Annotated in this window: 44 protein-coding genes (1 of these 44 running past the window's edge); 21 read left to right on the top strand and 23 right to left on the bottom strand. The window is 45.6% G+C overall.

Annotated features, from left to right (window positions below):
* On the top strand, positions 1-1,276 hold the 3' portion of the coding sequence (locus NE536_RS16245) for an OmcA/MtrC family decaheme c-type cytochrome (protein ID WP_261273332.1). It extends 917 nt beyond the left edge of the window; 1,276 of the gene's 2,193 nt are visible here — the last part of the coding sequence; its start codon lies beyond the left edge, outside the window; its stop codon occupies positions 1,274-1,276.
* Positions 1,277-1,317: 41 nt separating this feature from the next.
* Here NE536_RS16245 and NE536_RS16240 read toward each other — a convergent pair whose 3' ends face one another.
* Positions 1,318-1,479 carry a hypothetical protein gene (locus NE536_RS16240; RefSeq protein WP_006081109.1) on the bottom strand — a complete coding sequence of 54 codons (162 nt, stop codon included), beginning with the start codon at positions 1,477-1,479 and terminating at the stop codon, positions 1,318-1,320.
* A 138-nt stretch (positions 1,480-1,617) separates the two neighbouring features.
* Between NE536_RS16240 and NE536_RS16235 the strand changes: the two genes are divergently transcribed.
* The 10 genes from NE536_RS16235 (at position 1,618) to panP (ending at position 15,940) form a co-directional block, all read left to right on the top strand.
* Positions 1,618-3,570 carry an OmcA/MtrC family decaheme c-type cytochrome gene (locus tag NE536_RS16235; RefSeq protein ID WP_261273331.1) on the top strand — a complete coding sequence of 651 codons (1,953 nt, stop codon included), beginning with the start codon at positions 1,618-1,620 and terminating at the stop codon, positions 3,568-3,570.
* A 68-nt stretch (positions 3,571-3,638) separates the two neighbouring features.
* Complete coding sequence (gene mtrA / locus NE536_RS16230; RefSeq protein WP_006081107.1) at positions 3,639-4,640, top strand: decaheme c-type cytochrome MtrA; 1,002 nt, start codon at positions 3,639-3,641, stop codon at positions 4,638-4,640.
* Positions 4,641-4,652: 12 nt separating this feature from the next.
* On the top strand, positions 4,653-6,740 hold the full coding sequence (locus NE536_RS16225; RefSeq protein WP_259584938.1) for an MtrB/PioB family decaheme-associated outer membrane protein: 2,088 nt from the start codon (positions 4,653-4,655) through the stop codon (positions 6,738-6,740).
* A 228-nt stretch (positions 6,741-6,968) separates the two neighbouring features.
* A complete protein-coding gene (locus NE536_RS16220) occupies positions 6,969-7,574 on the top strand; it encodes a Sec62 family protein translocation protein (protein WP_261273330.1) in 606 nt (201 codons plus the stop codon).
* Positions 7,575-7,760: 186 nt separating this feature from the next.
* On the top strand, positions 7,761-8,459 hold the full coding sequence (locus NE536_RS16215) for a uracil-DNA glycosylase family protein (RefSeq protein ID WP_261273338.1): 699 nt from the start codon (positions 7,761-7,763) through the stop codon (positions 8,457-8,459).
* A gap of 8 nt (positions 8,460-8,467) precedes the next feature.
* Positions 8,468-9,709, top strand: coding sequence for a sugar diacid recognition domain-containing protein (locus tag NE536_RS16210; protein ID WP_261273329.1), 1,242 nt, complete (start codon positions 8,468-8,470; stop codon positions 9,707-9,709).
* Positions 9,710-9,860: 151 nt separating this feature from the next.
* Positions 9,861-10,868, top strand: a complete 1,008-nt coding sequence (locus NE536_RS16205) for a catalase family peroxidase (RefSeq protein WP_261273328.1) — start codon at positions 9,861-9,863, stop codon at positions 10,866-10,868.
* Positions 10,869-11,213: 345 nt separating this feature from the next.
* Positions 11,214-12,572 (top strand): GntP family permease, encoded by a 1,359-nt coding sequence (locus NE536_RS16200; RefSeq protein ID WP_006081101.1) that lies wholly within the window; start codon positions 11,214-11,216, stop codon positions 12,570-12,572.
* Positions 12,573-12,800: 228 nt separating this feature from the next.
* Positions 12,801-14,009 (top strand): glycerate kinase, encoded by a 1,209-nt coding sequence (locus NE536_RS16195; protein WP_261273327.1) that lies wholly within the window; start codon positions 12,801-12,803, stop codon positions 14,007-14,009.
* Positions 14,010-14,290: 281 nt separating this feature from the next.
* Positions 14,291-15,940, top strand: coding sequence for a pyridoxal-dependent aspartate 1-decarboxylase PanP (panP, locus tag NE536_RS16190; protein ID WP_261273326.1), 1,650 nt, complete (start codon positions 14,291-14,293; stop codon positions 15,938-15,940).
* A 555-nt stretch (positions 15,941-16,495) separates the two neighbouring features.
* Here panP and NE536_RS16185 read toward each other — a convergent pair.
* Entirely contained in the window at positions 16,496-17,455 is a 960-nt protein-coding gene (locus NE536_RS16185) for a hypothetical protein (RefSeq protein ID WP_261273325.1), read from the bottom strand.
* Positions 17,456-17,531: 76 nt separating this feature from the next.
* Positions 17,532-17,777, bottom strand: a complete 246-nt coding sequence (locus NE536_RS16180; protein WP_261273324.1) for a hypothetical protein — start codon at positions 17,775-17,777, stop codon at positions 17,532-17,534.
* Positions 17,778-18,294: 517 nt separating this feature from the next.
* Here NE536_RS16180 and NE536_RS16175 point away from each other — a divergent pair.
* The 6 genes from NE536_RS16175 (at position 18,295) to NE536_RS16150 (ending at position 23,849) form a co-directional block, all read left to right on the top strand.
* Positions 18,295-18,603, top strand: a complete 309-nt coding sequence (locus NE536_RS16175) for a hypothetical protein (RefSeq protein WP_261273323.1) — start codon at positions 18,295-18,297, stop codon at positions 18,601-18,603.
* Positions 18,604-18,747: 144 nt separating this feature from the next.
* Entirely contained in the window at positions 18,748-19,404 is a 657-nt protein-coding gene (locus NE536_RS16170; protein WP_261273322.1) for a Vat family streptogramin A O-acetyltransferase, read from the top strand.
* A gap of 235 nt (positions 19,405-19,639) precedes the next feature.
* Complete coding sequence (locus NE536_RS16165; protein ID WP_261273321.1) at positions 19,640-20,473, top strand: helix-turn-helix domain-containing protein; 834 nt, start codon at positions 19,640-19,642, stop codon at positions 20,471-20,473.
* Positions 20,474-20,677: 204 nt separating this feature from the next.
* Positions 20,678-21,499: an AzlC family ABC transporter permease gene (locus NE536_RS16160; RefSeq protein WP_261273320.1), complete on the top strand. Its 822-nt coding sequence runs from the start codon at positions 20,678-20,680 to the stop codon at positions 21,497-21,499.
* Positions 21,496-21,798 carry an AzlD domain-containing protein gene (locus NE536_RS16155; protein ID WP_107402198.1) on the top strand — a complete coding sequence of 101 codons (303 nt, stop codon included), beginning with the start codon at positions 21,496-21,498 and terminating at the stop codon, positions 21,796-21,798. The genes NE536_RS16160 and NE536_RS16155 overlap by 4 nt, the downstream gene beginning before the upstream one ends.
* Positions 21,799-22,556: 758 nt before the next feature.
* Positions 22,557-23,849, top strand: a complete 1,293-nt coding sequence (locus NE536_RS16150; RefSeq protein WP_261273319.1) for an aerolysin family beta-barrel pore-forming toxin — start codon at positions 22,557-22,559, stop codon at positions 23,847-23,849.
* A 115-nt stretch (positions 23,850-23,964) separates the two neighbouring features.
* On the opposite strand, the gene NE536_RS16145 is transcribed toward NE536_RS16150, so the two are convergent.
* The 8 genes from NE536_RS16145 to NE536_RS16110 form a co-directional block, all read right to left on the bottom strand.
* Positions 23,965-24,678 carry a helix-turn-helix transcriptional regulator gene (locus NE536_RS16145; RefSeq protein WP_106650111.1) on the bottom strand — a complete coding sequence of 238 codons (714 nt, stop codon included), beginning with the start codon at positions 24,676-24,678 and terminating at the stop codon, positions 23,965-23,967.
* Positions 24,679-24,787: 109 nt separating this feature from the next.
* Complete coding sequence (locus NE536_RS16140) at positions 24,788-25,237, bottom strand: GyrI-like domain-containing protein (protein ID WP_261273337.1); 450 nt, start codon at positions 25,235-25,237, stop codon at positions 24,788-24,790.
* A 101-nt stretch (positions 25,238-25,338) separates the two neighbouring features.
* Entirely contained in the window at positions 25,339-25,722 is a 384-nt protein-coding gene (locus tag NE536_RS16135) for a VOC family protein (RefSeq protein ID WP_006081088.1), read from the bottom strand.
* A gap of 173 nt (positions 25,723-25,895) precedes the next feature.
* Positions 25,896-27,617, bottom strand: a complete 1,722-nt coding sequence (locus NE536_RS16130; RefSeq protein ID WP_261273318.1) for a phospho-sugar mutase — start codon at positions 27,615-27,617, stop codon at positions 25,896-25,898.
* A 172-nt stretch (positions 27,618-27,789) separates the two neighbouring features.
* Complete coding sequence (locus NE536_RS16125; RefSeq protein ID WP_261273317.1) at positions 27,790-31,347, bottom strand: ABC transporter permease/M1 family aminopeptidase; 3,558 nt, start codon at positions 31,345-31,347, stop codon at positions 27,790-27,792.
* A gap of 12 nt (positions 31,348-31,359) precedes the next feature.
* Positions 31,360-32,238, bottom strand: a complete 879-nt coding sequence (locus NE536_RS16120; RefSeq protein WP_261273316.1) for an ABC transporter ATP-binding protein — start codon at positions 32,236-32,238, stop codon at positions 31,360-31,362.
* Between the two features lie 253 nt (positions 32,239-32,491).
* Complete coding sequence (locus NE536_RS16115; protein WP_261273315.1) at positions 32,492-34,030, bottom strand: hypothetical protein; 1,539 nt, start codon at positions 34,028-34,030, stop codon at positions 32,492-32,494.
* Positions 34,031-34,256: 226 nt separating this feature from the next.
* Complete coding sequence (locus tag NE536_RS16110) at positions 34,257-35,243, bottom strand: TerC family protein (RefSeq protein ID WP_220777475.1); 987 nt, start codon at positions 35,241-35,243, stop codon at positions 34,257-34,259.
* A gap of 685 nt (positions 35,244-35,928) precedes the next feature.
* Between NE536_RS16110 and NE536_RS16105 the strand changes: the two genes are divergently transcribed.
* Positions 35,929-37,548: a peptide MFS transporter gene (locus NE536_RS16105; protein ID WP_261273314.1), complete on the top strand. Its 1,620-nt coding sequence runs from the start codon at positions 35,929-35,931 to the stop codon at positions 37,546-37,548.
* A 42-nt stretch (positions 37,549-37,590) separates the two neighbouring features.
* Here NE536_RS16105 and NE536_RS16100 read toward each other — a convergent pair whose 3' ends face one another.
* The 6 genes from NE536_RS16100 to NE536_RS16075 all read right to left on the bottom strand — a co-directional run bounded on the left by NE536_RS16100 (position 37,591) and on the right by NE536_RS16075 (position 44,745).
* Positions 37,591-37,830 (bottom strand): DUF3624 domain-containing protein, encoded by a 240-nt coding sequence (locus NE536_RS16100; protein ID WP_261273313.1) that lies wholly within the window; start codon positions 37,828-37,830, stop codon positions 37,591-37,593.
* A gap of 93 nt (positions 37,831-37,923) precedes the next feature.
* Positions 37,924-39,069 carry a 2-alkyl-3-oxoalkanoate reductase gene (gene oleD / locus NE536_RS16095; RefSeq protein ID WP_261273312.1) on the bottom strand — a complete coding sequence of 382 codons (1,146 nt, stop codon included), beginning with the start codon at positions 39,067-39,069 and terminating at the stop codon, positions 37,924-37,926.
* Between the two features lie 7 nt (positions 39,070-39,076).
* The gene (oleC, locus tag NE536_RS16090) at positions 39,077-40,951 is read right to left on the bottom strand and encodes an olefin beta-lactone synthetase (RefSeq protein WP_261273311.1); all 1,875 of its coding nucleotides are present in this window, start codon (positions 40,949-40,951) and stop codon (positions 39,077-39,079) included.
* Positions 40,951-41,859, bottom strand: a complete 909-nt coding sequence (locus NE536_RS16085) for an alpha/beta fold hydrolase (RefSeq protein WP_261273310.1) — start codon at positions 41,857-41,859, stop codon at positions 40,951-40,953. Before NE536_RS16085 ends, oleC begins: the two co-directional genes overlap by 1 nt.
* 170 nt (positions 41,860-42,029) lie before the next feature.
* Complete coding sequence (locus NE536_RS16080) at positions 42,030-43,079, bottom strand: 3-oxoacyl-ACP synthase III (RefSeq protein ID WP_011846420.1); 1,050 nt, start codon at positions 43,077-43,079, stop codon at positions 42,030-42,032.
* Positions 43,080-43,332: 253 nt separating this feature from the next.
* Positions 43,333-44,745 carry an SAM-dependent methyltransferase gene (locus tag NE536_RS16075; protein WP_261273309.1) on the bottom strand — a complete coding sequence of 471 codons (1,413 nt, stop codon included), beginning with the start codon at positions 44,743-44,745 and terminating at the stop codon, positions 43,333-43,335.
* A 164-nt stretch (positions 44,746-44,909) separates the two neighbouring features.
* Here NE536_RS16075 and NE536_RS16070 point away from each other — a divergent pair, with 164 nt between their 5' ends.
* Positions 44,910-45,143 (top strand): DUF1289 domain-containing protein, encoded by a 234-nt coding sequence (locus NE536_RS16070; protein WP_261273308.1) that lies wholly within the window; start codon positions 44,910-44,912, stop codon positions 45,141-45,143.
* A 55-nt stretch (positions 45,144-45,198) separates the two neighbouring features.
* Here the strand turns inward: NE536_RS16070 and NE536_RS16065 are convergent, their stop codons facing one another.
* The 3 genes from NE536_RS16065 to NE536_RS16055 form a co-directional block, all read right to left on the bottom strand.
* Positions 45,199-45,561, bottom strand: coding sequence for a YajD family HNH nuclease (locus NE536_RS16065; protein ID WP_006081075.1), 363 nt, complete (start codon positions 45,559-45,561; stop codon positions 45,199-45,201).
* Between the two features lie 165 nt (positions 45,562-45,726).
* Positions 45,727-47,703 (bottom strand): BCCT family transporter, encoded by a 1,977-nt coding sequence (locus tag NE536_RS16060; protein WP_006085322.1) that lies wholly within the window; start codon positions 47,701-47,703, stop codon positions 45,727-45,729.
* A gap of 397 nt (positions 47,704-48,100) precedes the next feature.
* Positions 48,101-48,682, bottom strand: a complete 582-nt coding sequence (locus tag NE536_RS16055) for a DUF502 domain-containing protein (RefSeq protein ID WP_012088779.1) — start codon at positions 48,680-48,682, stop codon at positions 48,101-48,103.
* Positions 48,683-48,869: 187 nt separating this feature from the next.
* On the opposite strand from NE536_RS16055, the gene NE536_RS16050 reads away from it, so the two are divergent.
* Positions 48,870-49,265, top strand: coding sequence for a VOC family protein (locus NE536_RS16050; RefSeq protein WP_012588070.1), 396 nt, complete (start codon positions 48,870-48,872; stop codon positions 49,263-49,265).
* Between the two features lie 674 nt (positions 49,266-49,939).
* Here the strand turns inward: NE536_RS16050 and NE536_RS16045 are convergent.
* Together NE536_RS16045 and NE536_RS16040 are read right to left on the bottom strand one after the other, a co-directional pair.
* Positions 49,940-51,433, bottom strand: coding sequence for a hypothetical protein (locus tag NE536_RS16045; RefSeq protein ID WP_261273307.1), 1,494 nt, complete (start codon positions 51,431-51,433; stop codon positions 49,940-49,942).
* A complete protein-coding gene (locus tag NE536_RS16040; protein ID WP_261273306.1) occupies positions 51,430-56,409 on the bottom strand; it encodes an AAA domain-containing protein in 4,980 nt (1,659 codons plus the stop codon). Before NE536_RS16040 ends, NE536_RS16045 begins: the two co-directional genes overlap by 4 nt.
* Positions 56,410-56,543: 134 nt before the next feature.
* On the opposite strand from NE536_RS16040, the gene NE536_RS16035 reads away from it, so the two are divergent.
* Positions 56,544-56,924 (top strand): DUF819 family protein, encoded by a 381-nt coding sequence (locus NE536_RS16035; protein ID WP_261273305.1) that lies wholly within the window; start codon positions 56,544-56,546, stop codon positions 56,922-56,924.
* Between the two features lie 366 nt (positions 56,925-57,290).
* Here the strand turns inward: NE536_RS16035 and NE536_RS16030 are convergent.
* Positions 57,291-57,671, bottom strand: a 381-nt coding sequence (locus NE536_RS16030) for a DDE-type integrase/transposase/recombinase (protein ID WP_261273304.1), incomplete at its 5' end; no start/stop codon positions are given.

Here is a 57,671-nt window from a genome sequence, read left to right as displayed (position 1 = left end):
AGTGATTGACTACGGCAAGGTCGGTTTCCCATTAAAACCTGCAGCGGATTGCGCAGCCTGTCACGTTGAAGGAGCGGGTGCACCAGCTAATGCCGATTTATTTAAAGCCGACTTAAGCAATCAAGCCTGTATTGGTTGCCACACAGAAAAACCGTCTGCTCACCACAGCAGCAGTGATTGTGTCGCTTGTCATAATGCAACTGAACCATACAATGGCACAGGTAGTGCAGCTAAACGTCATGGTGATGTGCTGAAAGCTTACACAGAAACTAAAGCCATGGGCATTAAGTTCACTAATGTCGGCGTGAATGACACGGGCAAAATCACTTTTGATGTCCAAGTTGTTGACAAAGATGGCAATGCCATTGATAAAGCCTTCGTAAATCAAAGCTCACGCGTTGTCGTAGCATGGGATTCTGATAAAGATTACCCAAGCTATGCTGATGCCTCTTATAGCAATCGTCGTATCGCTTTAAGTGAAGGTACCTATAATGAAGCGAATAAAACCTACTCATTAACAGGCACTAAGTTCAGTTTACCCGCTAATGCAAATGGTAAAACATTCGAGCTGTGGTCAACATTAGAAGTGTGCTTCAACAATGGCGGTTATGGCGTTGCTGACGTAGCGATGACAGATTGCTCTGCTGACAGTGTAAGTAAAGTCGCGGTTAAACAAGCCCCATATCATTTCGTTTGGAAAGATACGGGAGTGGACAACACTGCCAAGGCAGCGACACGTCGCGACATTATTGATGCAACTAAGTGTCAAGGTTGTCACAATCAAGAAATCCACCACTATGACAACGGTGTAAATTGCCAAACTTGTCATACTTCGGATAAAACCTTGAAAAATGATGCCAACTATCCTGGCGGTAAGATCCCAACTAGCTTTGCGTGGAAAGCTCACGAACGTGAAGGCCATTACCTGAAATATGCGGGTGTACAATCAGGCACTGTGCTAAAAACCGATTGTGCGACATGCCATACAGTTGATAAAGCAAACGTCATTACAGGTATTACCTTAGGACGTCAGCCTGATCGCACATGGCGCTACGGTGATATCAATAATAACGGTGCCGATATTTGGGTATCTTCAGATGCAGGCGCATGTTTAAGCTGTCACCAAAAATATCTGACTGATGCGACAAAATCTCACATTGAGACTAACGGTGGTATTTTAAATGGCAGCAGTGCAGCCGATGTGCAAACTCGTGCATCAGAAAGCTGTGCAACTTGTCATACCCCAGCTCAATTAAGTAAAGTTCACGGTAATTAAGCAGATATAACGCTCTCATTCAGAGCAATGTTTTATCGTTACTAAAGAGAGAGGTTTTTACCTCTCTCTTTATATTCTTGCCATTTAAAAATCCGCTGTTTTTTTGATCTGAAATCGTTTTTACCTCTCGCTTTAAATACCTCTTTAGAAATAGAAAGATCCAAGTCACACATTAGCAAAGGCCTTGGAGATTTTAAGGTCATGTTAGGTTAGCCTTTCCTTGGGGAATTCTATTTCCAGCATCCACTTAAGTCGCTTCTAGTGACCAAAAACACAGACATAGAATCTGTTGGCTCTAGAACACAGCGTTTAAGCAATGCCAAACCTATGCAGGGAAAAAAATGATGAACGCACAAACAACTAAAATCGCACTGCTGTTAGCAGCAAGTGCAGTCACTATGGCCTTAACGGGCTGTGGTGGCAGCGATGGTAATGATGGTAATCCCGGTGAACCTGGTGGCGAACCTGCTCCAGCGATTCAAACCCTTAATTTCACGTTTGATAAATCTGTCATCACTAACGGTGTACCGAGTGTTGAGTTTACCGTCACTAACGAAGATGATTTACCCGTCGTTGGTCTCCAAAAAATGCGCTTCGCCGCAGCACAGTTGATCCCACAAGGGGCCACAGGTGCCGGTAATGCCTCGCAATGGCAATACTTTGGTGATGAAACCTGTGATGTGGCAGCAACATGCCCAGGGACTTTTGTTGACCAGAAAAACGGTCACTACAGCTATACCTTCAACATGAACCTGACCGCTAACGCTAAAATCACCTACAACGATCAGTTAGCTCAACGGGTGTTAATCCGCGCTTATAACACGCCGTTACCCGATGGTACTCAAGTCCCTAACAGTAACGCCTTTGTCGACTTTACGGCCGATACAGGCGCTGCACCGACATACAGCCGCAAAATTGTTGCCACTGAAAGCTGTAATACCTGTCACCAAGATTTAGCCAATGTGAAACACGGCGGCGCGTACTCAGATGTTAACTACTGTGCAACTTGCCACACAGCTGGCAAAGTTGGCGTAGGTAAAGAGTTCAATGTTCTCGTTCACGCTAAACACAAAGACCTGACTTTAGGTTCATTGGAAAGCTGCCAAAGCTGTCATGCTGCAAACGATGCCACGCCAGATTGGGGTAATTGGTCACGTATTCCAACTGCCGCTACCTGTGGAAGCTGTCATAGCACAGTGGACTTCGCCGCAGGTAAAGGCCATTCACAACAGCTAGATAACTCTAACTGTATCGCTTGTCATAACAGCAACTGGACTGCCGAGCTACACACAGGCAAGACTGCTGACAAGAAAGCCGTTATCGCTCAGTTAGGTATGCAAGCGACTCTCGTGGGTCAAACTGATGATACTGCGGTATTAACTGTCTCTATCTTAGACAAAGACGGTAACGCGATTGATGCGGCAACGGTTCAAGACAAGATTAAACGTTTAGAAACTGTCACTAACGTTGGCCCTAACTTCCCAATTATGGGTTACAACAAGAGCCCTGGTAGTGGTGCTGCGAAAATTGCTAAAGACTTAGTCAAAGATGGCGCACTGCAAGATGGCGTGACCTTAGTTGACGGTAAACTGGTATTCACTACACCTGCCCTGCCTTTCGGTGCTGGCGATACAGATACGGCCTTTACTTTTATCGGTCTGGAAATGTGTAGCACAGGTACTAGCTTAACGGCATGTACCGTTGATAGCGCAACCACCAGTATGAAAGCAGAGCTCGCCTTTGGTACTAAATCAGGCAACGCCCCAAGCATGCGCCATGTTAACTCAGTTAACTTCAGCACCTGTCAAGGCTGTCACAGCGATACCTTTGAAATCCACAAAGGCCACCATTCAGGTTTTGTGATGACAGAGCAAGTATCACACGCAAAAGATGCGAACGGTAAAGCGATCGTCGGTGTTGATGGTTGTGTCGCGTGTCATACACCTGATGGTACTTATGCTTCTGGTGCTAACAAAGGCGCATTCGAGATGAAACTGCACGTGATCCACGGCGAGCAAGGTGTCATCAAAGAATGTACCCAATGTCACAACGATTTCAACCTAGATGCATTCAAAGTGAAAGGCGCGCTGGCAACATCAGCAGGTAAATACACCACGCCAATCACAGCCACTTGTACTTCATGCCACGCGCCAGAATCCATTGGCCACGGCTTAGAAAACATGGGCGCGATTGTGAACGGTGATTATGTTCAAGCTAACCAAGCGGCGCAGTCAGAAACCTGTTTCTACTGTCACAAACCCACACCAACAGATCACACTCAGGTGAAAATGTAATTTGCCCAAGCAGGGGGAGTTCGCTCCCCCTTTCTTGAATTTTGTTGGGACAAATTGGGAAGCCTATTATGAAGAACAGCCTAAAAATGAAAAACCTACTGCCGGCACTTGTCATCACCATGGCAATGTCAGCAGTCATGTCTTTATGCATTGCACCAAACGCTTATGCGTCGAAGTGGGATGCGAAAATGACGCCAGAGCAAGTCGAAGCCACCTTAGATAAGAAGTTTGCCGAAGGCAACTACTCCCCTAAAGGTGCCGATTCTTGTTTGATGTGCCATAAAAAATCTGAAAAAGTGATGGACCTGTTCAAAGGAGTCCACGGCGCCATTGATTCATCAAAAAGCCCAATGGCTGGCCTGCAATGTGAAGCCTGTCATGGTCCTTTAGGTCAACACAATAAAGGCGGCAACGAGCCGATGATCACTTTCGGTAAGCAATCGACCTTAAGTGCTGAAAAACAAAACAGCGTCTGTATGAGTTGTCACCAAGATGATAAACGTGTGTCTTGGAACGGCAGTCACCATGACAATGCCGATGTCGCTTGTGCCTCTTGCCACCAAGTGCATGTGGCAAAAGATCCTGTGTTATCAAAAAACACTGAAATGGAAGTCTGTACTAGCTGCCACACTAAGCAAAAAGCAGACATGAACAAACGCTCAAGCCACCCATTAAAATGGGCTCAAATGACCTGTAGCGATTGTCATAATCCCCATGGGAGCATGACAGATTCCGATCTGAACAAGCCGAGCATTAACGAAACCTGTTACTCCTGCCACGCCGAAAAACGCGGCCCCAAACTGTGGGAACATGCACCCGTCACTGAGAACTGTGTCACTTGCCACAATCCTCACGGCAGCGTGAATGATGCCATGTTGAAAACCCGCGCACCGCAGCTGTGTCAGCAATGTCACGCCAGCGATGGCCATGCCAGCAATGCTTACTTAGGTAACACTGGTTTAGGTTCAAACGTCGGTGACAATGCCTTCACGGGTGGAAGAAGCTGTTTAAATTGCCACAGTCAGGTTCATGGTTCAAACCATCCATCTGGCAAGCTATTACAGCGCTAAGGAGACGAGAAAATGAAATTTAAACTCAATTTGATCACTCTTGCGTTACTGGCAAACACAGGTTTTGCGATAGCGGCCGATGGGTATGGCTTAGCCAATGCCAATACCGAAAAAGTCAAAATGTCCGCATGGAGCTGTAAAGGCTGCGTCGTTGAAACGGGCACATCGGGCACTGTGGGTGTCGGCGTAGGTTATAACAGTGAAGAGGACATTCGCTCGGCGAATGCCTTTGGGACGTCAAACGAAGTCGCAGGGAAATTGGATGCTGATGTCACCTTTCGCGGTGAAAAAGGCTATCGTGCCAGCGTTGAAGCCTATCAACTGGGCATGGATGGCGGCCGCTTAGAGGTGAATGCCGGCAAACAAGGTCAGTACAATGTCAATGTGAACTATCGCCAGATTGCCACTTACAACAGCAACAGTGCCTTAATGCCCTACTCGGGTGTGGGCAGCGATAATTTAACGCTGCCAGACAACTGGGTGACGGCGGGTTCAAGCAGCCAAATGCCATTACTGATGGACAGCCTGAACTCCTTAGAACTGTCGCTCAAACGTGAGCGCACTGGGCTAGGTTTTGATTATCAAGGTGAATCGCTGTGGAGCACACATGTGAGCTACATGCGTGAAGAAAAAACCGGCTTGAAAAAAGCATCTGGTGGATTCTTCAACCAATCTATGATGTTAGCCGAGCCTGTCGATTACACCACTGACTCCATTGAAGCGGGCATCAAGCTTAAAGGCGACAACTGGTTCACTGCACTTAACTACAATGGCTCGATTTTTAAGAACGAGTACAACCAGTTAAATTTTGACAGTGCGTTTAATCCAACCTTTGGCGCGCAAACCTCTGGCTCTATCGCCCTAGACCCAGACAATCAGTCACACACAGTATCGTTAATGGGCCAATACAACGACAGTACCAATGTGCTATCGGCTCGCTTGCTTACCGGACAAATGAGTCAAGACCAAGCGTTAGTGACTTCAGGTTATGGTTATCAAGTGCCAACTGAAGCCCTTGATGCCAAGGTCGACCTTATCGGTTTGAACTTAAAAGTGGTCAGCAAAGTCACCAACTCACTGCGCTTAAGTGGTAGCTACGACTATAACGACCGCGATAACAATACGCAGATTGAAGAGTGGACCCAAGTCAGCATCAACAATGTCAACGGTAAGGTGGCCTATAACACCCCTTACGATAACACTAGCCAACGCTTCAAAGTGGCGGCGGATTATCGTATTACCCGCGGCATGAAACTCGATGGCGGCTATGACTTCAGACGTGACGAACGTAATTATCAAGACCGTGAAACCACGGATGAGAACACGGTTTGGGCGCGTTTCAGAGTCAACAGCTTCGAGACTTGGGATATGTGGGTTAAGGGCAGTTACGGTCAACGTGATGGCTCTGAATATCAAGCCTCTGAATGGACATCGTCTGAAACCAACAGCCTGTTGCGTAAGTACAATCTGGCGAACCGTGACAGAACCCAAGTGGAAGCACGAGTCACTCACTCGCCTATCGAAAGCCTGACCATAGATTTCGGTGCCCGTTACGCATTAGATGACTACACAGATACTGTCATCGGTTTAACTGAGTCAAAAGACACCAGTTATGATGCCAACATCAGCTACATGATCACCGATGATTTACTGGCGAACGCCTTCTATAACTATCAAATCATTGAATCTGAACAGGCGGGAAGCAGCAACTACAGCACCCCAACCTGGACAGGCTTCATTGAAGATAAAGTCGATGTTGTTGGCGCTGGCATTAGCTACAACAACTTACTTGAAAACAAGTTACGCATGGGACTGGATTACACCTATTCAGACTCCAACAGTAACACCCAAGTTAGACAAGGTATCACAGGCGACTACGGCGATTATTTTGCCAAAGTGCACAACATTAACTTATATGCTCAATATCAAGCCACCGAGAAAATGGCGCTGCGCTTCGATTATAAAATTGAGAACTATAAGGACAATGACGCTGCCAATGATATCGCCGTCAATGGGATCTGGAACGTCGTAGGTTTTGGTGATAACAGCCATGACTACACAGCGCAGATGATCATGTTAAGCATGAGCTACAAGATCTAATCCTCAACGATAGACAATCCAAAAGCCCGCATTTTGCGGGCTTTTGTTTAACCGCGGCAGTCACATGCAAAGTCAGATGTAAAATCATTACATCAGCCCTGATAAAAGTAAAAATCTTGAATAAGATCAGACTCTGGCGCAAAAGTCCGCCCATAAAAACCTTATTCCTTGAGTTTTAGCTCACTTTAGCGGATCTTAATTCAATCTTTTGGTTAATCCTCTGAGCCCATGCGTATTTATTCTCCCCTCTGCGAATCTAAGTGGTTTTCATCGCTTCCTGCCCTACTGGGGCTGAGTCTATTGCCCTTGCCCGCCTTGGCGTTCGACCCCTCGGGCGGCACCGCCAGCCTGTTTATCATTCTCGGCCTCGGCGGTTTTACCTTAATCAATTTATTTTTACAGGGTTTGTTCTTTTTTGCGGGTCAGTATCGCAGCGCCGCCTTTGCCAAACGCCATGTATTAAGCGCATTAATCGTACCGCTGATTGCCGTCGCGTTAGCCATATATGATCACAGAGGTTGGAGTGATTTCGCCCTGAACTTAGGCATTATTTGTGTGGGGATTGGACTGATATTATTGCCGCTACAACTGTGCCAAATCGATAAGCCCAGCAATCGCAATGCCGATTGGATCATCAGCCTAGGGGCATTATTCATCCTAGCCTTAAGCTATGTCATTGCCCCCTTAGCCTTCTTTACCATTGTGCTAACCCACATCTGTTTGGCTTCAAGCCCAAGTAGAGTGCCTAAGTTATTAAGCTACTTGGGCCTATTGTTAGGGTACGGTCTTTTTGGCTACTGGCTGTATCAAACGGCGATGATGTTCCAATCCTGATTGAAAATGAATGAGCGACGATTAATGAACAACGATGAATGAGCGATGACATTTACCATTGACCACTAGCGCTGACGACTGACCACTGACCATTGACTAAGACAAATTTTGACTAAAACACATTGCACTAACGCGCCGGCGTCATCACCGCTAAGCGAAACGGTATCGCCGCCCAGTTCTGCATCAATGACAGCGCTGCTGACAAAAATTAACGCCTGTACTTTATGTCAGGCTGATTTGCCCTTAGCGCCCAAACCGATATTGCAGGCCAGTAGCCAAGCGCGGATTTTGATTGCCGGCCAAGCTCCGGGCGTGAAAACGCACCATAAAGGCATCCCATTTGACGATGCCAGCGGTGAACGGCTGCGTACTTGGTTGAATGTCACCCGTGAGCAATTTTACGACCCTGCCCTTTTTGCCATTGTCCCTATGGGATTTTGTTTTCCGGGCAGTATCGAAAAAAACGGTAAAAAGCAGGGTGATAAACCACCGCGCCCCGAATGCGCCGCCACTTGGCATCAAGCCTTACTTGCGTTAATGCCACAAATTGAGCTAATCGTGATCCTCGGCCAATATGCCATCGATTATCATCTACCGCGTGAATCGTCCGTGGCCATAAACCTCACTTCGCCGCTCACTGAGCCTCAAACAACCCACATAAATGTATCGTCCAGCGCCAAAGCAAAAACCATCCCCAAACTGAAACCCATCACAGTGACCCAAGCGTGCGCGCAGTGGCAGCAATATTGGCCTAAATATTTTGTCTTACCGCACCCGAGCCCACGCAATAATCTCTGGCTTAAGCAGCATCCTGAGTTTGAACGCGATATGCTACCCAGATTAAGAATGCGTATTGCATCCCTGTTAAACCTTCAACCACTCTAGGCACTTATATGTATCTGCTTGATTCTGCCATCGCTAAACAGATTGTGAGTCGCACAATGAAAATCATTGGCCACAATATCAATGTGATGAACGGCCAAGGAGTGATTTTAGGCTCAGGCGATCCTAAACGTATTGGTTCAACCCACGAAGGCGCGCTGCTGGCAATTGCCCAAAATCGCAATGTGGAGATAAGCCAAGAAGTGGCCTCTGGGTTACATGGCGTTAAACCTGGCATCAATTTACCCTTGCATTATCAAGGACAAATCATAGGTGTTGTCGGCATTACTGGCGATCCAAGTGAACTTACCCATTACGGTGAATTACTCAAAATGACCGCCGAAATGATTGTCGAACAAGCCAACCTGCAGGATAAATTGCAGTGGGAGAATCGCCAGCGCGAAGAGTTTATTTTGCAGCTGATCAAAGCTGAAACCGACGATGATGAGCAGTTGCATCGCTGGGCAAAACAGTTAGAAATTAATATCAGCCTGCCACGGGTCGCGGCCATTATTGAGATCAGCGAGAAACACACCCAAAAACAACATTTAAAGACTGACGCCAACTCATCGGTCTTGTACTTAGCAGAAGCTTCCGCTCAGTCCGCCGATGAACGCAGCCCCAGAGTCAGTGAAACCCTCAAGCAAGTGCTGCATCTATTGCAATACCCTGACCGTGGCAACTTGATTGCCATGACCTCAATGTCGCAATTGGTTATCCTAAAGCCCGCTTTTTTAGATGGTAAACAATGGGATCCTGAGCTTGAAAATCAGCGTATCGACAAGCTGTTACAACGCTTACCCGCCCAAATGGATTTAAACTTTAAAATTGCCTTGGGCCACTTTTTTCCCGAAAAAGGCGGTATTGCGCGCTCCTATCAAACCGCACAAGAAACCTTAGCCCTAGGTAAACAGCGCAATGCAGAGGGTAATAAATACCTGTTCGAAGATTATTCCCTGCAAGTACTACTTGCGGGACTTAAACATGACTGGCGTGGTCAGGCACTAGCGTCACCCTATCAGCAACTCGCCAAAGCCGATAAAAACGGCCAGTTACGCAAAACCTTAGCCGCCTATATCACCCACTTTGGTGATGCGCAGCAATGTGCGAATGCGCTGTTTATACACCGCAACACACTTAGATATCGCCTCGATAAAATTCAGCAAATCACCCAAGCCGATATCCAATCCCTGCATGGATTATTGAGTTTGTATCTTGGACAACTGCTTGATACTTCGGCAACCCCAAGATAACGGGTGTTATTTCCTATGCAATTGAGTCAGTAAGGCATTAATTAACAGATCGATTGAAAGATTTATACCGTATCCCCTTTCCTATAGTTTCTAATAACAATCTCGCGTCGACATGTCGAACGCTCGACCTAGACCATTGAAAGGAATTGCAATGACCCCATTCAAACTGACTTTACTCGCCAAAGCCTGCCTCATCACAGGCTTAGCGCTAACTTCACCGACATTAGTCGCAGCCGAAAAAACCATTCCAGAGCTGGTTGATGCCGTGAATGGCACGCCCGATGCGGCAAGTCGCGAGGCGGGTAAAAAGGTTAAACTGCGTAATCACACGAAAGGATTTTGCACCTCAGGCACTTTTAAACCGGATCCGCAATTACAACAAACACTGGCGATTCCGTTTTTTAATCAAGATGCCATTAAAGTCACTGCCCGTTTTTCCCTTGGTGGCACGAATCCACAGATCTCCGATAAAACCGCTGGGCGCTTTATGTCACTCAAAATAGATGGCGATAAAGAAAACCTTAACTTTGTTACCACTAACGTCCCCGTTTTCTTCGCCAGTAATCTAGAAGACTTTTTTACCTTTCAGACCAAAGTGAAACAAGGCGCAGAAGGTAAACAGTGGCTTATCGACAATCAACCCAGCGCTAAAGCCTTTTTCGACTATGTCAAACAGCTGCCTCCTAGCCCAAGTTTTGCCAACAGCCGCTACTACGGCGTGAATAGCTTCCTGTTTAGCACCCAAAAAGGCGGCGCTCAGCAAGGTGAAACGGTTGCGGGTAAGTGGATTTTTGAACCTGTCGCGGGCACAGCTGCACTATCAGCCAGCGAACTTGCTAATCTGGGTGACGATTTTTTAAAGGCAGAATTGCTCGAGCGCATTAAAACCCAGCCGGCACAATGGAACCTCTATATTCAACTGGCTGAAACGGGCGATGAGATTAATGACCCTACCGTGATTTGGCCTGAGACTCGCCAGCGTTTGCTGGTTGGCCAAGTGGTGATTAACGGTGAGCGAGATAGCGATCCCCAAGTGCAACAGTGCGATAAAGGTATTTTCAACCCGCTGTTATTACCTAAGGGCATTGCCGCGTCTGCAGATCCGATACTCAATGCTCGCACCGCTGCCTATGTAGAATCTTTTATTCGTCGCCAATAAAACGACGAGTTAAGCCAAATCCCTCCTATTTAAGGTTGGCAAATAGCCCTATTTGCCAACCCTTAACCGACAAGCCCCCCTTATCGACAAAACGCCTCCTCTTACATTCGAATTCACCTAAGCATTTTTGTGCGTGAGCACAAAAATGGCGAAACATAACGCGGTAATTCCGTGGGTTTAGCCAAAGCTATTCAAGCATGCCTGCACAATAATAGGATGATCTTAAAATAGGATAACCTTAAAGCAGCCCTCATTTGGACTCAGGCCCAAATAAGCACTGCGCCCTACAATATAAGTCAAAAAACTTACTCAAAAACTTCAGCCAAGAACTGAACGGGACATAATATGAACTTAGTGCTTATTCTTATCGGCGTGATTGCATTTATTGTTATCGCGACCTCAAAATTTAAACTCCACCCCTTTTTAACCTTAATTCTGGCCGCCTTTATCGCGGCGTTCGCCTATGGCTTACCGAGCGGAGAAATCGCTAAAACCATCACTACAGGTTTTGGCGGTATCTTAGGTTATATCGGCCTTGTGATCGTCTTGGGGACTATCATAGGTATTATTCTAGAAAAAAGCGGCGCCGCCATTACCATGGCTGATGTGGTGATCAAGGTATTAGGTAAACGCTTCCCGACATTAACTATGTCGGTCATCGGCTATCTAGTGTCTATTCCAGTCTTTTGTGACTCGGGCTTTGTGATCTTGAACTCGCTAAAACAATCGATGGCCAATCGCATGAAGGTCTCTAGCGTCTCCATGAGCGTTGCCTTAGCCACGGGCCTGTATGCCACTCACACCTTTGTACCGCCAACGCCGGGTCCTATCGCCGCTGCGGGTAACTTAGGCTTAGAGTCGAACTTAGGCTTAGTGATTGGCGTGGGTCTTTTTGTGGCCGCCGTTGCCGCATTAGCGGGCATGTTATGGGCGAACCGTTTTGCCGATGTTGAACCAGACGGTGAAGGTGCGCAGGAGCTTAAAGCGGAAGCGAGTGACTATGAAACCCTGAAAAAAAGCTATGGCACCCTGCCCAGCCCATTAAAAGCCTTCGCACCGATTTTTGTACCTATCGTATTAATTTGTTTAGGTTCTATCGCTAACTTCCCTTCAGCGCCTTTAGGTAAAGCAGGGTTATTTGACGCGCTAGTGTTCCTCGGTCAGCCCGTTAACGCTCTGATGATTGGCCTATTCTTATCCCTGTCGTTATTAAAAGGTGAGAATAAGATCAGTGAATTTAGCGAGCGCATCAGCCAAGGGTTAGTCACAGCCGCGCCGATTATTTTAATCACAGGTGCAGGCGGCGCCTTTGGTGCTGTCTTGAAAGCTACGCCTATCGGTGACTTTTTAGGCACATCACTGTCGGCACTCGGTATCGGTATCTTTATGCCCTTTATCGTCGCCGCGGCGCTTAAATCGGCGCAGGGTTCATCGACTGTGGCATTAGTCGCAACCTCGGCACTGGTTGCGCCTATGCTCGGTGATATTGGCCTTGGCAGCGATATGGGCCGCGTATTAACGGTTATGGCGATTGGTGCCGGTGCAATGACGGTTTCCCACGCCAATGACAGCTTCTTCTGGGTCGTCACTCAATTCAGCCGCATGAGTGTGAAACAAGCTTACAAAGCACAAACCATGGCAACCCTTATTCAAGGTATCACCGCCATGTTGACTGTGTATGTGCTCAGCTTAGTCTTGCTCTAATAGTGATTTAACCTTGATTCAAGCTTTTCCCTTGGGCGCTAACCGCGCCCAAGATATCTTTTTTATCGCCCAAATAATTGCAACAGTTCAATGTGCCAGTGATGGATATTAATACGTTTATATCCTTCAGTGTTTGCACAGGAAAACTGTTGTACCCAACGTAAGTGGCATTGGGTTTAGTGTTCAACATTGAGCCCTGTTTTATCCCATTTAGCTGTAGGATTTTTAATGAAAATAGTTATCGCCCCCGACTCATTTAAAGAAAGCTTAAGCGCACTCGAAGTAGCTAACGCCATCGAGCAAGGCTTAAGACAAGTGATACCCGACTGCGACATAGTCAAAATTCCCGTTGCCGATGGCGGCGAAGGCACAGTGCAATCTATGGTCGATGCCACGGGCGGCAGTATTGTCAGCCTAGAGGTCATGGGCCCACTGGGGCATAGGGTGCAAGCGCACTATGGCATTCTTGGTAATCTATCAAATAGTGACTCGAATAATGACTCGGATAGTCGCTCTAATGATGGCTCTGCAACGGTTCCAAATACTGGCGCGATTGCCGTGATTGAAATGGCCTCGGCCTCTGGTCTGCACCATGTGCCAAGGGAGCAACGTAACCCGCTGATGACCACCAGTTACGGTACGGGCGAGCTGATTTGTGATGCGCTTAATCGGGGGATAAAGCACATCATTTTAGGTCTAGGCGGCAGTGCCACCAACGATGGCGGCGCGGGTATGGCCCAAGCGCTGGACATTTTATTGCTCGATAGCCAAGGTAAAACCTTGCCTTCTGGCGGCGCGGCGCTGGCGAACCTTGCCCAAATCGATGTCTCAAACGCTCATCCGCTGTTACGTGAGTGCAGCTTCGAAGTCGCCTGCGATGTTGACAATCCGCTGTGCGGTGAGCGTGGTGCATCGGCGATTTTTGGCCCGCAAAAAGGCGCAACGCCTGCGATGGTTAAGCAGCTCGATTTAGCGCTATCCCATTATGCCGATGTGATTGCCCAAAGTGGCATGACAGATCACCGTGAACATGCGGGTGCAGGTGCTGCGGGCGGTATGGGTCTTGGCGTGATGGCTTTTTTAAATGCCGAACTTAAACCCGGTGTTGAAATTGTAATGAAAACCGTTGGCCTTGCTGACAAAATCCGTGGCGCTGATTTAGTGATCACAGGTGAAGGCCGCATCGACGGGCAAACCGTGTTTGGAAAAACCCCGATGGGTGTGTTAAAGCAAGCCCAACTGCAGGGCATTCCTACTATCGGTATCGCGGGCTGCCTAGGTGACAACGCCAATGCCATATTGGATCACGGTATGGCGGCTATCTTCCCTATCATTCCGCACTTAAGTCCGCTCGATGATGTACTGGCCAATGCCAAGTTAAACCTTTGCAATACCGCCCGAAATATCGGCGCGGTACTCATGTTGGGCCAGCGCTAATACTCGAGCTAGTGCTTGAGTTATTCCTTCAGTTTGATGACTTGAATAAAGGCGCCATTACGGCGCCTTTGCTTATTTAGGCCGCAACGCTTTGGTAACACAAATTTTAGTGCTTGATGCCTAAAAGGCCTTGCAGTAAAGTGAGCTCCCTTTTTGGTATTCCGCTGATTGAACATTTTGAGAGTCACTGATCGCGCATCACTGGTCGAAAGTCACTGGTCCGTTATACTCTTCGAGCCAATTTGCGGTTTCACTATAAAAATTAATAGACGGCAAGCCCCATGACCCAGAAACTCCCTCGCCAAGCCACAGCATCCGAAGAAAGTCTGCTCCGCATTTTTACTGCACCGGAAGATGCAGGATCAACGCTGAGTATTATCGAGCAGAAGCTCTCCGAGGACTTAGCAGGCTTTTTGGGTGACAGTATCGCCGCGCTCGAAAAACCCTTGTCGGAAATTGAAACCGATTTTCAAGCCTTTGAGATCCCAACTCAGCCGCGTTTTGTTTCCGATTACACCGACGAAATTATGCAAAATCTGGTGGCGCATTCGGTACACACAGCGGCACCGAGTTTTATCGGCCACATGACGTCGGCACTGCCCTACTTTGTGTTGCCGCTGTCGAAAATGATGGTGGGACTCAATCAAAATCTGGTCAAAATCGAAACCTCGAAGGCTTTTACGCCGCTTGAGCGCCAAGTGCTCGGCATGATGCACCATTTGATTTACGACCAAGATACGGATTTTTATCAAAGCTGGATGCACAGCGCCAATCATTCCCTCGGCGCATTTTGCTCCGGCGGCACAGTGGCCAACATCACCGCCCTGTGGATTGCCCGTAACCAATTATTGAAAGCCGATGGTGAGTTTAAAGGCGTCAGCCGCGAAGGCTTACTCAAGGCACTGCACCACTATGGCTATGACGATTTAGCGATTTTGGTCTCGGAGCGAGGCCACTATTCGCTAGGCAAAGCCGTCGATCTGCTTGGCATTGGCCGCGATAATATCATCAGCATTCCCACGGGCAGCGATAACAAGGTCGATGTAGCGAAAATGCGCCAAGCCTCCCTTGAACTTGCCAGTAAAAACATCAAAGTGTTAGCGATTGTTGGCGTGGCGGGCACCACAGAAACCGGTAATGTTGACCCACTGACAGAGTTAGCGGCGCTGGCAAAAGAGTTAAATTGTCATTTCCATGTGGATGCAGCTTGGGGCGGCGCAAGTTTATTATCCAATAAATACCGCCACTTACTTGCAGGTATCGAACTTGCAGACTCAGTTACCATCGATGCCCACAAACAAATGTACGTGCCTATGGGCGCAGGCATGGTGTTATTTAAAGACCCAGAGTTTGCCCACGCCATTGCCCACCACGCCGAATATATTCTGCGCCGTGGTTCAAAGGATCTCGGCAGCCAAACGCTGGAAGGCTCACGCCCCGGCATGGCGATGTTAGTGCACGCTTGCTTACAGATCATCGGCCGCGATGGGTATGAAATCTTAATCAATAACAGCCTTGAAAAAGCCCGTTATTTTGCCGAACAAATCAAAGCCCATGAGGATTTTGAGCTGGTTACTGAACCAGAACTGTGTCTGCTGACTTACCGTTATGTCCCCGCCCGCGTCCAAGCCGCCATGAAGCTGGCCTGTGAGCAAGCAGACACCTTAAGACTCGCCCGCTTTAACGAGCTGCTCGATGGTCTTACTCAGTTTATTCAAAAGCACCAACGCGAACAGGGTAAATCCTTCGTCTCCCGCACCCGTATTCAGCCCGCCCGCTATTTTAGACAAGCGACCGTGGTGTTTCGCGTAGTACTCGCCAACCCCCTCACCAGCCATGACATCCTCAATCAAGTGCTTGTTGAACAAAGTGAAATCGCCGCACTAGATAACGAGTTTTTACCCGCACTCATGGCGATGGTTTCTGAATAGTGAGTTGTGAAGAGTGAATTTCCCAATAGCGGCTTTCAGATAAAAAGTTTCAAATAGCAAAACAGTCGCAAAGATCTTTGCGGCTGATTTGATTCACGGCACAAAATTAGCGAAACCTTACGTTAAATAACAAAAACAAAGCACTCTGCACCTGTAGCAGGTACGCCGAATTCAACTGCTTCCGTGACACGCCGTGAAGCCATCCATGGCGGCTCTACGATGACATCCATGTCATCGAAGGTCACGTCAGCAATGGAATTCGCCCTTGGCAAATTTCGGTGTAATCTGCGGCAACGTTTTAAAAAGATGGAAGTTTAGCTATTGCGCTTGTTCTACCCCTTAATCAATTAAACGACGAACAGACGGGACGCGATTAACGCCACAAACACGCCGACAGCAATCGCCACAAAAGTTAAGCATGGTTTTCCCCTTGGGATACGCTGCCTCACGGCGGGCTAACGTGCCAACGCTTCACAGCGTTGGCTAAATACGCTTATAGGTACACGAAGATTTTAGGCAGGAGAAAAGCGTACCCGTTAACGGGTACGTGAGTGATTATGGTTGAATTATATCTTTAATTATTTTTTTCTTTTGAGCATCTATATTACCCACAACCATAAAAAATGTGTCTTTAGTGCTAAATTTTTGTCTAAATATGTCATCCCCGACAGTTAAAAAACTTAACTCTCTATTAGAGTATGATAATTTATTGATTACCTCTCCAATGTTCCGTATAAGAATTAACATTTTTGATATATCATAACTTGATATACTTTCATATTCTACGGTACTAAACTCCTCTAATGAAAGGGCTCTACTTTTATAAACTGCATAGCTTTTATTCAATGTGTAATGTTCAGTAGCAACCCTTAAACCAAGAGACTCAAGCAGTTCAAAAATCGCATCATCAAACTCGCGAATAATATCAAATTTATCTTTAATGCTTACACTTCCAAGCCGAACAACACCAGTTCCTAAGCTACCTCCACGACCATAAATTCTGGCAAAGGAACTTTGACTAAATAAATTGTCAAAAAAATCCCTATATAGAACTTCAACATCATTTATGTCTGATGTAAATTCAAATTTATTTGGTTTGTTTTTTGGGAATAAAAGATTGTAAAAAGAGTTAAAGCTAACAATCTTTACATCACTATCCAATAGTTTACTATCCAATAGTTTACTATCCAACTCTTCATTAATTATTTTTCGATGATGAAAATAATTGCTATAAGTATTTTGTGATATTGATATTTTAATTTGATACTGAGTTTCCTCACTTTTATGCAAGAGAGCTGCTAGTGCAAGTAATGCAACTGTAGCCTTCGCCACATCAATTGGAAAACTGAATAGACTGGTAAAATAGGAAAAGCAGATGTTTGAGGCACACAGCTTAGAGTCATATTCCAAAACATCATTAATTATTATCGAGATTGATGATATGGTAAATATAATAAAACCAATAATAGAAATAATTTGAAAAGGCCTGTAGTCTTTTAGTTTTACTGTGCTCATAAATGTATAATAGTAGGTTGGTTTTACTAATGTTAATCATATGAACAAACTTAATCAATGAACTATTTTTCTTAGTTTATGTGCACAATTTAACTATTTCTATTTTGCCTCCTTGAATATTTCCCTTTACTACCTGATTGGTATTCATATCCTTCATCACATTATCCAATGGAACCAGCTTCGCCAGCACACTGGGGCTGATATCCATTTCTGCGGCCATCATACGGCGGTCGGCGGCGCGGCTTTGGCGACCACAGCGAATAATGGTCGCATTACCTAATGCGGATTTGTTGGATTTGGGATAATTTAAAGAGACACCCATTGTTAAATGTCTAAAAGTGGTTGTAAGCATTACTCGGTTTACTTTGCATGACTTGCAAACAACACAAAAGCTGAAGGAGTTCACCTTCCCCTCGGAGTTGCCGCAGGGCATTTGCGTTCGTTGCGTGAGCGAGGCAGGGAAGCCGAGATAGCGTCAGTCGAATCAGGGACGAGCGTCTGACGCGATAGCATAAGGACGCTTAATGCCCAAGGGGCTTTCAACTCCGTTGGGGGCGGCAAGGGAGATCCAAGAGGGGATTGCTGTTGATCCCCTCTTGGTCGGGTGTGGGGTGAAGCCCCACGACTTTGACTTTGCTTTTAAATTATTTAACGAAGAAAGATTTAACAAGACACTCATTGTTAAATTGTTAGAATGCCCTAATTGTGAGTAACAGACTATCTGCCATACCAAAGGCTTAATGGGATTGGGGTGTGGGGTGAAGCCCCACGACGTTGATTTAGCCTTTAAAAATTAACCATCAATCATCCCCGAAACCACATAGGAACTAAGGCCTTATATGCGAAAAATCATTCTCCCACTGATCATGCTAAGTCTTGGCGCATTGCCTCAATTTGCTCAAGCACAGGACAGCAGCGCGTTATGGGGTAAAAAGTATGCTGAGGTGAAATCGAGTTTATTAGCTGCTGGCTGGGTATTAGCGCCCGTAGCAGAAGATGAAACGCCAATGACAGAAGATTACCCTGAAATAACCTGTGGTAACGGCGCGATGGCAATTTGCTCTGTCGGCTTTATGCGAGACAAAACTACGCTTGCCTTAGTGGTTGAACCTATTGAAAATACACTTGTGGTGACGGGCGAGTATTAATCCGACTCATCCCGCTATCAACACCACCACAGGCACCACTGCAATAGGCACCACAATCAACACCGCAATAGGCACCACAAATTCGCACATCAATCTTATAAAAGAATGCACGAGTTAAGACGTACTTTAACGATGGAGACCGTTATGCCTGACACAACAACCCATTCCCAATTAGGCCCAAATCCCAACGATAAAGCGCCGATGAAAGGCTTCCCTCAGGTTGGCTTTCTTAAAAACTTTATTACTCGCGAGAACATTATCGTCGGCGATTATACTTACTATGACGATCCTGCAGGGCCTGAAAGATTTGAGTCGAATGTGCTTTATCACTTTGACTTTGTTGGCGATAAACTGATTATTGGTAAATTCTGCGCTATTGCGAAAGACGTGAAATTCATTATGAATGGCGCCAATCATCAAGTGTCTGGCTTTTCGACTTATCCCTTTTATATCTTCGGCAATGGCTGGGAAAAAGTAATGCCAGATCCCACCGATTTACCCCATAAAGGCGACACCTGTATCGGTAACGATGTGTGGATTGGTTATAACGCCACTATCATGCCTGGAGTGAAAATTGGCCACGGCGCCATTGTTGCCAGTCAATCCGTGGTGACAAAAGATGTGCCGCCCTACGCTGTAGTTGGCGGTAATCCTGCCACTGTCATCAAGCTCAGATTCGAGCAAGATGTGATAGATGAGCTCGTGACCATCGCTTGGTGGGATTGGCCGATAGAGAAAATCACTCAGCATCTACACGCCATCGCGGGCGCGGATCTGACTCCATTACAGCAGGCGACCTAAGCAAAGCCAGTCGCGACCAAGACTGGGCCCCCAAATATCAACTGGCTAATATATCAAGAGACAAATACATCAACTGGCTAATATCAAGTGACCAATATTAGCAATAATGATTAATAAACCGCCATTAAGCGCAGAACAAAATCCAATATGCGCAATTTTGTACAAAAGCGCTGAGGATTTCTGGGTTACTATCAGGCATAACCCGCCCATTCATCCATTCAAGAAAGGAGGCTTAATGAATACAGAACATGCGGCCTACCAGATTGCCGATGAATTAGGTGGCCTGGAGTTACTCAATGCCCACTACCATAAACAAAATTTTAGTCGGCACACCCACGAAGGTTACACAGTCGGCGTGATTGAAACGGGTGCGCAGCGTTTTTATCGCACTGGTGGCAACCATGTGGCGCCAAAGCACAGCATCATTCTCGTCAATGCTGATGAAGTGCATAATGGCTGTAGCGCCACTGAGAGCGGTTGGTCCTATCGTGCCATGTATCCAGTACCCGCGCAGTTTGCCAATATAAACAGTGAGCTAGCAAACAGCGGAGCGCCCTATTTCCCAGATCCCGTAGTGTACGATCCCGAATTAGCCGAACTGCTGCGCCTCACCTTTAATACCTTAGATACATCGGATAATCGCTTGCTGCGTGAAAGCTTAGTCTATTCAAGCCTAATGCAGTTAATGGCGCGCCATGGCAAGCATCGCCCAAGCGACAACCTCGCGGCAATAGCTAAGCCTTCATTGGCGCTGGTGAAATCCTTTATCGACGATCATCCTGCGGCCGATATTTCCCTTGAAGAGCTGGCAACGCTTGCAGGATTAAGCCCCTATTATTTACTCAAGCAATTTCAGCGTTGTTACGGCTTACCGCCCCACGCTTACCAAATTCAGGCCAGAGTGAGACTCGCCAAGGGGAAAATCAAGCAAGGCACACGGCTGCTTGATGTCGCCCTCGATTGTGGTTTTCACGATCAAAGCCATTTGAATCGGCATTTTAAAAAGACCGTCGGCGTAACGCCGGGGCAATTTGCCAAAGAAATAGGCCGCAATATTATCCAAGCCTAAACAATCACTTTAGGTTAATCTGCCATGCTCATGCTTGCTTTCTATCCCTAATAACAGGCCGGCTAATAACAGGTCTGCCATGGCTAAACACTAGTCTCTAAGAAAGAGTCGTAACTGAGCGGTAATAACAGAGCAAGCAAACCTTATCCCAGCATTCATTGTTTAACAGCGGCCCTAGTGTCGCCGCAATTTTTAGGAGCCAAAGTGACCACCGACAAGCTTATAGAACCCGATGTTTCTCCCGCGCATCCCACAAAAGCCAAGGCTTTTTTAAAAGGCACCTTGGCCATGATGCCGCTGACAATAGCAGTGGTTCCTTGGGGCATTTTAGCGGGCTCTTTCGCTATTGAGGTTGGGCTCACGCCCATTGAAAGCCAAGCCATGTCAGCCATTATCTTCGCGGGCGCGGCTCAGTTAGTGGCGCTCGGCATGGTCAAAGCTGGTATTGGTCTGTGGAGTATCTTAATTACTACGCTACTCATCACCTCGCGCCATCTGTTATATGCGATGGCGATGCGCAGTCAAATCAGTCCCTTGCCATTAAAGTGGCGCCTGACATTGGGCTTTTTGCTCACGGATGAACTGTTTGCCATCGCTAATCAAGGCAAGTTGCATAAGTTCGACCCTTGGTATGCACTCGGCGGCGGCTTGAGTTTCTATATCGGCTGGAACATAGCAACCTTGCTTGGCATAGTGGCGGGCAATGCTATCGAGAACTTAGGCGAACTTGGGCTCGATTTCGCCATCGCCGCCACCTTTATCGCGCTGGTCGTGCCCACGGTAAAAAAACCGTCGATTCTCGTCTGTGTATTAGTCTCGCTCACCCTTGCCGTGGTATGCGCCTTATTTGAAATTCAAGCGGGATTACTGATCGCCGCCATAGCCGGAATGACAGCTGGCGTACTTTACGCCAAAGTGACCAAGGAAGCGGAACGCGCACAACAACCCGCAACTGAGCTAGCAAGCACACAAATCCAAGCAGCAACTGGGACTAAGACAAATAGTGCATCAGGAGAAAAAGCATGATTTGGTTAATGATTTTCTCAATGGCGGCGGTTGTGTTTATCAGTCGTCATTTACTGCTCGAACCTAAATTACCGCTGCGATTAAGTAAGGGCACCCAAACTTTTTTAAGTTACTCAGCCCCTGCAGTATTGACCGCTATCTTCGCGCCCATAGTATTTGTGCAAGAAGGCCAGCTCGATCTCAGCTTAGACAACAGCTATCTCATCTGCGCCGTGGTCGCGACGATACTCGCGCTCGTCACCCGTAATACCTTGCTGACCACAGTGTTGAGTATGGGACTGTTTTTCTTGATCCATTAAGAAAACAAAGAGCCAGTGCCCTCTGTGGCACTGGCTCTTGCACAAGCACTTATACCGCCTCTACCACACTTTTACCCAACTTCATCCCCTCAGATACTCGTGTATTAGAAAATCACTTTCACATTATCTTTATCTTCCACAATCTTCATGTCTCTATGCCCTTATGGATCTACAAAAAAAGTAGCGACTTTAACGGCCTTTCATACATCGACTATAATGGAGAGAGATGAGATTTGTCTGCAATAACAAAGACTCAAACCACAAAGAGAAAATACTTAACCTAGCCATATTCACACTATTCATTCCCTAAAGACTTCCGCTCAAACATGTTATTTACTGTATCTATTACAGTATTTATCTCGGTATAGCTTTCGATATAACTCTCGGTATAACTATCGATATAAATCTCGGTACAAAGAGTCCATTTAAAAAGTTTTCCACATAAAATTCAGCATAAATATTTAATACGCCATGCCATTAATATCAATCCAAGAATAAAAATCAACCCATTAAAATTTAAAGTAAATACACTAAATTATAAAGTTTAAAATACCGTTTAAAAATAAAACAATTAACACTTTTAACCTAAATTAAACACCATTTAAATTAATATATTTTTACTTTGTTTAATAAAAATAAAAGTGCTAGTTTTTAGATGTGCCTAGCAGTAATGATTATTTATATGATTTTGGACTACATATAATTGCCATCGGCGCTCTCAATGAAAGGACGTATTTTATTAAAATAAAGGAACAATCATGAGAACAAAATCTAGCCTGAGTATATTAACTTTATCCTGTTTAACCGCACTTGGAACTGTTTCTTTGTTGGCCGAAGCAGCTATTCCGAATACTATTCCAAAACTGTCAATGGTAGAACACGCTGCCCCTGATCTTGATTCGCTTAAAAATGATGTGATTAACGACCCCTCGTTTATCAGCTCGTTATTCTCCTTGGGACACCATCTTGGATATGCGTGGGCTGGCGGTACTGCATCCCAGTATGTTGGTGAAGATATCGAAGTCAGAAGAGAATCGAGCAACGAATACAGTCTTAAAGCCCGCTATAACGGCAATGATCCTTATGCAAGCGGCTACAGAGCGAATGAGCGTTTGAAGGTGAATTTACAAAATATCCATTTTGTAACTAATCCTCAAAACCTTCAGTTAGGTTCACCTCAAGTTTATGATCGTGAAGCTATTTATACGGCTCCCGTAGTGATTTACAACTGGGGTGATACCGAAGATACCGGTGTCGCCACTCTAAACTATGATTACACCACTAGCTGGGCCAAAACCGATAATTTCTCCTTCTCCGAGAAAATTGGCGTAACCAATAAATATGAAGTGGGTATTCCAGGAATAGGTGGAGCGAGTTCTGAAATCAGTGCCGAATTTTCCGCCAGCCAAGGCTGGAGTGAAACTGACGGTAAAAGTACAACGATTTCGAGTCAGGCACAGTACCGCGCAATTATGCCGCCTCGCAGCAAACGTTATATCTCAATCACTCTGTTTAAACAAAAAGCGGATGTTCCATACACCTCAAGTTTATATATGATGTACGATATAAAATATGAGAACTTCTTAAAATGGGGAGGTAATGCGCATATTAATCATCCGACAAATAGACCTAACTTCCCTTACACCTTTGGCGGAGCGAATGCGAATAACTTAAATGGGCCAGAAGCCTTAGTCGATCAATATCTTCATCAAGATATAAACGGTTATGGTGTATGGGATTGGCCTGCAGCGATTAGTTCGGCACAGTCAAAAAGTGGTTTTGAGTGGCAATTAGCGAATATTGTTAGACAACATGGCGCACCTATCAGCGGTAAATTTACCGCAATAGATTCGAGTCAATTTAATATCGATGCCAGTGAATCCTATCCGCTAACGGATGAAGATATTGCTAATCGTCCTAAAAGCGCTCAAAAATTAGGACTGAGTCGTAATATTCAAGTTGCCGTCGGCGAAATCCAAAATAATGATGAAGATGGTTTAATCAAAAAACTGAATATTTCGCAATCAAGCGAAGTCATGTTAAACAATTAAAATGGTGAGCTTAGGCTCTTAATAACAGCTCTGACACTAGTATCTAAGAGATCTCGATACAACTAGCGAATTACCAGAATGTTACTAGAAAATTAGAAATGTATTAACAAGCCACTCATTCGAGTGGCTTATCTTTTACTTCGGCTCGCGCCTTCGATTGTTCATCCATCAGGCAAATATAATCTTCCAACTCTTGCCCTGGTGCTAGGTCAAAATGACGGTTCAGCCGTACAAGACCCGTGATGCGATCAACCCTGAAATTACGAAAAGCCGAACGCAGCTCACACCAGGTCAGTAAGGTCCAAGTGCCACGCCAAAAATAGATGGCGAGCGGGCGCACTTCACGCTCGGTGACATCGAGTTTGACGTCTTGATAGAAGAGTTTGACGTATTCGCGGCGCTGAGCTGAGTTACGCAGCGGATCGAGGAATTGGAACTCATTGGAGTCGAGGTAAAAATCCGGTGAAAACATCAAGGATTGATAGGCTTGTAATCGTTTTGGCAGTACGGCTTCGACTTTGATCATCGCCTGCCTCGCAGCGCTACCAAGCTCCTTACCACCCCAAGTTTGCACCATACGCATGCCAACTTGAATCGCTTCGAGTTCGGCTTCGTTAAACATCAAGGGAGGAACATTCACCTCGTGGCGCAACAAATAGCCGACACCCGCCTCTCCTTCAATGGGAATGCCACTTAAACACAAATCCTGCACGTCACGGTAAATCGTACGCGTGGACACCTCTAACCGTTCAGCCAACTCTTGGGCTGTGGTCAGGCGTTTATGTTTAAGAATTTGCACTATTTGAAATAGGCGGTCGGCGCGGCGCATTGACTCTGATTTAATCCTTTAGTTGCCTATCCGTTGATTAAGCATTGTGAGTTTACATAAATCACTGGCATATCCTGATACTCACTTGAGTGATAGTTTACGATTTAAATCATAAAATCCCGATATAAATCTCCACCTCAGTGGCGCTGAGATAGACTTCAAAATCAGTTTGATAACGGCGCTGATGCGGACAATCGTTAGCACTAAAATAGCCCCACACTTGTCCCCAAAGATCGATAACACATTGTGGCATGTCACCTTGACCGCTGAATTTAAGGTACTTACCAGCTTCAAGCTCCAGCGACGTGAAGTGATTTGCCTCGACTGGGGCATCAATTGCCTTGCCCACCAGCACAGCAAACTCGCCATTCATGTCTGACTCATAGTCATAATACACGCCATACATGGGCGAATTGAGCATAGCCGTGAGCTGGGATGATTCAAAAAAGGCTTGCCATAAATTGCCAATTTTAGCGCTATCGGCGCACATTTCGGCCCGATTGTTCGTGCGGGTGCTCAGCCCAAGTAGCGGTCGAGCATCAATGTAAACCACATCCATCTTTGTTTCTTCCATAGAAATCTAAACCCATGCTTTAGTTAATTGCGTGATTTTAGCGTCGTGCCTTAAGGCCACGACGCTAATACATTAATCACTCGAGACTACTTATCCTTAGACCACAGACCCACTTTGTTACCTTCGCTATCGGCAAATAAGGCGATATAACCACACTCACCGTCTTTAATCGGTGTGACTGGCAGGATAATTGTCACCTCCGCTGCGATAAGTTTATCCACTAAAGGTTGCAATTGTGCGCTGAAATGCAGATACACAGTGCTGCCTTGCATTGACGGCTGACTCATGCTGCATTTGACTAACCCTATGCTCGCCGCACTCGCATCTTCGGTGACTATGGTCGCATATTCCATATCTTCCATATCGTCACGTTTAAACTCAACCCCAAAATGCTGCTGATAAAAAGCAACGGCACGGTTCATGTCACTGACTGGAATTTCACCCCAAACTAACGGTGCAATAGATAACATTTTCACTTTCTCCTTGTTGAAAAATATCAATGATTCAAAACCTTATTTATAAAATTCAGGACTGAATCATTAACGGGCGACAACAAGAATAAAACAAGGCTACTGACAGCATGATGTCAGTAGCCTTTTAATAAAAGTAAATGTTGAGGGTTTTGGCTTAGCAGTTAAAAGCGTTACTTTGGCAAACTGGCTTGGTGCGCCTGAATAAAATCATCCATGGCTTTGCTCGCTCTCGCTTGGGCACTGGCTAAGGTATCCGTATCGACCATAGTTTCGACCACTTCGTAGTAGCACTTAATTTTGGGTTCAGTGCCCGAAGGCCTAACGATTACCCGAGCGCCACCCGCTAAGCAGTAGGTTAATACATCGCTCGGTGGCAAGTCGATTTTCTCAACGCTACCATCGGCAAAACGACGCTCAAGGGCTTTTAAATCATCGGTTGAGAGCACGTCATGCTCACCAATCTTCACTGGGGGATGTTCGCGTAAATAGGCGCCAATATTAGGCGTGTCAGGTTTTAGTGCAATACTCACCTGTGCATTGAGATGGAAGCCATGCTCACGGTAAATTTGCTCGAGTCTGTCCCAAATCGTTTGCCCCTTCGCCACCAGCTCGGCAGTTAATTGGGCAAATGCCACCAGCGCCGACAAGCCATCTTTATCCCACACCATGCTGCCAACTGTGTAACCAAGGGCTTCTTCATAGGCAAACAGGAATTGATCCTCAGGGGACGTTTTCGCGATACCCACATTCATCAGCCACTTAAAGCCGGTGAGCGTGGTAAAGCTTTGCGTGCCAAACCCTTGAGCAATTTTAGATAACAGACTCGATGACACTATCGTTGTGCCCGTAAGACGTTGATGATCTTTGGCATGAGATAATAAGTAATGCCCAAAGAGCACACCGACTTGATCGCCCGTCAGCATCTGGTATTCGCCATCATCACGACGCACTGCGACCGCAAAACGGTCGGCATCGGGATCGTTAGCACAGGCGAGCATAGCGCCGTGTTTTTTCGCCTCAGCAATCACTAAATCCATCGCGCCCTTTTCTTCCGGATTGGGGAAGTTCACCGTCGGGAAATCCCCATCGGGTTCGCGCTGGGAGGCTACCGAATACACTTGAGTGAAACCCGCATCTTTCAATACGGTTTCAGCCATTTCAGCGCCCACGCCGTGCATGGCGGTATAGGCTAAACTGACCTTTTCTGGAGCCGTATGGTTTTGCAGCACCTCAGCTTGCTGCACGCCATGACGATAGCTTTGGTAAAAATCGTCCTGCAGGATAATTAACTTACCTTGTTTTACCGCGTCATCATGCTCTAAAAACGGAATCGCTTGATTTGCGGCGCGCTCAATTTGCGCGGCAATGCCAGAGTCGTGGGGCGGAATAATCTGCGCGCCATTCTCCCAATAGACTTTATAGCCATTGTATTGCGGCGGGTTATGACTCGCGGTCACCACAATGCCTGCTGCCGCATTAAAATGTTTTACCCCAAAGGCCACTAGCGGCGTTGGCGCTACTTTGGACGTTAAGCGTACCTTAATCCCCATAGCGGTGAGCACACTCGCCGCATCATGGGCAAAATTAAATGAATCGTGGCGACCATCATAACCAATCACTACGCCACGCTCGGCTGCATCTTTAATCTGATCAAGTAGATAAGCACCAAGGCCAGCAGAGGTTTGGCGGATCACCAAACGGTTCATCCCCATAGGCCCAGCGCCGACCACCCCGCGTAATCCTGCGGTACCAAACTCTAAACGACCCGCAAAGCGCGCTGCGAGTTCGGCTTCATTGCCGCTATCAACTAGGGTTTGTAATTGGGATTGAGTGCGAGGGTCAGGATCATTTTCAAGCCAATGGTTTACCTGTAACTGCAGATGGGTATTCATAACACGCCTCATTGAAAATCATTTGCAATCACATTAGGAAAAACAGCGGCGAAGAACAAGCTAATTTGCATTAATTTCAAAATGAGCCAAGGGTATTGTCATAAAAAACGCACTATCTGGCCATTCAGGCCGGATAGTGCGTAGGTTTTAAAGCGCTTGTTTGATAACTGATTTACAGCTTAAAGATATTGTCCTTCGCATCTCTATCGATGAGTTTCACAAAGGGATCGACTCCCACATAACTGGGCTTCTCAGCCAAAGTGATCGTCAGCTTGTTTTCGCCACTGACCAGCCTGTGCTTCTCAATCAATAACACCTGTTTATCGTCCTTCAACTTATCGGGATCGGCACTAAAGGCGCCGATATCAATCATGGCATCTAAAGGTTGTTCAGTTTCTTCACCTTTACCACTGGCCACCTTGCGGCTGGCATAGACCGTCAGCTCAATTTGCGTCTTACCATCTGGCAGAGTCGTCATTACCGCATTGGTTAACCTAAGATCGTAGAGCGTAATCTCATTAAAAGACTCATCGATAAAGCGAGCCTGCGCTTCATCTGTCCCTTGCTCAAGGTAACTCACCAAATCCAACGTGGTTGGGAATGGATCGTTACGATACTGATAACGCGCTAAAAATGCTTTGAGATTCGCGTTGAGTTTCGCTTCACCTAACACATCTTTAATCGCCATCATCACCACTGAGCCTTTCTGATAATGAATGTACTGCTGATTTTCACTGCGCAGCAAAGGCATCTCTTTTATTGACTCGGATGAACGGCCACGTAAATATCTATCTAATTCATATTTCAAGAATTTACGGATCATTTTATCGCCGTACTTTTTCTCCAACACCATCAACGCCGAATACTGCGACAAGCTTTCAGAGATCACAGCACTGCCCTGCACATCCGCAGCACCCACTTGGTGTCCCCACCATTGATGCGCCACTTCATGGGCGGTGACGTAATACACAGGATCGATATTATCCTCATTGCGTAAATCAGTAATAAAACCAATACGCTCTGAGTAAGGTACTGTATTAGCAAAACTTTGTGCAAAACTACGGTAACCCGGAAACTCCATAATTCGCATTTGCTTATGTTGATAAGGCCCAAATGCTTGTGTGTAGTAATCGATAGAATCTTTAACCGACTCTATCATGCGCGCAACGTTCCAAGGATGATCTGCGTGGTAATAGACCTCAACGGCGACACCATTATGCTCGGTTTTTTCTACCTGATAACGACCCGAAATAATGGCGTAGAAGTTCACCATAGGGCTGTCCATCGAATAATGGAAATACTGACGTCCATCCTGCTGCCACTGTTTTTGCAAATATCCTGGTGCTAATGCAATTTGATCAGCACTTGTCGAAATAGTGGCTTCAAATTGAATGAAATCACCATCAACACCAAAGAAGTTTTGCGTGTAATGGCGACTGTCCTCAAGTTTGTTCGCACGTGCTTTTTCGGCTAAATCGCGTTTTTGGCGCTCGTGGCGATCCATAAGCTCATAGCCATCTTGATAACCAAAGAGCGGCAATAGCTCGAAGTTATTGATGAAAGTGCCATTTTCAACCACTGACATATCAAAGCCAGATTCAGCAACACCCACCGACTCGCGTACTAATTGGATATCCCCTTGCACCACTTGCCTAGGCTGCACTGGCGTCGAAAAGGTCAGCCAAGTATTACGATAGCGGCTATCAAACTCACCTAAGTTAGCATTAGGAATATTGATTTTTACCGTATCTGCCTGAGTGTGTTCGGGTAATTGCACTAGCATCTTCTCGATCGGTTTATCCGACTTGTTTTGCCATTCAAACATCACCTTAGCGACAATTTTGCGATCTTCAGGGAAAATATCGACATTCGCATTAACCTTAGTGGTCACTAAAATCGGCATGTCTTGGTATTGCTTAAAGGCCTTCTCATAATCGGCTTGCAGATCTGTGGTCTCATCTTGAGTGAGGAACTGATTCACCACTTTGGTCTGGTAGAACAAATAACTGCCCATACCCAAAAACACCACTAAGGCAACACTCACAATGGCTTTGCCACTAAAACCAAGCTGATAACCCAGTAAGCTCAGACGAGTCTTAAGACTCTGCTGCGGTCCGCGATGATACAAACCATAACCTAAAACAAACAGGATAAGGCTAAAAGCCCCCCAGTAAATCATATAGAGTGCATGGCTTAATAAGCCCCAGCCGTAGCCGTTCATATCGGAGTAAGTTAAGGTTGGCGATTGACCAAAGTTATACAGGCTATGGCCAAATCCCCAGTTTGCCATGACAAACGTCGTTAAATAATAAGCAACAAATAGCCCCATACCTGCGTATTTGTTGGGGCTCAGCACTTGTAAGAAAAACGCCAGCACAGCAGTCATCAACAGCGGCAAAAGATAATAAAAACCCAGCCTGATAAGGTATTGAGCAATCTCAAGATTGGCTTGACCTTTTATCAGTTGGAAAACAATGGTGGTACACATAGCGAGCACATACAGCAAGGTCATCACTATGACCACAGACACGAGCTTTGAGCCCCAAAAACTTAAGTTTGATACAGGAACGCTGTCGACGATATCCCCCATTCCTGAACTGCGTTCACGCCAGACGATTTCTGCGCTGTAATAAATCAGCACTATCACCATCAATAACCCCGTCGCGCCGGCAATGTTATTTACCATATCTTGGGTAAGTGGCCAGTTAGATGTGCCATACCAACCAAAATCATCGAACATAGGGCCGACTAAATTGAAAATAGTCAGTACACCTAACACCACAAATGGTGCGGTAAACAGCACTTGGCGTACTTCAAATTTAACGCGCGTCCAAAATTGCTGGCGACCATTAGGTTCAGTTGCCATAGCCAATTGTGCCAAAGGCACTAAGCTGGGCATGACTCCCGCTTTATCAGATTTTTTCTCACGCTTCTTGGTCAAGCTCGGCTGACGAAAAATCCCAGAAACCGCCAGTAACACGCAGGCAATCCCAAACCATAACGCGCGGTTTTGCAGCACTAACCCCGAGAATTCAATTAACTGGTTATTCTTCTCGCTAATGGTCCAATAACGGGTCACTTCGGCAAAAGTGCGCAGCGCAAAGGGATCAAGTAAAGCTGCTATAGTGCGATATTGTGGCTGGCTCGCCATTTCACCCGTTAGGGTATAGAGCACCAACATAGCTACTGCAGTCAGATAAAGCGCCATTAAAGAACGAAAACGACTTGCCATCGCATAGAAAAGAGTGGAGATCAGCAGCAAACTCGGCATGGCGAGCAAAAAATACGGCACAAGATAATTCGATAACGCAAAGGGCCCAAAGCGGCTCGCATCGACCCATGGCATAAAGGAGCCGAGTATTAAGCCGATGGGAATAAACGCAAATACCATCATCACTACAACAAAACTGCCTAAAAAGCGGCCAAATTGATATGCAAATGGCGACAGGGGTTTGCTATAAATCAGCTCCTCCATCAAATGCTGATGATTGCGGATAGCCGTGCTGCCCACAAAATTCACCACGGCAAACATGGAAATTAATCCCATGATCAACATGGTTTGAGTAATACCAAATGGGCTGTTTTTCATCACCTCGCCGCCGCTACCAATTTGGATATTGTTAGATGCGACAGATAGAAAACTCATTAAAAACAATAGAAAAGAAACAACATAAAAGGATGGCTGACGTAAATAGTAACGCCACTCAAACCTAAGCATTGATAACAACATATTGATATCTCCCTAGGCAGCCTGACGGCGATGACTGTGTAAGGTCGAAAAATACAGATCTTCCAGCCCAGCTGTCGCTGGGGTAAATCCTTCGGGGCAGGTTTCTGCCATCACATTCAGTACTGTGCGGCCCGCGAATAACCGCTTAGAAATCACTGGCAATTGCGCTTCGAGTTCCTGCGCCTGTGCTTGAGTCACAGTCTTAGTCCAAATCTTTTCCGTTAACTCACTCACTAATTGGTGAGGATTGCCTTGAAGCAGAATTTTACCCGATGCTAATACCGCCATATTGGCGCAGAGTTCAGATACATCCTCAACAATATGCGTTGAGAGGATCACCACTTTTTCCTCGCCTAAACTCACCAACAAGTTATGGAAACGGTTACGTTCTTCAGGATCGAGACCCGCGGTAGGCTCGTCCACAATCAATAGCTTAGGATCACCAAGCAAGGCCTGCGCAATACCAAAGCGCTGACGCATACCGCCAGAGAAACCACTCACGGCTTTATTTTTATGCTGATAAAGATTGGTGTGAGCCAGCAATCCTTCAACCGCTTCTTTACGCAGCTTGCTCTGATTAATGCCCTTAAGAATGGCTAAATGATCTAACAGGTCATAGGCGCTAATACGCGGATAAACATTAAAGTCCTGGGGTAAATAACCTAAGGTTTTACGCAGCGCTTGAGGGTCGGCTAATACATCAATACCGTCAAACACTATGCTACCGCTATCTGCGCTTTGCAGGGCGGCAATGGTACGCATCAGTGATGACTTGCCCGCGCCATTGGGTCCGAGTAAACCAAACATCCCCTTGGCAATCGTTAAATCAACACCATCGAGTGCTTTAACACCGTTATCATAGGTTTTAGTGAGATTAGAAATAGTCAGCATGCTTCCCTCTTGCGTCTGTGAGTTCAAAATACCGACAAATTATCACATAAAATTAACCTTTACAGTAGTTATCAAGGTATTCATGCACTTACAGAATGCTAGCCAGCAAAACAAACTACATATTCTTAATCCCTAAAATAGCAAAAGGGACTCTATTTGAGTCCCTTGCTATTGAAATACAATATAAAAGTAAAAATATGCTGCGAATTAAAATATGGCGTACCAAATACAATTAGTTACATAAATGCCAACATTAGCGAGAAGGTAAAGTGCCCTCGAATACGCGCACTTTGATGTTCTTTTTCAGGTTATCTTGGTCTTCTTGCCATTCTTGCCACTGGGTGAGACTGATGCTGAGCTGTAATGAAAAGTCAGTTGAAATCCACTCTTTTTGCCCTTGGGCATATTTAGGTACGGGGACTATGTTGCTTGGCCCAACAAAGGATGCTGAGCACATAAAGGTTTTGAAATACACTTGGTCAATCGATAAATCGAGGGCGCTGGGCGATGTTAAGCATTGACCACTACCCGGCTCTTGATACGAGGCAAATTGGTACATGATTGCCGGTGTATTATTAGTGCTATCAGGAACGGATGCGGTTTGATGGCAAGATAAACAGCTACTTAATGCGTTATCCGCGGGGCCATTTAAACGCCCGTTACACCCTAAGTGTCCCGCATTGGTGTGCTCATTCAAGCGACCAACCACCTCTTGAAATACCGCGCTATCCTTAAGCCCTGTGATTGGATTTTGAGGGAATCCTGCCGCTCCTACTGTGGCTGGCGGCGTGTCATTCCCCCACATTAATCCCAGTGGAGAGATACGATCCCAAGGATTTTTCTCTTTCGCTTTAAACTGGCCATCGGCGACAAAAGTGCCATAGGCCCAGCCCACGGGCGAGCGGCTGTCACGCACTGCGATGTCAAACTGCAATAAGTACACATCGGCGACAGAGCGCGGGCATTGCTCTGTTTCCTGTTGGAAACTGCAAGCACTGCCATCGGCATTTTTACATTCGCAGAAATCACTGGCACTGATATTGGCTTGCCAAACGGGTACGTTTTCGAGGAAAGGATAATTATTGGGCGTTGCGGTAGTGAACAGTAACTTGCCAATCACACTACCTTCATTAAATGCAAAATTTTGCTGCGGCATTACAGGCGATGGCGCCCCAGTCCATACCTTGCCAATACTATTTGCCGCTTGCGGATTATAAAACCCCACCGCCCACATAGTGGTTTTCAAATCGCCTTGGCCTTTTATCGCCATAGTGACGGGGGCTTCGCGGGTCAAGCCGTGGATAAATTCCCGTCCACTCATGGGATCATAGGTTTGGTAGGGAATATGATACCAAGAGCGTACCTTGTTATTACACAGATCCCAGTCCTTGCTGATATCACCTTTGTCGATATTTCCCTCTTGGATGTACTTCATCACAGCCCAAAGGTATTTCCACGCTTGGGTATTTTTATCACTTTCACTCAGATTTTTATCGAAGGGATTAAATTCAAGCCAAGGTGCAGCATTATCTTGCTGTGCACTCGAATAAGCGTCGCTCAAGCTAAAAATGGGTCCCTTCCAGCCTGAATAAGCTTGGTTGATGATGACTTGATTGTCCCACATACCTGTTTTATTGAACGCGGGGTCTTGGAAGTAACTTGGATAGGCTCCAGTACAGGTTGAATTTGCATTAGATGTAATGTTCGTCGATTGTTTATCTGCAGCTTTTACGTTGACAGTAGTGAACAAACAAACGTTGAGCATAAGTATGGCGGCAATGTTAAGTTTCATAATATCGTCCTTGAAGAGTATTAGTCCTAAAAACTCCCTTTGTGAGCCTCGAAACCAGCGGCGACTCAAAGTAAGCATAGACTAATTTTTAGTATCCTCATTTTTTAACATCCGCTGTAAAGCATAACGATTCGGATAGTAAGAATATAAAAAAGGCCGTTTAGCATTAGCTAAACGGCCAAGAGATTCGTTATTGGACTCGCCACGAGTCACGCAAACTGTTTCCCTATTTATCGATTTCTTGGCCGCGCGTCTTCCATAGCGAATACAAGACACCTAAAACTAACAGGCCGAACGTCACCCCAAGAGACAGTGCGGTTGGAATAGTAAAGTCCACGATTCCCTCGTGATTGAAATACACTAAACCCACTTTCACCCCAATAAATACTAATACCACCGACAGCGCATATTTAAGGTATTCAAAACGATGCACCATAGCCGCCAAGGCAAAATACAAGGCACGTAACCCCAGAATCGCGAAGATATTTGAGGTATAAACGATGAAAGGATCTTGGGTAATCGCAAAAATAGCAGGAATACTGTCGACAGCAAACACTAAATCTGCGGTTTCCACTAAGATCAACGCTAAAAATAACGGCGTTGCCCACCATCCTTTTGATAACTGATGATCTTCACCCCGTACCCAGAACTTCTCCTGATGTAGCGTTGGCGTAAAACGCATCTTAGTGCGTAACCATTTATAAAACTTATTATCTTGGATATCACCGTGCTCATCGTTTGAGAAGAGCATTTTCACGCCAGTGAAAATCAAGAAGAGTCCAAATAACACAAGTACACCTTGATACTGGGCAACAAGCACGGCACCAAGACCAATCATAATTGCGCGTAGCACTATTACGCCCATAATGCCCCAGAAGAGCACTCTGTGTTGGTATAAACGTGGGATACCTAAGCTACTGAAGATTAACGCGATAACAAATACGTTATCCATTGAAAGCGATTTTTCAATCAGATAACCCGTCAAGTATTCCATACCCGCGGTTGAGCCCTTGTACCACCAGAGCCAAGCCCCAAACAATAAGCCCATACAGATATAAAAAGCTGAAAGCTTTAAACTTTCGGCCACAGTAATTTCATGCTGCTCCTTGTGTAATACGCCAAGATCGAAGGCTAATAATGCCAGCACAAAACCGAAAAACATCAACCAAACCCAAAGCGGGTAACCCACAAATAGGGTGGTAAAAAACTCCATAAGTCTCCTTAAAAACCAACATAACGGTTGAGTAAAATCAGTACAATTGAGCAGATAGACATTAACTCATTGTAGAAATATAAACTGTGAAATCCTATATGAAAAATGCAACTATCAAGATTAAAATTCTTTTATAATCAATATGATTACGCTACTTATTTACACTTATACTCAGAATAAGGTCACAGTCAATCACAGCGCTTCCCTAAGCAAATCATCTACCCCATCCATTCGTAACATTCATTTAGAAAATGGCCTCGAACGAGTACGAAGATGTTCTCAAATAGTACAAAATCGCCACACCCTCTATAGAACGACGAACAACAGCGAAATCAAGGCTAAAGGCGCTAACATAAAACTGCCACAGTTGAATTCTGGCCACTATTTAGCACTCATTGATTAACTGAAAATGAATTAATTTAGCCACTCAGTCTGACTCAGAAGCAGGTTAACCACAGTTTCAAAGAACGGCAAAATGGTGAATTAAGCAAAATATTCATCAGTTTCAAGTCCCTTGGCTGTTCCATAGCATCCGAGTGTGATTAACTGCAGCTACTGCGGCGTCTTTTAGCAATCAACAAGGCTGCAATAACCACTAATAATGAAAAATAATTAATAAAATTCATTACGATAAAATGAATCATTAGCTGCTCGGCGCATAAAGTGCCAGCATTGGGAGTCTTAAGTGTCAACAGAACAACATCCTCCGCACGCTATGCAAGGCCCACAGGGTTCGCCCCCACCCGAAATGCTCTTTGGGCATCCTAAGGGCTTGTTTGTCTGCTTTTTTACCGAAATGTGGGAACGCTTTTCCTTCTACGGCATGAAGGCGCTACTGTTTCTTTATCTGATTAAATATCATCTGTTTACCGACGAATTTGGCTATAACGTCATTGGTGCTTACGGTGCCTTAGTGTACGCCATACCCGTGGTCGGTGGTTTATTGGCCGACCGCTATATCGGCATGCGTAAAGCGGTGATCTTCGGTGGTATTTTATTGGTCCTCGGCCACTTAGGCATGGCCTTTGAAGGCCATCAAGCGGTTATCGTCGCCGGTGAAGTTCAGCGCGATGAACAAGCACTGCAGGTATTCTATTTATCCCTCGCCTTGATCATTGTCGGTGTGGGCTTTTTAAAACCTAACATTTCAACCATCGTCGGTCAGCTGTATCCCGAGTCATCTCCAAAGCGGGATTCAGGCTTTACCATTTTCTACGCTGGCATCAATTTAGGCGCCACCTTGGCCCCGCTGATTTGTGCTTATTTAGGTGAAACCTATGGCTGGAAGTACGGCTTTGGTTTGGCCGGTTTAGGCATGTTAGCGGGATTGTTGGTGTTTATTCGGGGTAAGAAACATTTGCAGGGTTTCGCCGAACCCAGAGATCCCGCAAGAATTTTAAAGAAAACCGCCGGCATCACCACAGAGCAATGGATTTATTTAAGCGCCATCGGCAGCGTAGTGCTGGTCTGGGGCTTAATTCAAACCCACTCCCTTGTGCTTTCTATTAGCAGTTTATTACCCGCTGTGAGTCCAGTGATCTGGTTCTTGCACTCAGTATCTCTGGTGCTCGCCCTCGGGATTGGCTGGTTTATGGTGAAACACTGCAACCCGATTGAACGTCAACAGATGTCGGCCTTACTGCTGTTCATCGTCGCCGGTTTGGTCTTCTTCGGCTTATATGAGCAAACCTACGGTTCTTGGGTGGCATTTTCGGACCGCGTGATGGACCGCAACATGCTCGGCCTCGAATGGAGCGCGGGACAGTTAACCTTCCTCGGTGCCTTCTTTGTGATCAGTTTGTCGCCCATCTTTGCTTGGCTCTGGCCTGCCCTCGCCCGTAAACATTGTGATCCAAGCAAACCGGTTAAAACCGCACTCGGCATTTTGTTCGCAGGTTTATCCTTTATGGTACTAGTGCTCGGGATCCAAATGCCGCTAAGCAGTGGCTTAGTGAGTATTTGGTTTTTAGTCGCGGCTTATTTTGTATTAGAAATCGGCGAGTTATTGCTGTCACCCATAGGTTTATCTGCCGTAACTCAGCTGTCGGTAAAACGCGTGGTCAGTCTGATGATGGGCGCTTGGTTTCTCGGCACTTCATACTCTGAAATCTTAGCCGCCGAATTAAACAAGCTCGCCGCGATTGATACCCAAGGCGGCGTGATAAGTGACGTACCGAGTGCGATGGCGCTATACGAGCAACTGTTTATCTTCTCGGCGCAAATTGGTGTTGTAATGGCATTAGTCTTCTTTGCCCTTGCGCCATTAATGAAGAAAATGATGCACGAGAACACAGCAACAAATTAAGTCAAAGAATTTAAAAGGAAAGGAAAAGAAAGGAAACTTGGCTTACTCTCGGCCTCTAAGGCGACGGTAAGCCAAGACCATAAGATGTAAAGCCAATAACCCCGTAAAAGCGGTGCAAAAAAACAGTAAGGCAATCGAGTTCACTTCCCGCGGCGCATCATAATAAAGCCACCACCACAACGGCCAACCGATAGCCGACAAAGCGGTAAGCTGCCACATACACCGTTTGCAGCGGCCAATTTTTTGCCTGAAAATCGATGTATTACAGTCACTGCAACTCATAAGTCCCCAGCTAAACTATGCCCACAATAATAGTGCTAATAAGAGCAGGCATATTGAATTTCAAGCACACTCCGAAACTCACGCCTAATAACACTATAGTGACGCTTTAAGTCTTGCCATCCCTTCATTGATAGAGACAAGTGCACGATAGCCTAAATCTCGCTTGGCGGCGCTGATATCAAAATAATGACTGCAGGATAACTGCCGTGCCACGAAGCGCGTCATCATGGGCTCTTCTTGCTTCTTTAGCAGAAAATACACAGTTTCCAACACTGTGCCTGCTACATATGCTACAGATTGCGGCACGCGCTTAGTGACTGGCGGCAAAGCATCGCAGGCCAAAATAAGATTAAGCATTTTTGCCATAGTAATGGGTTCATCGTTACTCAAAAAATAGGCTTTCCCCTGACACTTAGGTTTTGCTTGGCACAGTTCTAGCGCGGCCAGCACATGGGCATAGGCTGCGTTGTCTATGTAGATGGTATCGACCAGCTTATCTTCGCGACCAACCAGTTTAAGTTTATTTAAACGGCCGCGCGCCAGAACTCGAGGTACAAGATGGGGGTCGCCAGGACCCCAGATCAAATGCGGCCTGAGCGCGACGGTTTTTAACGCGTAGGGTGCAGTGGCTTTAGTCGTCACTTGGCTAGATACTTGAGTCACATCAGGATTTTCAAGTGGCATGTCACCCGCTTGATTAGCATCAAGCACCATCTTCTCGGCGATGGCTTTGGAATGGGCGTAATAATTAAGGAAAGATGTGGCATAGGGAGTGGATTCATCTATACCGGATTCATCCTGCCCAGCAAAGGTCACACTCGGGGTACTGGTGTAGACTAACTTATTTATTTTTAATGTTTTACAAGCAGCAATCACATTTGCGGCGCCCTTTACATTCGGGCAAAAGTAACTGTCCCTATCGCCCCAAACGCCGGCTTTAGACGCCACATGGAACACGATATCGCAGCCTTGCATCGCCTGTTGCAGTTGGTCTTTATTGACTAAATCCCCTTGCAACATGACTACGCCCAGCGCTTCAAGTTCGGGATAGTGCCCACGGGCAAAACCTGTGACCTTAATGCCCGCGGCTAACAATCTCAAACAAATCGCTTTACCTAAAAATCCCCCCGCTCCCGTGACAAAGACGTGTTGCACTTTAAGGGCGAGCTGCGCGAGTGCCGTTTGTTCAGCAGCATCAAATTGCGCAAGCGTCGTGCTTTTGATTGGGTTTATCGTCATTTAGGTATCAACCTTTCGTTTGTGATTGTGCCCAAACGGCTAATTTTTCTCTAAAAATCTTGGCATTATGCCGCACATCCACAGGGAAATCAGGATGAATAAGAAATCGTCTTATGCCCTGCGTCTGGGTAAACTGCTCGGCGATGGCAATCAAATCTTGGTACAACTGCTGACTCTTATTGCACACCAATGACTGGTCGAGTTCGATACAAATTAACGGCTCTATTTCGTTCGCCACTTTTACCCCTACTAAGGCCGAGCGTTTCACGCTGGGATGGGTATTAAAAATGCGCTCACAGGGAATGGAATAGTAACGCTTAGCAAATATACCATTACGGGTGGCGTCGACTCTGTGGGCCTTGCGACCACACATCCACAGAAGACCTTGATCATCAAGATACCCCAAATCGCCCATGCGATGCCTAACGGTATTAGTAGCTGAGTCCCACATTTTGGCCGCCGCAGTTGCGCTATTGCATTGGCTTTCGTTTTGGCTATCGTGCAGACTATTATTTAGATAATAGGACTGACTCACCATAGGCCCTTGCACCACTATCTCGCCGATTTCACCGTTATTCAGTACTAAGGACTCATCCCACTCGGGAATAACATCTTCGCTGATGCCGATGATGCGAATCGTCACACCTTCAATCGCGCGACCGACACAAATGCCGCCGCCGTTATCTGTGATATCTGTGGTGGCAAATAACGCATCGCTGGCAATCATACTAATAGGCAAAGATTCGGTTGCGCCGTAGGAATTTAAAATCGGCACACCTTGGCTCAGCATCTGGCTAAATCGAGCGATGGAAGCAATGGTCGCTGGCGCACCCGCAGAGATCACCCGCTGCACACTGGGCAATTTATGCTGTTTTTGTTCACCTGCGCGGCCTAAACGTTCAAGCAAGGCGGGATTAACAAAGATGTTGCTGCATTGATATTTCTCAATCGCGGCAAACAGGAATTCAGGATTGGCGGTAATAGGCTTGCTGGCATCCATTTCTGGAACGATAGACGCCATACCCAGCGCGGGGCCAAAGAGTGAAAACAGCGGAAACGTGGCTAGATCGCGCTCGCCATGGCAAATGCCATAATCGTTTTTTAATGCTTGAATTTGCGCCTCAAACATACCATGGCTATACACAACGCCTTTAGGCGTGCCGGTACTGCCACTGGTGAATAAAATCGCCGCCATCTCATCAGATTTAAGCATCACCATGGGATATTCAGCATGTTGCGCTGATGCATGTTTAGCCGAGGCGTTTTGTAAAGAGTCGTTTTGCAGCAGAGTCGATAAACTGATGGCACCAGTAGCGATGCGCATCAATCTTGCCGCTAAGCATGTTTTGCCGTCATCAACATTGAGTAATGACTTAATGCTACCCTTACCCCAACCAAATAAACGTCTGGCGATATGGGCTTTGGGAATACCGATAAAAGCATCAGGCGCAGCTTCGGCAAAACACTGCTTAAGATTGTTAATCCCCATGCCGGGATCAACTAGGATAGGAATAATCCCCGCTTTAAACAGCGCAAAGGTGAGTGCAAAAAAATCCAGACTCGGCGTGACCATAAGTACAGCCTTCATGCCGCGCTCAATGCCATGGGCGTTAAGCGCAAAGGCTATCGCATCGCTTTGTCTGTCTAGATTAAGAAAGTCCAACTCGCTGTAACGCAAACTCGCCACAGAAGCGCCCTGAGCGCTTTGTACTGCTACCGCAAGATGGTGGGGAATGGCATGGGCGGCTTGCTTGAGATGACGGCAAATATTGGCGTCACTGGCCATTGCTGACGTAGAAGTGCCCGTTAAAAGTGACGATTCCAACGGCGTCACTACAGCAGCCAGCAAGGGAGTCACTTCAGTCTCAAGCAAGGTCGACATTAACCTGCGACCTGTTCGGACGGCGCCGCGGCTTGGTCGTCAGCCATAAAGCCTTTGATATGGGCAATCACTTCATCGCTGGCATCTTCCAAAATGTAGTGACCACAATCGGCAAATTCATGCACTGTCGCATGGGGCATGTGCTGACGCCATTTTGCTAAAAAGTGCTTATCGAATACAAAGTCCTTCAGGCCCCAACAAATCAAAGTCGGCACTTTGGCAAACTGCGGTAAACTCGCAGCGATATCAGAGACTAACTGATAGTTTCTATCGCCTTCACGCAGCGGAATATCCTGCACAAAACGCAGCGTCGAAATGCGATTGGCCCAAGAGTTAAACGGCGCGACATACGCCTCACGAATGTATTTGGACATAGGCTGACGCTTCACGCCCACATATGAGGCGATAGACGAAAAGGCATTAAAACCACGTACTAGCACTGTGCCTAACAGGGTATTACGACAAATCCACAGCGGCCAAGGAAACGGTTTAGTCTCAGGCAGATGGAAAGCGCCTGTGTTCAAAATCACTAGGCGTTTAATGCGCTCAGGATAACGCGCCGCATAACCCATACCTATCATGCCGCCCCAGTCGTGTACGACTAAGGTAATGTTTTCTTTCACATTCAGGCTATCGAGCAGGGCTTCGAGATCGTCGATGCGGTTCTTAAGGGTATAGTCATAGCCGCTATCGTCTGGCTTATCCGACAGACCACAGCCGATATGATCTGGCACTATGCATTGATGCGTGTCTTTTACGGCGCTCACGAGATTGCGGTAGTAAAACGACCAGCTAGGATTACCGTGAACCATCACCACAGGTTCACCTTGGCCCTCGTTGATATAATGCAGCTTGTTGCCATTACGGCTGAGAAAATGACGTTTAAAAGGCAACAGAGTGTCTAACATGACGCTTCCTATCTTTTGTTCTATTTATGAGAGCGAATAACGATTTGTGTATAGCTGGCTTAGCTTATCGACGGAACGACAGACTGAGCTATCAACTGAATCATCGACTTGCCTGGCTAACTAGAATGCATTCCAGCCATCAAACAAAGGCGTGAAAAGTGCACTGCACCCTACCACTTAATGCCTAACATCATGCAATTCAATCCACTGCCTATGCCTAAAAAGCTCACTTGATCGCCCGCTTGTAAAAAGCCTTGATCGTGCGCCATGGCGGCGGTCACAGGTAACGACACTGTGCCCATATTGCCCAGCAGCTGATACGTAGGAAATTCTTTCTCGGGGGGAATATTTAACGCGCTAAGCACTTGCTTACGGTTCGAGGCGCCCACTTGATGGCAAATCACTTTGTCCACTTGCTCAACCAGCCAATTACGCTGCTCAAGGAAATGCTCCCAAGTATGCTTAGCTAGCTCAACGCCTTCTTTGAGAAGCGTCACCGCATCGGTACGCATAAACTCGCGATACAGATTGTGCCCCACTTCCTGCAGACCCCATTGACACAACTGGTGGTGCTCAGGCGCCGATAAGTGCGATGCACCCAGCAATTGATGCTGACGCACATTTGTCAGCGGCAAACTGCCGTCGGTAAGGATAACCGCCACTGCGCCAGAGCCACCGGTTAAGGTCGCCAGCGACTGGGCAAAATTCTGCATAGTGGGATCGGCCAGCATGTTATCGATAGTGACATCGACAATATCCCGCGCCGATTCACAGGACACCACCATACCCGCCTTGATTTGACCCAACTCAATACGGTTAGCGATATCTAAAATACCCGATAACACCCCAAGACAAGCGTTGCTGATATCGTAAATGGCGGTGTCTTTTGACACTCCTAATTCGGCAGCAACGCGACACGCAGTCGCGGGCTCATGTTGATCGCGGCACACGCCGGTATAGACAACAGCACCTAAATCGGCGACATCAATCCCAGTTTCAACCATGGCTTTACGGGCAGCTTTAATCGCACCGTCGGACAATTGATGTCCTTTTGGCCACCAGCGGCGTTCAGTAATCCCAGTCAATGCGGCAAGCTGTCCCATTGGAATACGGAACTTTTGATACAAAGGAGCAAGACGAGACTCTAGCTCACTACTGGAAACCACAACAGGCGCCAGTTCATAGGCCAGGCTATTAATAAATACGCGGGAATATTTCATGAAACTGTTTTATTCGCTCACTAGAATGACTGACCAACAGGTCAGCTTTCAGTTGTTATTCGTCATTAATGCGACATTTGAACAAGAAAAGCCCGATGATTCAATAAAAAACCATCTTCAGTGTAAGACTTGTCTCACAGCGCAGGTTCCAAACACGACGGCCCTGAATTCACTATCACTAAACTTAAATGCGCTAATATAGAAATACTTCATAAAAAACATCACAGTACAGCATATTTTCAGACACTCAAAATTATACTGACATTTTTTGCGCTAAAATCAGCGAATTTCTTGGTGTGACGCTGTTTGCACAAAATTCACCCACGCAAACACCATATCCTTGTTCCTGCAAAAAACAAGCGCGATCTAAGATTAACCATTGCTCGAGTACGCTACGAAACAAATGCGCCACTAAATCGATGCGGCGAGTTAATTGTTGTCTTTGTCGCCCTATCTCAAGCCAAGCCTCAAAATCCTTGTTTTTGGCTAAATTAACCGCCTTAATCTCGGCCGCCCACAGGCAAAAATCAATAAAACTGCCGCTCAACTGACTCTGCTTTAACGAGGGCAAAGGTAAATATGCGTCGATTTGTCGACATTGACGTTGCAGTGCATCAAAGCCTAAGCGCCACGCGATTTCTTGATGGCGCAGCGCCTGCTGTTTGGGATTGGCGATCACGCTCTGCTGCAGCGGTAACTGTAAATCATGGCGACTGAGTTTTAGGCTGCTCTGCTGAGCAAGATTGGATAACGGCTGATAATGGCTCGCTTGAATTAAATGATAACAACAGGGAGAAATCGCCAGCGCCTGAGTGCCCGCCTCGGCCGCCAGCGTTAACAGCCGAACATGCAAATCACCGCAGGCATGCAATGCAACCGCTTGCTGCCTTGCGATTAACGGATTGGCTTTTGCGGCGTGTTGAGCTGGTGCTTCAACTGTAGTAATGGATGTGGTTATAGATGTCGTTGTAGATGTGTTTGTCGCAGCATGTTCTGCACCAATAGCAAAGGCATCGGCACAAATAAAGGTTTGTGACAACTGCCACTTATCGGCAAAGGCCTGTCCTGCTTCACATAATGGCGCTTGCCATTCTAAGCTCACCACTTCGGCGCCGCGGGCTTTAGCAATCAAGCGGCCCAAATGCCCTTTACCCGCACACCATTCCAGCACAGGTAAATTAAGCTGGGGTAAATGCTGCACAAAGGCGGTAATTTGCTGCCATTTACGGCCTTTGATGTGCGCACTGAAATGCGCCTCATCGTCAAAGGACAAGCCGCCTTGCTGCGCTGCGGTGCTATCCGCAAGCGACGGTTCAGCCACGCCAGCCTTATCATTAACTGTCTTATCATTAAAAACCGTGCGTTCGGCAATGGATGCGGTGAGCAATGACAAGTCCCAATCTTGGCCTAATGCCTTAAGATCGTGGTTTAATGCCGGTGACAATGCCTTGACCAGCAAAGATTGCTCGGCGTCGAGTCCATCAAGCTCATCGTCAGCCAGCGCCCACACAGCTTCGGCCAACTGCGGAAAATCCTGTGCCCAAGGTAAAGCGTTCACTTCAAATGCACGCACTTGCCACAGGGCTACACTCTGTTCAAGCAACTGATTAGGTTCGCTAAATTTCTGTGAGTAAGTGAGTTGTTGCTGCAGATTATCTTGGTTCACGTCATGCCCAGTGTAAAAAATACTTGTCTCACCTTAGGCCAAGGGAATGCGCCCTAAAGATGACTTTATGCGAAAAAATGTTAGTATCGCGGCCTTTAAACACTCAACCATATCGTTAACTGAGAAGACTCGGTTAACTAACCATAAGGCTCCAAAGGACACCTATGCTTTCACCTTGCGTCGCACGCTGCGGTTTAAATGACGAAGACTACTGCATGGGCTGCTTTCGACATATCGATGAAATCGTCAGTTGGCGCACGAGTAGCGAAGCGCAACAGGTGGCCATTTGTCAGCAACTCCCCGCCCGTAAAGCTTTATTTGAAGGCAGTGAAAATCAGCATATTTTAAGCCGTGATAAATGGTTAGCTGCCGAGGCGCGTTTAACCGACAAGGACTAAACCCGTCCGCTAACGCTACCCTCTGCACAATCTTATCCAGCTAAAGCCAGCAAGACTATTTTTTCAGCATTGATTTCAAGTCAGCAAAGGGATTGTAGGTCGCCGCCGCTTGCTTGGTTTCTGTGGTGCTGCCGTAGCGGATCAGTTCTTCGAAACGAGAATGTTCGTTGTCGTGGCAATACAGGCACAATAACTCCCAGTTTGAACCGTCTGACGGGTTGTTATCGTGGTTATGATCGCGATGATGCACTGTCAGTTCACTTAAGTTTTTCGGGGTAAACTCGCGGGTACAGCGGCCACACACCCAAGGATAAAGTTTTAACGCCTGCTCACGGTAACCGCCCTCACGCTTAGCTTTGTACTCCCGCGCATCGGCTAATACTTTGTCTAACTTACTCTGGCCTGGCACTGACGACATAGTGTAATCCCTAAAACAAACCCTAAAAAAATTGCCCCAAGGATAATCCGAGTTATCACTTGGGGCAATATATCCCGCACTTTACGGGTTAATGGTGCGCAATTTGTAGACGTAAATGGCTAAGCCGACCTAGGTTACAGGCTTAGCTAACTTAGCTTACGTTACTTAGCTTATGTGGGCATGATCGGCATTCGACAGATGCAAGTAGTGTAAGTATTTTTCATACTGAGTCACCACATCCGCGAGGATTTGCTCTTCGGTATATCCCATCACATCGTAATGCTGACCACCTTGTTCTAAATACACTTCGGCGCGGTAATACAAGGTATTACCCTGCTCGATTTCAGTCCCTATCGGGTTAGTGATTTCGAAACAACGGGTGCGTACTCCGTAAACAAAGGGCAAGTTCACCTCGTTGCTAATCACCAAACGTACGCGGCCATCTAAGTATTCGAGATCGGCCACTATACCTTTGGTCATAAAGTGTTGACACACCTTAGATAAAGCGGGCGTCGCGACATTATTCAAGAACACTTGCGCTTCTTCATGGGTGGGATGCGAGACGAGCACCCCAATGCGTTCTTCCCAGCTCATGTTGGTTTTGGCGTACTGCACACTGGTATTGTGTAATTGCACGCTGTTGATCTTAAGCCAGTCATTCTTCAGGGCTTTAAATAATCCCAGACACATGAATAACATCACCACAAGGAACGGCATGGCACTGGCGATAGCCGCAGTTTGCAGCGCCTGTAAACCACCGGCTAACAACAATACCGAGGCCACAACCCCTTGCAACAGTGCCCAGAAGATCCTCTGCCATACGGGCGCATTGTTATCGCCGCCCGAGGTCAGATTATCAATCACTAAGGATCCCGAATCCGACGAGGTCACAAAGAAGGTCACGACTAAACAAATCGCAATCCCTGAGAGTAAGGTCGGGAACGGCATGTGCTCGAAAAACACAAACAAGGCCACTGACACATCGGTATTCACCGCTTCAGCAAGGTAGGTCGCGCCTTGATTCATAATCGAATCAATCGCCGAATTACCAAACACTGTCATCCACAGGAAGGTCAGCGCCGATGGCACAAATAACACACCAATCAAAAACTCACGGATGGTACGACCGCGACTCACACGCGCAATAAAGGTACCGACAAAAGGTGACCAAGAAATCCACCAGCCCCAATAGAGCAAGGTCCAGCCGCCGAGCCAATCTTCCTTATGTTGATAGGCGTACAAGTTAAAGGTTTTACCAACCAAATCACTTAAGTAACTGCCGGTGTTTTGCACAAAGGCCTGCAACAGCATGACTGTAGGGCCCAAGATCAAGACGATAAGCAATAAGATAATCGCGAGGCCAAGATTGAGTTCGCTTAAGCGTTTGACGCCTTTGTCGAGGCCAGAAAACACCGACAGCGTCGCGAGCAAGGTAATGCCGATGATCAAGCACACTTGCACTACAGCATTATTAGGTAAACCTTCAAATAGATAACTCAGACCCGAGTTAACCTGTAACACCCCAAAGCCCAGTGATGTCGCCACCCCAAACATAGTGCCGAGCACGGCAAAGGTATCGACAATATGGCCAATAGGACCATAAATGCGTTCACCAATTAAGGGATAAAGAGCGCTTCGTGGCAGTAGCGGTAACTTATGACGATAGGAGAAGTAGGCCAGACTCAATGCCACTACGGCATAAATCGCCCAAGCATGCAGTCCCCAATGGAAGAAAGTAATCTTCATCGCCTCTTTTGCGGCGGCGAGACTCTCAGGTGTAGCATCTGGCGGCGCCAGATAGTGCATCACAGGTTCGGCAACCCCAAAGAACATCAGGCCAATACCCATACCTGCCGAAAACAACATGGCAATCCAGCTTTTATAACTGTAATCCGGCACAGAATGATCTGGCCCGAGTTTGATATCGCCGAAGCGACTGACCATGACGAAGATGATAAAAATCAGGAAAAACGCCACGCTCAGAATGTAAAGCCAACCGGCTTTCACTTCTATCCATGACTGTATTGATCTAAAAACGGTGTTAGCCTCTGTGGGCCATACTGCACAAATCATCACCATCAAGATGATGAAAAAGACCGACGAATAAAATACCGGCGGATTAATACTCGACTTGATCGACATTGACTCTCCCTATTTCTAGCGGGTTCACTCTCCAAATATCTCAGCGCACCAACGGAGAGATAGAACAAAACTTATACTCAAAATATGTTTAATGCTGCGGGGCTCATCTATGACCAGTATGGGCTCAATCCCACAGATCAATGCAACGACTCGCTATGGCTAAACGTGACAGGATCTGAAAAACGGGATTAACAACACACGACTTTGACAGTCGATGATTGATGGATAAAAAGCGTGAACACCACTAAGGCAGTCAAAGCATGCCTTTAGCATAAAACAAATTTATAATTAGAATATTCAGCACAAAAAATGGCGACCATGTTGGTCGCCAAAAAATTATACCACAAAAATCATCAAATTTAATTTTAAACGCTAAAACGCTTAAACCAACATCCGATTACTGAGACGGTGTCTGCGAAATGCCAGCGGTTAAATTAAAGCGCATCGCCTCTTCAAACGACCAGTCGACCATGATTAAATCGTCCCGTTTGATCAAGCTCGTCACGCCCGCCATTTGGTAACTCAATTGGAACAACACAGGCACCCAATCACCCTCAGGCAACGCATCTAACAAAGGCTGCGGCGGCGTATCTGTCATGATAAATCCCACCACAAAACTGCCATTCGCCTGCTTCACTAACACTGTCTTTTGGCTGGTCGGCTTGCCATCACGATTCATCAAAGAGGCAATATCACGGATACTGCCATAAACCGACTTAAACAATGGGAAACGCATCAACTGGCGCTCAAGCCAACCATAAAGCCACACAATCGGGCTGACTGAAAACAACAGTCCCACCGCAAAAACTAATGCCACCACCAGCATAAAACCGGCGCCGACAAAGTGTTGGTTAATCCCTACCAACTCTAAAATCACAATTCCTAAACCATCTAACGATACAAACAACGACCAAAACAGCCACAAACTCAAGGCCATAGGTAATAGATTCATCAAGCCGCGGGCTAAGGTTTTCTTCATCACACTCTCATTCGGTCATAGGGATATAGTAGGCACAAAATATTTACGCAAAAAAACGCCACAAATGCTACCACAGAGTCACTTTTGCACCAGCACATGATGTAAGGTATCTGACTCTTATTCGTCTCCAGTGTAGAGATAGCGTTCAAAATCAGAGCCCACTCTGAGCCATTCTAAGGAAAGTAAAATGCGCGTAACCCGCTTAGATCATTTGGTCTTAACCGTAAAAGACATCGCCGTCAGCGTCGAATTTTATCAAGCCGTGCTCGGGATGAAAAAAGTGGTATTTGGCAATCAGCGTATTGCGTTAAGTTTTGGCGACCAAAAGATTAATCTGCACCAAGCGGGCGCCGAATTTGAACCTAAGGCCGCGGCAGCCAAGCCCGGCAGTGCCGATCTGTGTTTTGTGGTCAGCCATAACATAGAAGAAGTGATCGCGCATTTAAACGCTCTTCAGATTGAAATCATTGAAGGCCCAGTGCTACGAACCGGCGCTACAGGCAGGATAAACTCAGTCTATATCCGCGACCCAGATTGCAACCTGCTTGAGTTATCAGAATACCTGCCCGCCTGCACTGGGTAAGCGAATTGGGGTAAAGGTAAGCGAAGTTAGGAAAGAGTAATCGGTCAGTTCTGCGAGCACGCTGCAGCCAGAACTGCAGCGGCCGTTATACTGGTTCACTATCGTTTGCGACAAGACTCTCGACAGTTAGATGGCATTCATTGTCATTGTTTCTCCAATTGACTCGCCGCCCTTTCATTTAAGAAAGTATCCCTATAGGCTCAACGACGACATTAATGTCGTCAAGGGTCACTGTAGCAACAATGCCAATCCTCACGACCCCTCTAGCTGTTTGTACTGGTCAGCTAAACTACTATTGCCCCAAAGCAAGATAACTTTATCGTCAGTTGTGCAGCATGAATTGTCATTGTTTCCCCAGTGACTCGCCACCCCTTTATTTAACAAGAAGTATCCCTGAGGGCTCGACGACGGCATCCATGCCGCCAACGGTCACAGTTGCAACAATGCCAATCTTAACTAACACTTCTGCTGTTCGTTTAGCTAAAAAGCTATTGCCCCATTCATAGCCACAGTTCTAGGGCGTGTGATCAGCTACTATGGGTTAATTGACCAAATTTTAGTAATGATACATAGTCTCCACTATTACTGGATCAGATCAACAAGTGGTTTTACGCTAAATATAAAAATTCTATACGGAGGTCAGTTACCATCAATAGTGGTAGCTGACCTATGTCTCACCGGTTTAAACTCAGAATAGCTCTAGTTGATTTGCGAGATATTTTATTATTTAGCCAATTTTGAGGTAGTAAATCTTGTGTCACTATATTTGACTTATTATCTCCATTATTTCCCCAAGTAATTTTTAGTTTATTCAAATCACTAAGTCTAGATTTGAATAACAGTTCTATCTGGTTAATGCGTTCAATCTCTCGAGTCATGTAGCCAATAGGAACGCTAATTCCACTATCTGAGTTTGGCTGTCCATGGTACTGGACAAGAGCAAAAATGCCTGGAATTACAAATAGCTCGACCCTATCGAGATGGAGAGGATCCGATAAGCCATATGGGAATATGTTTTTTAAATTTTTTGGGGCGTCCCAATTATTTCCATGGTGAATTAGTGAAATTTTTGCGTTGATGTCATTTTGTTCAAGAATATTTTTTAGATCTTGAACAAATCGATCTATATCATCCGAATTCGCCCCCCAAAAAGGAACGTTGCTTGGCATCCATAATGCTTTGAGATCAATATCATCTGTTAGTTCTCGAAGCGTGTTACGAATCCATATCAGGGCCTCACGACGATTTTCCAATAAATAGAGGGGGCCAAATACACCTCTAGTATCAGATGAACCATAGCCAGTTTTACTATTATCTCTAGCCGTCATCCACGCGGAATAGTCAACCCGGTAACCATCAACGAAATTTTTGAGTACAGAGTCGTTCACCAAACGGCAATAAGTTTCTGCGTTGGTACCCTTTTCTTCAATAATATTGCTACCAAGAAAATCTGCGATATGAGATTCCAACTCGCTACTTAGAGGGCGGTTTTGGCTAGAGCCAAGCCGTTCTAATGATCTAACCCATTGTTTAGGCTCTCCCTTAGTAGGCATGTAGTTGAACTCAATATCAACAGGTAATAAGAGAACTTCACTAGCGGTACAGCCCATCACTTTGTAAAGTTGGGTACGTTGGCGTTCATATTCATTATGGCGAGTTACTTCAAGATAACTTCTAAATTGTCGGCTGAATTCCTCAATTATTTTATCTACTCCTATGTCTTTCGAAGAGTTTGGCATAGGGAGTTCAGGTAAACCATACATTAATCGGCTAAGCTTTTGTTCTTTACGTACCGTTAAAGCGAATGAGTCTAGTACTACGTGTTCTGTTTGTTCAGTGTATCGTACCAGCATGGGAACGCCGTCTTTTTGGCTCGTTAGTAGTGGACTAGGAACCAGATAGCCTTGTTGATCCATTGATGCTAGACGTTTGTCAGCTAATGATTCTAACAATTCTTCTTCTTCTCGTTCAGATAGGCCAAAAAATTCACGTATCTCCGCTGGAGACAATCGTTCAAAGAGAATCAGCAATCTGCAAGCAAATAGTTCAATGGCGGGCATTGGCTTTTCTTCCGTCCATGCCACGTTCATAATATATTTCCGCGCAGGTATCAAAATGCTTATTCGATTTCCAATACGAGGTTTAACTTCTATAGAACTTGAGTTCATGCTGATATGACTTCCTTGTTGGATTCAAGAGACGTAATAATTTGATAATTGCGATGCCCCTGCATTGTTTGTTTTGATATGAATTCATAAACACTACCCAATGCTGAATCATTGTGTTCTCTACGCCACATGCGGCTAGCGCCCAGAATAACTAAGCGCTCCTGAGCCCTAGAAATGGCAACGTTAATTCGAGAGGTGTCTCTCAAAAATCCCTGCAATGTATTAGGGTTATCTCGTACCAAACTAAGGATAATAATTTTATTTTCTTGCCCTTGGTATGAATCAACAGTGTCAATTCTTATTAAATTACGTAATGGACCCATCCATTCAGCTTGATTAAGTTGTGTTTCAATCTCATTCTTTTGTGCTCTATACATTGTAATGATGCCAATTGGATGTGGTTGTTCATTCGTGACAGTTTTTTGAAGATCTTCAACAGATTCTGCATCGACTAGAGCTCGCAACAATTGTACGAGTACATCAATTTCATACTGATTTGTATAACCAGGCTCGGCCTCTGTTTCGCCTTCATCTGAAGTTGTGTCAATCCAGCTAACACCTTTATTCCATGGGAATGGCAACTCGTCATACCAAGCTTTAGCCGGCCCTCGACCAGTATATAGTTTTCCAATTTCATCAGCGTAAAAACATGCTGAGACCAGATCTCCAATGGGTTCAATCATACGATATTGAGTATCTAGAGTAACCCCCCCACATGCTTTGAAAGCTCTCTCAAAGTCAGATTCCAAGAAAGCCTCTTGGCTTATTTCAAGCTGCTTACTTGCATGTTTTATGTGCCCATTTTGGTAAAACGGTGGTAACTGTTTGTGATCGCCAACTAATAAGACTCGTTTAGCACTTTGTAACGCAACCATTAATTCACTAGCTTGTGCTCGGCCGGCTTCATCAACAATAACCCAATCAAACTGAGTTTGATCCAGTTCCAAACTACGACGTCCTACTCCTACTAGGGTACCGCAGGCCAACTGTTTGGTTTTTAGCATAAATCGATCATAACCAGCTTCCCCTGAACGAAGAACGTCGAGCCAATCTTGACTTAAAGATAACAAACTGTGCAGTCGCTCAACCTTAGCAGGGTTATTTACTCCATGGCTTTGAGCTAATAGCTGCAACAGTTTATCCAATAGAGACTCACTTTCTGTTGGTAACTCACCAAGAGCACTTTCAAATTGATTACGAACTATTGTTTCGATAGTTTCTAAAGTTTGGTCTTTGCGGTGCATTAACTCAGTTAACTGATCAGTATTACGATCATTAGACTTGCCGCCCGTTAATAGTAATTCTGAATATTGGCGCTGGTACTGTCTAAGTTGTACAAGTAGAGGCGCTAAAGTGCGGTGGAGTCGGGTAGCATCTTGAATTAACTCATGTGGTAGCTGCAGTCTCTTAGATAATGCGCAGATTCGTAGATCGTATTCTCGATGAAACTTGTGACGGATTTTTTGCTGTAATGCTCTGGTGTGGGTAGGCAGCATACGATCATCGATTAAGGATTCACTGCCAATACGGATGGTATCTAATTCTAAGCCCTTATCAGAGCATAGTTCACGAGCCTTAATTGCAACATTATCCACAGCTGAGTGTTGTTGACCTACGAGCAAAATGTTATTTGCACCAGCATGTTCAAAAAGATAATGAATAAACTTGCTAACGAAAGTCGTTTTACCAGTACCTGGAGGTCCTTGTAGGACTCCAACAGGGCCTTGGCCAACTAAAAACTGGAATGCTTCTAGCTGTTTATTATTTGTTTCTTGACCCGGGACATCATACAAATCTCTCAAGGCCATAACGGTTGGCCTTTCAGACATTTCCTTAAGATCAGGCTTATGGCGACTATCGAAATAGTCCACTAAATTGGGAATGACTGATTTTTTAGAAATCACTCGGTTTAAAGCCTTCAGACGCAGTTCTCTTGAGGATTTACTTCGAATAGACTCTAGTTGAAGTATTCTTCCTGACACAAACTGCCTAGATGCCCAATTATTCACTGGCTGGACAGCTATATAACTGGCCGTAGTTTCGTTAATTAGTATTTCACCAAGCTTTTCATCAGAATTTGATTGATAGATATAATAGGTATCTTCAATATCAATTTGTAGATCACGCCCGTCAAGACATGAGTACGGGTACATTGGATGTCCGCTATCGCTTATTTTTTCCTCTGCACCAAATTCAATTTGAAAAGATTGTCGAAGTTGGCCTTCTGTTTTAGCCAATGATTCCCATAAGTTAATAGGGGATAGCTCTTGGCGTTCTTCTTCGGTTAAGGGTTCATCTGAAGCTTCGTTGGAAAGATTGAATTGTTCAATAATGGCATCAATCACGGCTTCGGTATCAAGAATTTTGTCAACTAAATCACATCGCTCATTTAACTTGCCATTGTTCAGGACGATTGGTTGAGATAGTCGCGCTACAGACCGCTGTTGAGCGCTAACAACATCACTAAGTGGGATTGAACTTGTGTATCGAACCCAAGTAATCTTACGTTTTATAACGTCTAGGTTCACTTTTAGAGAGGCGCTGCTACCAGTAAAGAAACATTCTAGCTCTTTTTCTGTGTCATTCTCGTTATTTCGTCCTTTGCTCCATTTGAAATTGAAATAGTAGCCGCCATCAATCGGTTCAAATAATGTAGGCGTTTTAGGGAAGTTGGCATCTCCCCAACTTAACAATATCGACTCTTCTGTAGATTTATTTTCTGTTATTTCAATTGGTGTTGTTAATATAGCGTCACTTTGTAGCGCATTCAGTAGTGGCGCTAGAGCAACTGGTATTTTGTTCTCATTATCTCGAGCTCGAATTAGTTCGTCTCGCACTGATTCTGGCAGTTCTTCTTCAAATAATTCTTCAACTATCTTAAAGATGGCGAATCGATCACGGCCATAAGCGTCAGTAACAGAGGGGTTGGCTGGGCCATACTCTGTGTTATATGCTTCCGTTTCGCTACCGTAGTCAAGCGCATCCAAAAGAACGACTTGTTCTGCATTAGAGTCTTTTAGCAGAATATTTTCAGGATGCAGGTCGCCATGAGAAAATCGCTTCTCATGGAAGTTCATTACACTAGTAACTAGGTTGATGGCTAATTCACGTTTTTCTTCTTGAGATAAGGTCAAATCAATTAAATAATTTGACCATGTTTCACCTTCAATATACTCGGTAACGATAAATAAACCCTGAGAGTTCATTAAACCAAAATCCAAAAGTTTTGGCGTTGGTAATGTAGTCTCTTGAAACATCTCTAGACGTTTAAGAAATTGAAGAATACGTCGATTTGAACCTATCTTTTCTGGAGAAATTTGTACATTGCCCCATAGTTTTACCAATATTTCTTGATTGTCTTTCTTAGCAACAAATGCTTTTTTATCGCTTGTCGTTGCAAGGGCTTGTAAAGCATCGTTGAGCTTTTCTGGAGGAGGAGGGAATGCTTGTAATATTAGGTAAGGGTTAAGCTCTTCGCGCCTATGCGGACTATGCCTTAACTGTTCATAGATCTGCTGTGATTCTTTATCCTCAGAGATGCTCGTTCCTGTGAGAATGTTGAACTCTACTAACATGGTGTGAGCCCCTTCATAGCGCTCAATTGCATCCCAAGATAGTGCTTTTTCAAACCACGGGGTTAAGCTGCCATCGAAAGGGTCATTTTTGGGAGCTGTCCATTCTGGAACGCCGTTAACTTGTTGGAGTTGTTGATTAAAACAGATCTGATATGCGACAGATGCTAAAAGAAAAACATCTAAGCGAAAAGCATCAATGAGTTCGCCGTCACACATAACGTCTTCGGGAAGCGAAATCGATGAACTTTGTAATAATTTACGATGATCGGAAACTGTACCGGTTTCAGGAAAGAATGCAGCTCCAAAGCCAGAAGCCAAAATGCTATGATGGTTTTTTGCGTACCAAAGGTTATGTGGATCAATATCTCTATGAGCAATTTTTAAGGCATGCAAATCACCAAAAGGAGCGAGGAGCGCTCTTACACGATCAATTCGCTGCTCCTTTGACCAAGATGCAGAATCACAAGATATCACTTCATCCAGTCGCTCTGTATTTCGAGGTAACTCATACAACTCACAGAAATCTTCGGTGACATCATCAACAGAAACATCGTTTACATACCTGAGAAGATAATCACGCATAGTGCTATTATCTCGGATAAATTTTCCAATTCTATTTTCCCGAAGTGCAATATTTGACCAAGTAGATTGTAATGCGTTTAACGTTCCTAATTGACTGAAGTCCCAGCGCCGAATTAATCCTTTTGAGGCAGGCATTGTTCTATCTTGGGCTGAGAACTCCCTGTAGATAGAGTTTCTGTGGGCAAACCATGGTTTATCCGTAATTACCTGAAAATTACCAACAACCAACTCCTTTTTTTTAATCTTAGGTCCTTCAAAAAAATTGTAGATAATTGGTAAGGCGTTAGGCGAGTTTGGTCGAGGACATCCTCTCGTATTAAAGAAGTGGTTTAGATTCTTATTTGCTACAAGGGCCTCATATTTATCAGTAGCTCGTATAGCCAGAAATTCTTCGAGCGTGTGGACGAAGAGTCGTTCAGCCTGAGGGAGATTATCCGGAGTTGCATTACCACAGAGTACAACATGAGCTTCAACTGTCAGCCAATAACCTAGTTTGTGTGCCAGTTCTCTATCAAGTAGCTTTTGCAAGCGTAGAGCATGTTCGCGCTTGATCGCAAAAGGGCTTTTTCCACGATTTTGGCCATTTTGGATCCACATACCGTTATCATACTGAATTACACCATTCCATTCTTTTAGCTCAACTAGAAGTAGACGGTCATGGGTAATAATAAGACAATCAATCTCCATTGGACCTTGAGAATCCGAAGCCACAAGCCCCGCAAATCCATGCCAGCTTTTTTGAAATTCTAATTCCATTTTATGAATAGCCTTGAGCTCGCTTGCGTGAAGCCCTGCTCCCCCTACCTTTCTAACTTCCATGGCTAGTTGTCCCTTGTCAGAGTTTTATAAATTTTTTTGTTTATATCATAAATTTACTTAGTTTAGTTATTAAAAGTCTCACAGGGTTATTCCAAAAATGTGACATTAAACCCATTGTCCATCATGGATTAAAAATGGATATACGGTTGTTGCTATCTTTGCCATGGTTTTTCATGGTTGGTTTAATTTGGTTGTTGTTCCATATTGTGTTGTTAGTGGCTACTAGTTGTCTGAAGTTGCCCTTTAGTTATCTTGCAATTGCTAGCCAATGTAACTTTGGTGGTGTCGCATCAGCGCCCGTGGTTGAAAGTGCTTACAACAAAGCATTAATACCACTTGCTGTTTTAATCACAGTTTTGGCTATTATGCATGAGCGAACTTTGTTGCACGGGCGTGTGCTTAGTGGTTGCAGCGATTATAAAGTAATCATTTTTTCATCCATTTGTCTCAGGTTTATTTTCATGCTGGTTAACAAAGCCATTTGTCCAAAGACAAATCACCGCCAGCTTCATTGAAGCTAAAAAGTAGGTTTCCATATTTTTGATAATTCGAAATGCCGAAATTAGAGTAAAAATACTAACTCGGAAATATCCCAAAGCGTGCCCGGTATCTCCTTCAAAACCGCAGGTTACGTGAATGCACGAAAGGTGAGTCATGATGATTAGCGAGACGACCGTCCGCACCATGGGCGGGGTGGTCGAGCATCCACGGACGGACTTGAACAACATCCTCTTTAACGGCCAGTTCGCCATCTGATAGGCAGGACGCCTGAATGTCGTGCAATGCAGGGATGCATGAGAACGACCATGGCTCTCGTTCATAAGCTCAGAAACCCTAGGTTTCTATTCACCGCGTCGGTGAGTAAATGCCATGATATATGGTCAACTAAATTTGGCCACAGCTTTAGAATCTTCCCAAAATCTTCGCTCTGATTCATTTGGGCTCAATCCTGCATTGTAATGATGTGGCCTGACTTCACAGTAATAACCAATGATGTAATCAGTCACATCTTGTTTAGCTTCGCTAAAACTCTTGTAGCCTTGGGTCGGGATCCATTCCGTTTTTAAACTCCTGAAAAATCGCTCCATTGGCGCATTATCCCAGCAGTTACCGCGACGGCTCATGCTCTGGGTGATTTGATATTTCCACAGCCGTTGACGGTATTTCAGGCTGGTATAATGGCAGCCTTGATCGGAGTGGAATATCAGGTTTTTAGGCTTCCCTCGTGATTCAAATGCCATTTCTAACGCCTTCACCGTTAA

It is taken from the genome of Shewanella septentrionalis, from assembly GCF_025370265.1.
GTDB lineage: Bacteria > Pseudomonadota > Gammaproteobacteria > Enterobacterales > Shewanellaceae > Shewanella > Shewanella hafniensis.
Note: the sequence above shows the minus strand (reverse complement) of the source record. Positions and strands in the feature narration are given on the sequence as shown.

Excerpts from the sequence above, each read along its gene's own strand:
- NE536_RS16240 (WP_006081109.1), bottom strand. The coding sequence starts at position 1,479 with ATGACCTTAAAATCTCCAAGGCCTTTGCTAATGTGTGACTTGGATCTT.
- NE536_RS16235 (WP_261273331.1), top strand. The coding sequence starts at position 1,618 with ATGATGAACGCACAAACAACTAAAATCGCACTGCTGTTAGCAGCAAGT.
- mtrA (WP_006081107.1), top strand. The coding sequence starts at position 3,639 with ATGAAGAACAGCCTAAAAATGAAAAACCTACTGCCGGCACTTGTCATC.
- NE536_RS16225 (WP_259584938.1), top strand. The coding sequence starts at position 4,653 with ATGAAATTTAAACTCAATTTGATCACTCTTGCGTTACTGGCAAACACA.
- NE536_RS16220 (WP_261273330.1), top strand. The coding sequence starts at position 6,969 with ATGCGTATTTATTCTCCCCTCTGCGAATCTAAGTGGTTTTCATCGCTT.
- NE536_RS16215 (WP_261273338.1), top strand. The coding sequence starts at position 7,761 with ATGACAGCGCTGCTGACAAAAATTAACGCCTGTACTTTATGTCAGGCT.
- NE536_RS16210 (WP_261273329.1), top strand. The coding sequence starts at position 8,468 with ATGTATCTGCTTGATTCTGCCATCGCTAAACAGATTGTGAGTCGCACA.
- NE536_RS16205 (WP_261273328.1), top strand. The coding sequence starts at position 9,861 with ATGACCCCATTCAAACTGACTTTACTCGCCAAAGCCTGCCTCATCACA.
- NE536_RS16200 (WP_006081101.1), top strand. The coding sequence starts at position 11,214 with ATGAACTTAGTGCTTATTCTTATCGGCGTGATTGCATTTATTGTTATC.
- NE536_RS16195 (WP_261273327.1), top strand. The coding sequence starts at position 12,801 with ATGAAAATAGTTATCGCCCCCGACTCATTTAAAGAAAGCTTAAGCGCA.
- panP (WP_261273326.1), top strand. The coding sequence starts at position 14,291 with ATGACCCAGAAACTCCCTCGCCAAGCCACAGCATCCGAAGAAAGTCTG.
- NE536_RS16185 (WP_261273325.1), bottom strand. The coding sequence starts at position 17,455 with ATGAGCACAGTAAAACTAAAAGACTACAGGCCTTTTCAAATTATTTCT.
- NE536_RS16180 (WP_261273324.1), bottom strand. The coding sequence starts at position 17,777 with ATGGGTGTCTCTTTAAATTATCCCAAATCCAACAAATCCGCATTAGGT.
- NE536_RS16175 (WP_261273323.1), top strand. The coding sequence starts at position 18,295 with ATGCGAAAAATCATTCTCCCACTGATCATGCTAAGTCTTGGCGCATTG.
- NE536_RS16170 (WP_261273322.1), top strand. The coding sequence starts at position 18,748 with ATGCCTGACACAACAACCCATTCCCAATTAGGCCCAAATCCCAACGAT.
- NE536_RS16165 (WP_261273321.1), top strand. The coding sequence starts at position 19,640 with ATGAATACAGAACATGCGGCCTACCAGATTGCCGATGAATTAGGTGGC.
- NE536_RS16155 (WP_107402198.1), top strand. The coding sequence starts at position 21,496 with ATGATTTGGTTAATGATTTTCTCAATGGCGGCGGTTGTGTTTATCAGT.
- NE536_RS16150 (WP_261273319.1), top strand. The coding sequence starts at position 22,557 with ATGAGAACAAAATCTAGCCTGAGTATATTAACTTTATCCTGTTTAACC.
- NE536_RS16145 (WP_106650111.1), bottom strand. The coding sequence starts at position 24,678 with ATGCGCCGCGCCGACCGCCTATTTCAAATAGTGCAAATTCTTAAACAT.
- NE536_RS16140 (WP_261273337.1), bottom strand. The coding sequence starts at position 25,237 with ATGGATGTGGTTTACATTGATGCTCGACCGCTACTTGGGCTGAGCACC.
- NE536_RS16135 (WP_006081088.1), bottom strand. The coding sequence starts at position 25,722 with ATGTTATCTATTGCACCGTTAGTTTGGGGTGAAATTCCAGTCAGTGAC.
- NE536_RS16130 (WP_261273318.1), bottom strand. The coding sequence starts at position 27,617 with ATGAATACCCATCTGCAGTTACAGGTAAACCATTGGCTTGAAAATGAT.
- NE536_RS16125 (WP_261273317.1), bottom strand. The coding sequence starts at position 31,347 with ATGTTGTTATCAATGCTTAGGTTTGAGTGGCGTTACTATTTACGTCAG.
- NE536_RS16120 (WP_261273316.1), bottom strand. The coding sequence starts at position 32,238 with ATGCTGACTATTTCTAATCTCACTAAAACCTATGATAACGGTGTTAAA.
- NE536_RS16115 (WP_261273315.1), bottom strand. The coding sequence starts at position 34,030 with ATGAAACTTAACATTGCCGCCATACTTATGCTCAACGTTTGTTTGTTC.
- NE536_RS16110 (WP_220777475.1), bottom strand. The coding sequence starts at position 35,243 with ATGGAGTTTTTTACCACCCTATTTGTGGGTTACCCGCTTTGGGTTTGG.
- NE536_RS16100 (WP_261273313.1), bottom strand. The coding sequence starts at position 37,830 with ATGAGTTGCAGTGACTGTAATACATCGATTTTCAGGCAAAAAATTGGC.
- oleD (WP_261273312.1), bottom strand. The coding sequence starts at position 39,069 with ATGACGATAAACCCAATCAAAAGCACGACGCTTGCGCAATTTGATGCT.
- oleC (WP_261273311.1), bottom strand. The coding sequence starts at position 40,951 with ATGTCGACCTTGCTTGAGACTGAAGTGACTCCCTTGCTGGCTGCTGTA.
- NE536_RS16085 (WP_261273310.1), bottom strand. The coding sequence starts at position 41,859 with ATGTTAGACACTCTGTTGCCTTTTAAACGTCATTTTCTCAGCCGTAAT.
- NE536_RS16080 (WP_011846420.1), bottom strand. The coding sequence starts at position 43,079 with ATGAAATATTCCCGCGTATTTATTAATAGCCTGGCCTATGAACTGGCG.
- NE536_RS16070 (WP_261273308.1), top strand. The coding sequence starts at position 44,910 with ATGCTTTCACCTTGCGTCGCACGCTGCGGTTTAAATGACGAAGACTAC.
- NE536_RS16065 (WP_006081075.1), bottom strand. The coding sequence starts at position 45,561 with ATGTCGTCAGTGCCAGGCCAGAGTAAGTTAGACAAAGTATTAGCCGAT.
- NE536_RS16060 (WP_006085322.1), bottom strand. The coding sequence starts at position 47,703 with ATGTCGATCAAGTCGAGTATTAATCCGCCGGTATTTTATTCGTCGGTC.
- NE536_RS16055 (WP_012088779.1), bottom strand. The coding sequence starts at position 48,682 with ATGAAGAAAACCTTAGCCCGCGGCTTGATGAATCTATTACCTATGGCC.
- NE536_RS16050 (WP_012588070.1), top strand. The coding sequence starts at position 48,870 with ATGCGCGTAACCCGCTTAGATCATTTGGTCTTAACCGTAAAAGACATC.
- NE536_RS16045 (WP_261273307.1), bottom strand. The coding sequence starts at position 51,433 with ATGAACTCAAGTTCTATAGAAGTTAAACCTCGTATTGGAAATCGAATA.
- NE536_RS16040 (WP_261273306.1), bottom strand. The coding sequence starts at position 56,409 with ATGGAAGTTAGAAAGGTAGGGGGAGCAGGGCTTCACGCAAGCGAGCTC.
- NE536_RS16035 (WP_261273305.1), top strand. The coding sequence starts at position 56,544 with ATGGATATACGGTTGTTGCTATCTTTGCCATGGTTTTTCATGGTTGGT.